The sequence below is a fragment of the Bradyrhizobium sp. Kon10 genome (assembly GCF_055807395.1).
Map to the genome: position 1 here is coordinate 222,934 of NZ_JBVVOZ010000004.1, position 57,149 is coordinate 280,082.

The 57,149-nt window shown below is 64.8% G+C and carries 50 protein-coding genes (2 of these 50 only partly in view); 25 read left to right on the forward strand and 25 right to left on the reverse strand.

Annotated features, from left to right (window positions below; genetic code table 11):
* Positions 1–804, forward strand: partial view of a LysR substrate-binding domain-containing protein gene (locus AC0L2O_RS08625; protein WP_473369423.1) — the 3' portion only. Its footprint begins 99 nt before the window's first position; only the last 804 of its 903 coding nucleotides appear in the window; its start codon lies off the left edge, out of view; it ends in the stop codon at positions 802–804.
* Positions 805–853: 49 nt separating this feature from the next.
* Here the strand turns inward: AC0L2O_RS08625 and AC0L2O_RS08630 are convergent, their stop codons facing one another.
* Positions 854–1,861, reverse strand: a complete 1,008-nt coding sequence (locus AC0L2O_RS08630) for a Na+-dependent transporter (RefSeq protein WP_473369424.1) — start codon at positions 1,859–1,861, stop codon at positions 854–856.
* A gap of 13 nt (positions 1,862–1,874) precedes the next feature.
* A complete protein-coding gene (locus AC0L2O_RS08635) occupies positions 1,875–2,822 on the reverse strand; it encodes an alpha/beta hydrolase (protein ID WP_473369425.1) in 948 nt (315 codons plus the stop codon).
* A 201-nt stretch (positions 2,823–3,023) separates the two neighbouring features.
* Here AC0L2O_RS08635 and AC0L2O_RS08640 point away from each other — a divergent pair, with 201 nt between their 5' ends.
* Complete coding sequence (locus AC0L2O_RS08640) at positions 3,024–4,079, forward strand: DUF2155 domain-containing protein (protein ID WP_473369426.1); 1,056 nt, start codon at positions 3,024–3,026, stop codon at positions 4,077–4,079.
* Between the two features lie 18 nt (positions 4,080–4,097).
* Here the strand turns inward: AC0L2O_RS08640 and aat are convergent, their stop codons facing one another.
* The 10 genes from aat to AC0L2O_RS08690 form a co-directional block, all read right to left on the reverse strand.
* A complete protein-coding gene (gene aat, locus AC0L2O_RS08645) occupies positions 4,098–4,778 on the reverse strand; it encodes a leucyl/phenylalanyl-tRNA--protein transferase (protein ID WP_369724030.1) in 681 nt (226 codons plus the stop codon).
* Between the two features lie 58 nt (positions 4,779–4,836).
* Positions 4,837–5,940, reverse strand: coding sequence for a sensor histidine kinase (locus AC0L2O_RS08650; protein WP_369724027.1), 1,104 nt, complete (start codon positions 5,938–5,940; stop codon positions 4,837–4,839).
* Positions 5,937–6,377: a response regulator gene (locus AC0L2O_RS08655; RefSeq protein WP_473369427.1), complete on the reverse strand. Its 441-nt coding sequence runs from the start codon at positions 6,375–6,377 to the stop codon at positions 5,937–5,939. The genes AC0L2O_RS08650 and AC0L2O_RS08655 overlap by 4 nt, the downstream gene beginning before the upstream one ends.
* Complete coding sequence (locus tag AC0L2O_RS08660; protein WP_473369428.1) at positions 6,374–7,900, reverse strand: sensor histidine kinase; 1,527 nt, start codon at positions 7,898–7,900, stop codon at positions 6,374–6,376. The genes AC0L2O_RS08655 and AC0L2O_RS08660 overlap by 4 nt, the downstream gene beginning before the upstream one ends.
* 104 nt (positions 7,901–8,004) lie before the next feature.
* Positions 8,005–9,363, reverse strand: a complete 1,359-nt coding sequence (gene accC / locus AC0L2O_RS08665; RefSeq protein ID WP_369724023.1) for an acetyl-CoA carboxylase biotin carboxylase subunit — start codon at positions 9,361–9,363, stop codon at positions 8,005–8,007.
* A gap of 97 nt (positions 9,364–9,460) precedes the next feature.
* Positions 9,461–9,946 carry an acetyl-CoA carboxylase biotin carboxyl carrier protein gene (gene accB / locus AC0L2O_RS08670; protein WP_369724021.1) on the reverse strand — a complete coding sequence of 162 codons (486 nt, stop codon included), beginning with the start codon at positions 9,944–9,946 and terminating at the stop codon, positions 9,461–9,463.
* 36 nt (positions 9,947–9,982) lie between these two features.
* Positions 9,983–10,450 (reverse strand): type II 3-dehydroquinate dehydratase, encoded by a 468-nt coding sequence (gene aroQ / locus AC0L2O_RS08675; protein WP_473369429.1) that lies wholly within the window; start codon positions 10,448–10,450, stop codon positions 9,983–9,985.
* 228 nt (positions 10,451–10,678) lie between these two features.
* Positions 10,679–11,530, reverse strand: a complete 852-nt coding sequence (locus AC0L2O_RS08680; protein WP_409188981.1) for a DUF1236 domain-containing protein — start codon at positions 11,528–11,530, stop codon at positions 10,679–10,681.
* Between the two features lie 269 nt (positions 11,531–11,799).
* Complete coding sequence (locus tag AC0L2O_RS08685) at positions 11,800–12,567, reverse strand: DsbA family protein (RefSeq protein WP_473369430.1); 768 nt, start codon at positions 12,565–12,567, stop codon at positions 11,800–11,802.
* A 112-nt stretch (positions 12,568–12,679) separates the two neighbouring features.
* Complete coding sequence (locus AC0L2O_RS08690; protein ID WP_369724014.1) at positions 12,680–14,089, reverse strand: M48 family metalloprotease; 1,410 nt, start codon at positions 14,087–14,089, stop codon at positions 12,680–12,682.
* A gap of 168 nt (positions 14,090–14,257) precedes the next feature.
* On the opposite strand from AC0L2O_RS08690, the gene AC0L2O_RS08695 reads away from it, so the two are divergent.
* The 3 genes from AC0L2O_RS08695 to AC0L2O_RS08705 all read left to right on the forward strand — a co-directional run bounded on the left by AC0L2O_RS08695 (position 14,258) and on the right by AC0L2O_RS08705 (position 17,507).
* Positions 14,258–15,445 carry a pyridoxal phosphate-dependent aminotransferase gene (locus tag AC0L2O_RS08695; RefSeq protein WP_473369431.1) on the forward strand — a complete coding sequence of 396 codons (1,188 nt, stop codon included), beginning with the start codon at positions 14,258–14,260 and terminating at the stop codon, positions 15,443–15,445.
* A gap of 90 nt (positions 15,446–15,535) precedes the next feature.
* Positions 15,536–16,090: a biotin transporter BioY gene (locus AC0L2O_RS08700; RefSeq protein ID WP_473369520.1), complete on the forward strand. Its 555-nt coding sequence runs from the start codon at positions 15,536–15,538 to the stop codon at positions 16,088–16,090.
* 82 nt (positions 16,091–16,172) lie between these two features.
* Positions 16,173–17,507, forward strand: a complete 1,335-nt coding sequence (locus AC0L2O_RS08705) for a dicarboxylate/amino acid:cation symporter (protein WP_369724010.1) — start codon at positions 16,173–16,175, stop codon at positions 17,505–17,507.
* A 45-nt stretch (positions 17,508–17,552) separates the two neighbouring features.
* Here AC0L2O_RS08705 and AC0L2O_RS08710 read toward each other — a convergent pair whose 3' ends face one another.
* A complete protein-coding gene (locus AC0L2O_RS08710; RefSeq protein ID WP_473369432.1) occupies positions 17,553–18,431 on the reverse strand; it encodes an SDR family oxidoreductase in 879 nt (292 codons plus the stop codon).
* Between the two features lie 90 nt (positions 18,432–18,521).
* Between AC0L2O_RS08710 and AC0L2O_RS08715 the strand changes: the two genes are divergently transcribed.
* A complete protein-coding gene (locus AC0L2O_RS08715; protein ID WP_473369433.1) occupies positions 18,522–19,355 on the forward strand; it encodes a helix-turn-helix transcriptional regulator in 834 nt (277 codons plus the stop codon).
* 35 nt (positions 19,356–19,390) lie between these two features.
* Here the strand turns inward: AC0L2O_RS08715 and AC0L2O_RS08720 are convergent, their stop codons facing one another.
* Genes AC0L2O_RS08720 through AC0L2O_RS08730 form a run of 3 tightly spaced genes read right to left on the reverse strand, consistent with a single transcriptional unit; the run spans position 19,391 to position 23,415 of the window.
* On the reverse strand, positions 19,391–20,623 hold the full coding sequence (locus AC0L2O_RS08720) for an NAD(P)/FAD-dependent oxidoreductase (protein WP_473369434.1): 1,233 nt from the start codon (positions 20,621–20,623) through the stop codon (positions 19,391–19,393).
* Between the two features lie 17 nt (positions 20,624–20,640).
* Entirely contained in the window at positions 20,641–21,867 is a 1,227-nt protein-coding gene (locus AC0L2O_RS08725) for an MFS transporter (RefSeq protein WP_473369435.1), read from the reverse strand.
* Positions 21,868–21,918: 51 nt separating this feature from the next.
* Complete coding sequence (locus tag AC0L2O_RS08730; protein WP_473369436.1) at positions 21,919–23,415, reverse strand: amidase; 1,497 nt, start codon at positions 23,413–23,415, stop codon at positions 21,919–21,921.
* Between the two features lie 209 nt (positions 23,416–23,624).
* Here AC0L2O_RS08730 and AC0L2O_RS08735 point away from each other — a divergent pair, with 209 nt between their 5' ends.
* A complete protein-coding gene (locus AC0L2O_RS08735) occupies positions 23,625–24,305 on the forward strand; it encodes a helix-turn-helix domain-containing protein (RefSeq protein ID WP_473369437.1) in 681 nt (226 codons plus the stop codon).
* 63 nt (positions 24,306–24,368) lie between these two features.
* On the opposite strand, the gene AC0L2O_RS08740 is transcribed toward AC0L2O_RS08735, so the two are convergent.
* Positions 24,369–27,449, reverse strand: a complete 3,081-nt coding sequence (locus AC0L2O_RS08740; RefSeq protein WP_473369438.1) for an Rne/Rng family ribonuclease — start codon at positions 27,447–27,449, stop codon at positions 24,369–24,371.
* Between the two features lie 706 nt (positions 27,450–28,155).
* Between AC0L2O_RS08740 and AC0L2O_RS08745 the strand changes: the two genes are divergently transcribed.
* The 4 genes from AC0L2O_RS08745 to AC0L2O_RS08760 all read left to right on the forward strand — a co-directional run bounded on the left by AC0L2O_RS08745 (position 28,156) and on the right by AC0L2O_RS08760 (position 34,331).
* The gene (locus tag AC0L2O_RS08745; protein WP_473369439.1) at positions 28,156–29,457 is read left to right on the forward strand and encodes an N-acetylmuramoyl-L-alanine amidase; all 1,302 of its coding nucleotides are present in this window, start codon (positions 28,156–28,158) and stop codon (positions 29,455–29,457) included.
* Between the two features lie 246 nt (positions 29,458–29,703).
* A complete protein-coding gene (locus tag AC0L2O_RS08750; RefSeq protein WP_473369440.1) occupies positions 29,704–32,208 on the forward strand; it encodes a penicillin-binding protein 1A in 2,505 nt (834 codons plus the stop codon).
* Positions 32,209–32,315: 107 nt separating this feature from the next.
* A protein-coding gene (prfB, locus tag AC0L2O_RS08755; protein WP_473369441.1) for a peptide chain release factor 2 occupies positions 32,316–33,447 on the forward strand; the annotation gives its coding sequence in 2 pieces (ribosomal slippage) (positions 32,316–32,384 and positions 32,386–33,447; 1,131 coding nt in all).
* Between the two features lie 2 nt (positions 33,448–33,449).
* The gene (locus tag AC0L2O_RS08760) at positions 33,450–34,331 is read left to right on the forward strand and encodes an NAD(P)-dependent oxidoreductase (RefSeq protein WP_473369442.1); all 882 of its coding nucleotides are present in this window, start codon (positions 33,450–33,452) and stop codon (positions 34,329–34,331) included.
* Positions 34,332–34,395: 64 nt separating this feature from the next.
* Here AC0L2O_RS08760 and AC0L2O_RS08765 read toward each other — a convergent pair whose 3' ends face one another.
* Entirely contained in the window at positions 34,396–34,800 is a 405-nt protein-coding gene (locus tag AC0L2O_RS08765) for a hypothetical protein (protein WP_409188970.1), read from the reverse strand.
* Between the two features lie 62 nt (positions 34,801–34,862).
* Between AC0L2O_RS08765 and AC0L2O_RS08770 the strand changes: the two genes are divergently transcribed.
* Together AC0L2O_RS08770 and AC0L2O_RS08775 are read left to right on the forward strand one after the other, a co-directional pair.
* A complete protein-coding gene (locus tag AC0L2O_RS08770; RefSeq protein WP_409188969.1) occupies positions 34,863–35,057 on the forward strand; it encodes a hypothetical protein in 195 nt (64 codons plus the stop codon).
* Positions 35,058–35,077: 20 nt separating this feature from the next.
* Positions 35,078–36,313 (forward strand): ABC transporter substrate-binding protein, encoded by a 1,236-nt coding sequence (locus AC0L2O_RS08775; RefSeq protein ID WP_473369443.1) that lies wholly within the window; start codon positions 35,078–35,080, stop codon positions 36,311–36,313.
* Between the two features lie 85 nt (positions 36,314–36,398).
* Here AC0L2O_RS08775 and AC0L2O_RS08780 read toward each other — a convergent pair whose 3' ends face one another.
* Together AC0L2O_RS08780 and AC0L2O_RS08785 are read right to left on the reverse strand one after the other, a co-directional pair.
* Complete coding sequence (locus AC0L2O_RS08780; protein ID WP_473369444.1) at positions 36,399–37,760, reverse strand: M23 family metallopeptidase; 1,362 nt, start codon at positions 37,758–37,760, stop codon at positions 36,399–36,401.
* Positions 37,761–37,871: 111 nt separating this feature from the next.
* A complete protein-coding gene (locus tag AC0L2O_RS08785; protein WP_473369445.1) occupies positions 37,872–38,573 on the reverse strand; it encodes a peroxiredoxin in 702 nt (233 codons plus the stop codon).
* A 204-nt stretch (positions 38,574–38,777) separates the two neighbouring features.
* On the opposite strand from AC0L2O_RS08785, the gene AC0L2O_RS08790 reads away from it, so the two are divergent.
* Positions 38,778–42,572, forward strand: a complete 3,795-nt coding sequence (locus AC0L2O_RS08790; RefSeq protein ID WP_473369521.1) for a YhdP family protein — start codon at positions 38,778–38,780, stop codon at positions 42,570–42,572.
* Positions 42,573–42,760: 188 nt separating this feature from the next.
* Here the strand turns inward: AC0L2O_RS08790 and AC0L2O_RS08795 are convergent, their stop codons facing one another.
* From AC0L2O_RS08795 to tyrS, 3 genes are all read right to left on the reverse strand, one after another.
* Entirely contained in the window at positions 42,761–43,198 is a 438-nt protein-coding gene (locus AC0L2O_RS08795; RefSeq protein ID WP_409188965.1) for a DoxX family protein, read from the reverse strand.
* Between the two features lie 219 nt (positions 43,199–43,417).
* Positions 43,418–44,665 carry an MFS transporter gene (locus AC0L2O_RS08800; RefSeq protein ID WP_473369446.1) on the reverse strand — a complete coding sequence of 416 codons (1,248 nt, stop codon included), beginning with the start codon at positions 44,663–44,665 and terminating at the stop codon, positions 43,418–43,420.
* Between the two features lie 55 nt (positions 44,666–44,720).
* Complete coding sequence (gene tyrS, locus AC0L2O_RS08805) at positions 44,721–45,974, reverse strand: tyrosine--tRNA ligase (protein ID WP_369723993.1); 1,254 nt, start codon at positions 45,972–45,974, stop codon at positions 44,721–44,723.
* Between the two features lie 163 nt (positions 45,975–46,137).
* Here tyrS and AC0L2O_RS08810 point away from each other — a divergent pair, with 163 nt between their 5' ends.
* From AC0L2O_RS08810 to AC0L2O_RS08820, 3 genes are all read left to right on the forward strand, one after another.
* Positions 46,138–47,241, forward strand: a complete 1,104-nt coding sequence (locus AC0L2O_RS08810) for an anhydro-N-acetylmuramic acid kinase (RefSeq protein WP_473369447.1) — start codon at positions 46,138–46,140, stop codon at positions 47,239–47,241.
* 94 nt (positions 47,242–47,335) lie between these two features.
* On the forward strand, positions 47,336–48,013 hold the full coding sequence (locus tag AC0L2O_RS08815; RefSeq protein ID WP_473369448.1) for a glutathione S-transferase family protein: 678 nt from the start codon (positions 47,336–47,338) through the stop codon (positions 48,011–48,013).
* 3 nt (positions 48,014–48,016) lie between these two features.
* Positions 48,017–48,340 (forward strand): DMT family transporter, encoded by a 324-nt coding sequence (locus AC0L2O_RS08820; RefSeq protein WP_369723988.1) that lies wholly within the window; start codon positions 48,017–48,019, stop codon positions 48,338–48,340.
* On the opposite strand, the gene AC0L2O_RS08825 is transcribed toward AC0L2O_RS08820, so the two are convergent.
* Positions 48,337–48,849, reverse strand: a complete 513-nt coding sequence (locus AC0L2O_RS08825) for a DUF1697 domain-containing protein (protein ID WP_473369449.1) — start codon at positions 48,847–48,849, stop codon at positions 48,337–48,339. The two genes, AC0L2O_RS08820 and AC0L2O_RS08825, sit on opposite strands and share 4 nt — an antisense overlap.
* 9 nt (positions 48,850–48,858) lie before the next feature.
* Positions 48,859–49,506: an alpha/beta hydrolase gene (locus AC0L2O_RS08830; RefSeq protein ID WP_369723985.1), complete on the reverse strand. Its 648-nt coding sequence runs from the start codon at positions 49,504–49,506 to the stop codon at positions 48,859–48,861.
* A gap of 356 nt (positions 49,507–49,862) precedes the next feature.
* Between AC0L2O_RS08830 and AC0L2O_RS08835 the strand changes: the two genes are divergently transcribed.
* The 8 genes from AC0L2O_RS08835 to AC0L2O_RS08870 all read left to right on the forward strand — a co-directional run.
* Positions 49,863–51,020 carry a cysteine desulfurase family protein gene (locus AC0L2O_RS08835; protein ID WP_473369450.1) on the forward strand — a complete coding sequence of 386 codons (1,158 nt, stop codon included), beginning with the start codon at positions 49,863–49,865 and terminating at the stop codon, positions 51,018–51,020.
* 94 nt (positions 51,021–51,114) lie between these two features.
* Positions 51,115–52,611 carry a Fe-S cluster assembly protein SufB gene (gene sufB / locus AC0L2O_RS08840; RefSeq protein ID WP_473369451.1) on the forward strand — a complete coding sequence of 499 codons (1,497 nt, stop codon included), beginning with the start codon at positions 51,115–51,117 and terminating at the stop codon, positions 52,609–52,611.
* 132 nt (positions 52,612–52,743) lie between these two features.
* Complete coding sequence (gene sufC, locus AC0L2O_RS08845) at positions 52,744–53,499, forward strand: Fe-S cluster assembly ATPase SufC (RefSeq protein WP_369723983.1); 756 nt, start codon at positions 52,744–52,746, stop codon at positions 53,497–53,499.
* Positions 53,500–53,510: 11 nt separating this feature from the next.
* On the forward strand, positions 53,511–54,818 hold the full coding sequence (gene sufD, locus AC0L2O_RS08850) for a Fe-S cluster assembly protein SufD (RefSeq protein ID WP_473369452.1): 1,308 nt from the start codon (positions 53,511–53,513) through the stop codon (positions 54,816–54,818).
* Positions 54,815–56,062 carry a cysteine desulfurase gene (locus AC0L2O_RS08855; protein WP_369723979.1) on the forward strand — a complete coding sequence of 416 codons (1,248 nt, stop codon included), beginning with the start codon at positions 54,815–54,817 and terminating at the stop codon, positions 56,060–56,062. Before sufD ends, AC0L2O_RS08855 begins: the two co-directional genes overlap by 4 nt.
* The gene (locus AC0L2O_RS08860) at positions 56,059–56,430 is read left to right on the forward strand and encodes an SUF system Fe-S cluster assembly protein (protein WP_369723978.1); all 372 of its coding nucleotides are present in this window, start codon (positions 56,059–56,061) and stop codon (positions 56,428–56,430) included. Before AC0L2O_RS08855 ends, AC0L2O_RS08860 begins: the two co-directional genes overlap by 4 nt.
* Positions 56,431–56,564: 134 nt before the next feature.
* Positions 56,565–56,906 (forward strand): HesB/IscA family protein, encoded by a 342-nt coding sequence (locus AC0L2O_RS08865; protein WP_063203306.1) that lies wholly within the window; start codon positions 56,565–56,567, stop codon positions 56,904–56,906.
* Between the two features lie 183 nt (positions 56,907–57,089).
* On the forward strand, positions 57,090–57,149 hold the 5' portion of the coding sequence (locus tag AC0L2O_RS08870; RefSeq protein ID WP_473369453.1) for a TfoX/Sxy family protein. Its footprint extends 393 nt past the window's final position; only the first 60 of its 453 coding nucleotides appear in the window; its start codon is at positions 57,090–57,092; its stop codon lies off the right edge, out of view.

Below are 57,149 nucleotides of genomic sequence, written 5' to 3' on the forward strand. Positions count from 1 at the left end.
GAACTTCGGGTGTCTCAGGCTGCCGTGAGCCAGCAGGTCCGGATTCTGGAAGAGAGTCTGCGCGTAAAGCTTTTCAGGCGCTTGACTCGCGGGCTGGCTCTTACGGAAGAAGGCGAGGCGCTGCTGCCGGCGATCTCGGACGCATTCAGCCAGATCAACCAGGTCCTGGACCGGTTCGAAAACGGTCGAATGCGCGAAATGCTGACGGTTGGCGTGGTCGGAACCTTCGCGTCCGGCTGGCTCCTTCCGCGCCTCAAGAGCTTTACCTCGATCCATCCGCACATCGATATCAGGATCTTTGCGAATAATAATCGTGTCGACCTTGGCGGCGAAGGACTGGACTACGCCATTCGATTTGGCGACGGCGCCTGGCACGGGACGAACGCCGAGCGGCTGGTCGATGCCCATTTCACGCCGATGTGTGCGCCAACTGTGGCAAAGCGACTCAGGAACCCGGTCGACCTCCATAAGGAGGTGCTGTTGCGGTCGTATCGGGTGGGCGAGTGGGCGCAATGGTTCGATGTGGTGGAATGCAGGCAGCCTCGGATGACCGGCCCGACCTTCGACTCATCCGTCTCTTTGGCGCACGCGGCAGCTCAAGGCGCCGGAGTAGCGCTGTTGCCGATCGTCTTGTTTTCGGACGATCTCTCGCGCCAGCGACTGGTCTGTCCCTATGACAGTCAAGTCTATCTCGGATCATATTGGCTCTCATCCCTGAAATCAAAAAAGCTGTCGCCAGCGATGAAAGCGTTCCGCGACTGGATATTGGCGGAGTGCAAGAAAAAGAGAGCGCGCCATCCATGACGCCTGCGGGCCGTGCGGACGACGTCCAGCGCGGTCGACCCCCCGGATCTCAATTTGCGCTGCCTGGGGCCGCCGCTTTGGCCGTATCGATGCGCGCCGTCAGCCGCCGCGCGATCGGCGTCAGCAGGTACGGCGCCAAGTGAATCGGAAATTGCGTCAGCGCGAAATAGAGCCAGGTGGTGGGCGGCAGCGCGCCGGCGGTTGCCGCCAGCATCAGGCCGAGATTGCGCTGTGACACCATCAGCCCGAGCGCCAGCGCGCGCTCGTAGCCGATGCGGCGGAACAGCAGCGTCGTAACCGCGAGCAGCGTGAAATAGACCGCAAAGGCGAGCGCCGCGATGCCGATCGTGAACAGGGGATCGGCGACGACGTCATGCGCCACATCGCCCATGATCGCGGATGCGAAGATCAGCAGGATGACGATGTTGAAGCCGTCGATCGGCTGCTTGTGGCGCTGGATCGCCTCAGCACCGAAGATCCAGCGGATCATCGTCGCGGCGAACAGCGATATCGCGAGGATGCCGAGCAGCTTTGCGCCGAGCCCGAGCGGCGAGATGCTGAGCACGCCGCCGAGGAACAGGCCGGCGAACAGCGATGCCGTGAAGGGCACCACCGCGGTCGCCGTCACCAGCGCGACCAGCACCAGCGTGGCATCGAGGCCCATCAGGGCTGCGAGCGCGGGTGCTGCCATCATCGGCGAGGCCATGCCCTGCAGCATCATGGCGAGGAACAGGCCGGGCGCATGGCTGTCGAGCCCGGTCGCATGCGCGATCAGCCCGACGATCAGCGGCACGCCGAGCGTGGTCCAGGCTGTGGCGGTCGCCACCAGCGCCGGGCGGCGCAGATGGGTGTAGAGCGCCGTCAGATCGACCCGCATGAAGGAGATGCAGAGCAGGGCGAGGATCGCCGCGGTGAGATAGGGGCGCAGCAGCGCGCCGAGCGGCGGCACCGCGACCGCGATGAACACGATTGTCGCCACCGCGCGGGTGCCCTGGCTCCCGAGCCAGCTCAGGGCGTGCAGGGGAAGGGCGAAGATGGTTCGAACAACGGCGGCCATCGGGTTTGCGTCGTCAGCCCAACCCCTTCAGCCACGCGCCGATCTCGCTTACGGCAACATTGGCCTGTTGCAGCAGCTTGCCCATGGTGAAGAAGCCGTGGAATTGGCCGGAGAAGTGCCTTGTGGTGACGCTCACGCTCGCCCGCTTCAGGCGCGCGGCATATTCGTCGCCTTCGTCACGCAGGGGATCGGCGCCGGCGGTCAACACGTAAGCCGGCGGCAGGCCTGCCAGCGTCGTCGCGCGCGCCGGCGAGGCGCGCCAGTTGTGGATGTCGGCGGCGCCGTTGAGATAGTGGTCGCGGAACCAGCGGATCACAGAGTGCGTCAGCAGCACGCTGGTTTCGGGCTCGCCGTGCGAGCCGTGGGTCATGGCGAAATCGGTGGCCGGATAGATCAGCAGCTGGCCTGCGATCGGGGGACCGGCGCCGTCGCGCGCGGCCAGCGCCGTGACCGCCGCCAGGTTTCCGCCGGCGCTGTCGCCGCCGATCGAGAGGCGCGCGGCGTCGATGCCAAGCTCGCGCGCATGCGCGGCGATCCATCTGGTTGCGGCGATCGCATCGTCAACAGCGGCGGGAAATTTGTGCTCGGGCGCGAGGCGATAATCGATCGCGATCACGATCAGCGCGCCGGCGTCGGCCAGCTGCCGGCAGACGACATCGTGGGACTCGAGATCGCCGATCACCCAGCCGCCGCCATGGAAGAACACCAGCGCCGGCGCCAACCCGTCCTGCCGACGCGGCTCCTTCGGCACGTAGAGGCGCGCCGGGATCACGCCATGCGGCGCCGGGATCGACAGCGGCGCGACGCACGCAAGCTCGGGCGGCTCGGGATTGGTCGCAAAGCGGGCCTGAGCGTAATAGGCCCGCGCCTCGGCTGCCGTCAGCGTCTCGTAGGCGGGCCGGCCGGCCTCCTGGAACGCCTTGTAGACGGCGGCGGCATCGGCATCGAGCACGACGGGCATGGTAAGGTCCTGCGGTTCCAGTGATGGTGACGTCGTTTCCGGACGGCGACACCCGCCTCGGCCCCGGGAGGAGCGCTCGGACTATCCCATCCGGGCGCCGGCCTGGCCAGCCGGCGGCGGGCAGGGCAGGGATGCCGCCCTTTCCCCGCCGTATTCGCCGTGTTAACCGGATGGCCTGCGAGCGGCGGTATCCCCTGTAGAATGTCCGACAAGCCCGATTCGCTGTTGAAGCCGCGCGAGATAATGTTCCGAACCATTAGCCTGACAGGTCTTGCGGCGCTTCTGGCCGCCACCGCTTTGACGGTGGCGACGCCGGCGCAGGCGCAGATCGGCACGATTTTCTCCGATCCGCCGCCACTGCGGCCGCCAGGCAGCATCCCGCGCGGCGGACAGCCCTTGCCGCAGCCCACTCCCGACGACGATGAAGAGGTGCCGGAGCTGCCGCCGCAGGGCCGCGTGCTGCCGTCGCGCCCGATGCCGCCGCCGAGCCGGCAAGGCAATGTGATGCCCGGTCCGGTCGAGACCCAGCCGCTGGCGCCGCCGCCGGGCTCGAGCGTTGCCCCGCCGAACCAGCCGCCGGCCGTGGCGGTCGCACCGCCCAATCCGCAAGGTGCGCCGGGCACAGCTCCCGGCCAGCGCCAGCCCCAGCAAAAGGGCGGGACCCAGCAGGGCGCGGTGCCGCAGGCGCCGGCCAGCCTGCAGCCGGGCGACGAGGTCGTCACCGAGCCGCCGGCGCAGAAGATCGTGAACAAGAAGGCGACCTTCTCCGGCCTCGACAAGATCACCGGACGCATCATCAATTTCGACGAGGATATCGGCGAGACCGTGCAGTTCGGCGCGCTGCGCGTCAAAACCGATGCCTGCTACACCCGCCCCGCGACTGAAGCCACCAACACCGACGCCTTTGTCGAGGTCGACGAGATCACCTTGCAGGGCGAAGTGAAGCGGATCTTCTCGGGCTGGATGTATGCCGCGAGCCCCGGCCTGCACGGCGTCGAGCACCCGATCTACGACATCTGGCTGACCGACTGCAAAGAGCCGCAGCAGACCATTGCGACCGCGGCACCGGATCCCGCGTCCAAGCCTGCGACCCCACCGCCGCCTCCGGCGCAGAAGAAGGCCGCGCCCAGGCAGGCCGTGCAGCAGCGTCCGCCGCAGCCTCTGCCGCCACCGCAGCAGCCGCAGGCGGCCCCGCCGCCACCTCCGCCGCCGGAGCAGCGGCCGGGCCTGTTCGGTTTCCCGGGTTTCGGCCGGTAGGTTCTTTCAGATCAGGCTCTATTGCCGCGAGGCGATGATCTCGAGCGCGCGTGCACCCGGGATCGGCTGATCCACAGGCAGCTTGAGGAAATCGCCGGGCTCGCCGGCGAGCGCCTTGTCGAGCAGGCCGGTGTAGCGCCGCCGCGAAATCTCCGCCGCACCAAAGCTCTTCAGATGCTCGGTGACATATTGCGTGTCGAGCAGCTCGAAGCCGCCATGGATCAGCCGCGCCACCAGATGCACCAGCGCGACCTTGGACGCATCGCGCGCGGTGTGGAACATGCTCTCGCCGAAGAAGGCGCGCCCCAGGCTCACGCCGTAGAGGCCGCCGACGAGATCGTCGCCCTGCCAGGCTTCGACGCTGTGACAGTGGCCGAGCTCGTGCAGCCCGCCATAGAGGTCGCGGATGCGCTTGTTGATCCAGGTGTCCTCGCGTCCGGCCTGCGGCGCGGCGCAGCCGGCGATCGTCGCCTTGAACGCGGTGTTGACGGTGACGCGAAACGCATCGGAGCGCACCGTGCGGGCCAGCCGTGACGTAACGCGAAAACCGTCGAGCGGAATCACGCCGCGTAGTTCCGGCTCGACCCAGAACAGGGTCGGATCGTCGGCGCTCTCGGCCATCGGAAAGATGCCGCAGGCATAGGCGCGCAGCAGCACGGCCGGCGTGATTTCAGACGAGGCGGAGTCGCGCGAGGTCATGGCCCGATATTAGCAGGATCGCGGTGCGCGTGCGATGGGGACGATCCCCCGAGCTGGATCAACTTGCTGCCGCGCTGTTCACAGCGCCGGGCGCGGCGGGCACGCGACGGAATCTCAGGATGATGCGGGTTCCGGCATGCGTGGGATCGCGCTCCACCGTGGCGTCCAGCTTGGAGGCCATGGCTGCGACGATGCGCTGGCCCATGCCCGTGGAGCGCGGATCGGCCTTCGCCTTGTCGCCGACGCCGTCGTCGGTGATCGAGAGCAGGAGATCATCGCCCCGCGAGGTCAACTCGACATGAATGGGGCCGGCGCCGTCCGGATAGGCGTATTTCACCGCGTTCATCACCAGCTCGTTGACGATGATGCCGACGGCGACGGCGCGGTCCGGATCAATCTCGATCGGCTCGGCTTTCAACGTCAGGCGCGACATCCGGTTGCCTTCGGCCGAGCGGCGCAGATCCTCGAGCAGCGAGTCCAGATACTGGTTCAGCACCACGCTCTTGAGATCCTGCGAGGTGTAGAGCCGGCGGTGCACCTGGGCAACGGCAGCGACACGGCCCATCGCATTGGTCAGCGCCGCCTTAACCTCGTCCTGCGCGGCGGAGTTCGCCTGCAAGTGCAGGAGCGAGGCGATGATCTGGAGCGAATTGCCGACGCGGTGGTTGACCTCGCGCAGCAACAGCTCGCGCTCGGCGGCAAGCGCCGCGTAGCGGTCGCGCGAAGCATGGACCTCGGCCTCGGCTTCCTCGCGCGCCCGCTGCACCTCGGCCTGGCGCAGCGCGCCTTCGGCTGCGACATGCAGCAGCGGGATGAAGTCGCCCCTGACATCCTTGACCAGATAGTCGGCCGCGCCCGCCTTGAGGGCGGTGACGGCGATGCTGGAATCCTGCGAAGCGGTGACGAACACCACCGGCGGTGCATCCGGAATCGCCATGATCTGCTCGAGCGTCTCGAGCCCGTCGAGGCCCGGCATGTACTGGTCAAGCGCGACGACGTCGATGCGGCCCTCGCTCTCCGCACGGCGGATGCGCTCCAGGCCTTGCTCGCCGCTCGCGGCATGGACGACCTTGTAGCCGCGCCGCGTCAGGCCGCGATCGACCAGGCGCGCCAGCGCGTCGTCGTCGTCGATATAGAGGAGTGTTGGCATTCGCTGGTTCATGAGGCGGCGGGGGGGACCTGAATGACTGAGAAGAACAGGCCGAGTTGCCGGATGGCGTTGGCGAAATTCTCGTAATTGACGGGCTTGGTGATGTAGACGTTGCAGCCGAGCTCGTAGCAACGCTTGATCTCCTGGGAGTCGTCGGTCGTGGTGAGCACTACCACCGGCGAGGCCTTGAGATAGTTGTTCTCCTTGATCTGCTTCAGGATATCGATCCCGCTCATGTCGGGCAGGTTGAGGTCGAGCAGGATCAGAAGCGCCTTGCCTTTCTGGACAAGCCCGCTGCGGTCGGCGCCGAACAGGTGCTTCATCGCGTCGGTGCCGTTGGGGAACGACACGATCTCGTTGTTGACCCCGGAGCGGCGGATGTTGCGCTCGATCAGCCGCGCGTGTCCCTCGTCGTCCTCGATCATGATGATGGTGACAGGCTGGGTCATCGATCTCTGTTCCGATTGCCGGTGTTCCAGGCGATAGGCAGCGTGATCGTGAATGTACTGCCTGTGTTCAGTTCCGACGATACCGACATGGTGCCCCCAAGACGACGCACAAGTGCACGCACGTGGGCGAGGCCTATGCCCTGGCCCGGCCTGTCTTGGGTTCCCGCGCGGCGGAACAGCTCGAATATCCGTTGATGGTCCTTCGGATCGATGCCCCGACCGTTGTCGCTGATCTCGAAGATAGCGTAACCGAGCTTGGTCCGCCCGCGGATTCTGATTTCGCCGGGAACTCCGCTCTTGAGATATTTGATCGCGTTGTCGATCAGATTGGAAAAAATCTGCTCCAGCGCAAGGCGGTCGCTGACGATGTTGGGCAGCGGTTCGACATGAATTTCGGCGTGCGCTTCGGCCGCCTGATGCGCCAGCGTCGACACGACGGTCTCGATCAGCTCACGCGTGTCGATCTTGACGGGCTGGAATTCGCGCCGGCCCTCGCGGGTCAGATTGAGGATCGCCGAGATCAGGCGGTCCATCTTGGCGATCGACGATTTGATGAAGCCGAGCGCCTCGGAAAAATCCTGCGAAAGCTGGACGTCCTGAGCTTCGAGTGCGATCCCGCCGGGAGTATCGGGTGCTAACGGCGGGCCATCGGCCGGAACGCGGGTGAGGCTGCCGATGCGGCCGAAGATGTCCTTGCCCAATTCCTCGAGCTCGCTGGTGAAGCCCATGATGTTGACCAGCGGCGAGCGCAGGTCATGGCTGACGATATAGGCGAAGCGCTGGATCTCGTCGTTGGCTTCGCGCAAGTCTGCCGTGCGCTCGTCGACGGTCGCCTCCAGGTTCACGTTGGCATCGCGCAGGCGCGTTTCGGCCTGGTCGCGCGCGCCCGCCGAGCGCCGCACCAGCCAGATCGAGAGCAGGGCGAGCACGACCACGAGGCCGGAGCCGATCCCGGTCAGCGAGGCCGCCAGCGTCTGGCTGCGATCGGCATTCGCCGAGCGGAGCGAGAACAGCCGCTCTTCCTCGGCAATCATCGACACCGCCACCTCCTGGATGGCATCGGTCGAATTGGACGCGGCGGCCTGGCGGAGCAGCGCGGCGGCACTGTCCGGTTCGCCCCGCTTGACCAGATCCATCTCGCGCGAAAATTGCTCAAGCCGGGCTTCGACAGCTTCGCGGAGCTTGGCGAGGCTTGCACGTTGTGCCGGATTGTCGCCGATCTGGCGGGTGAGCTTGTCGAGCGCCTGCGGGATGGCCGCCACCGCCGCATCATGATCGCTGAGGAATTCGGGGCCGAGGGTCAGAAGATAGCCGCGCGCGCTGCTCTCGGCGCGGCGAACCTGCAGAAGCAGGGCATTCACCTGATTTTCCACCTCGATGGTGTGGATCACCCATTTGCTGTCTTCCCGCGCCTTGTTGACGAGGTAGACGGACCCCGCACTGATCCACGTCAGCACCAGGAGTCCCGCCGTGAACAGCAGGATCTGCCAAAGCGCGCGCCGCCGTTGCGCCTCGGCGGTCACGACGATCTCGCTTTCTGACGATTAGCGAAGTCCAAAACGCCCCCTTGGAACTGCCCAACCGTCCAGAACGCGATGCGCGCCGAAGGGTTCCAAGGGGGCGGAAATTATTTCCCGCCGGGATCGACCTGGCCGGCGAGATACTGTTCCAGCCAGTGGATGTGGTAGTCGCCGTCGATGATGGCGGGTTGACGGACCAGGTCGCGGAACAGCGGCAACGTGGTCTCGATGCCCTCGACCACCATCTCGTCGAGTGCCCGGCGCAGCCGCATCAGGCACTCGCTGCGGGTCTTGCCATGCACGATCAACTTGCCGACGAGAGAATCGTAATAGGGCGGGATGGTGTAACCCTGATAGACCGCGGAATCGATGCGGACGCCAAGCCCGCCGGGCGGGTGATATTGCGAGATCCGGCCGGGCGAGGGGCGGAAGGTCTGCGGGTTTTCGGCGTTGATGCGGCACTCGATCGCATGGCCGATGATCTGGACCTCGCTCTGCTTGGCCGGCAGATCGCCGCCTGCGGCGATGCGGATCTGCTCCAGCACGAGGTCGATGTCGGTGATGCTCTCGGTGACGGGATGCTCGACCTGGATGCGGGTGTTCATCTCGATGAAGTAGAACTCGCCATCCTCGTAGAGGAATTCGATGGTGCCGACGCCGAGATATTTCATCTCGCGCATCGCCTTCGCGCAGGTCTCGCCGATCTTCGCCCGTGCAGCGGCGGCGAGAACGGGCGAGGGACCTTCCTCCCAGACCTTCTGGTGCCGGCGTTGCAGTGAGCAGTCGCGCTCGCCGAGATGGATCGCGCCGCCGCGGCCGTCCCCGAGAATCTGGATCTCGATGTGGCGCGGCTTCTGGAGATATTTCTCGAGGTAGACCGAGGCGTCGCCGAAGGCGGATTTGGCCTCGTTGGCCGCGGTCTGCAGCGCCAGGGCCAGGTCAGCCTCGCTTTGCGCGACCTTCATGCCGCGGCCGCCACCGCCCGCCGCCGCCTTCACCAGCACGGGAAAGCCGATCTTCTTCGCGATCGCCATCGCGTCGTCTTCGGGGCCGACGCCGCCGTCGGAGCCGGGCACGACCGGGATACCGAGCCGCTTGGCGGTTTTCTTGGCCTCGATCTTGTCGCCCATCAGCCGGATGTGCTCGGCCTTCGGCCCGATGAAATGCAGATTGTGTTCGGAGAGGATTTCCGCGAAGCGCGCATTCTCCGACAGGAAACCGTAGCCGGGATGGACCGCATCCGCGCCGGTGATCTCGCAGGCTGCCAACAGCGCCGGCACGTTGAGATAGCTGTCCTTCGAGGGCGGCGGCCCGATGCACACGCTCTCGTCGGACAGACGCACATGCATGGCGTCGGCGTCGGCGGTGGAGTGCACGGCGACGGTCGCGATCCCGAGCTCCTTGCAGGCCCGCAGGATGCGAAGGGCGATCTCGCCGCGATTGGCTATGAGGATCTTGTCGAACATGGTGCCTCAGCGGGCGAATGGGGAGTAGCGAACGGCGGATGACGAATAGCGGTAAGGAATGGGGACACCATTCGCTATTCGCTACTCCCCATTCGCTTTACTCAATAATCACCAGCGGTTCGCCGAACTCGACCGGCTGGCCGTCCTCGACCAGGATCTGCGTCACCGTGCCGGCGCGCGGCGAGGGGATCTGGTTCATGGTCTTCATGGCTTCGATGATCAGCAGGTTCTGGCCGACCGAGACTTTGCTGCCGATCTCGATGAAGGGCTTGGCGCCTGGCTCGGGCGCCCAATAGGCGGTGCCCACCATCGGCGAGGTCACGGCGCCCGGATGTTTCGACATGTCCGCCGCCGCGGGTGCGGTCGCCGCCGCGGCGACCGCCACAGGGGCGGCATGCGCGACCGGAGCGGGCATGGTCGCGGCAACGCTGATGTTGCGCGCGACGCGCAGGCGCAGGCCGGCCCGTTCGATCTCGATCTCGGTGAGGCTGGTCTCATCGAGCAGCAACGCAAGCTCGCGGACCAGTGCGGAATCCTCGCTGGAAAACTTTGCGGCTGCTTTATCGTCTGGCTGGCGCGCCATGTTGTTTGATCCGAATGTTCTGTGTGATGAGGAGCGTCAGGCTTTGGGCTTGATGCCGAGCTTGGCGGCAAGGCCCTGGATGGCGAGGCGGTAGCCCTCGATGCCGAAACCGCAGAGCGAGGCGAAGGCCGCGCGCGCGGTGTAGGAGTGGTGGCGAAAGCTCTCGCGGGCGTGGATGTTGGTCACATGCACTTCGACTGTCGGAATCTGCACCGCGAGCAGCGCGTCGTGCAACGCGATCGACGTGTGCGAATAGCCGCCGGCATTGATGATGATGCCCTTCATCTTGCGCGCATGCGCCTCGTGGACGAAGTCGATCAGCTCGCCCTCGCGGTTGGACTGCCGGCAGTCGGCCTTGAGACCGAACTGCGCCGCCGTCGCGCGGCACAGCGTCTCGACGTCGGCCAGCGTGTCATGACCGTACTTCTCGGGCTCGCGCGTCCCCAGCATGTTGAGGTTCGGCCCGTTCAGGACGAGGATCGTATCGGTTGCAGGTTCGGCCATTCCAATCCCGGCAGAGGTGCTTCGGCGTGGCGGGGGTTATAGGTAACAAAGCGGGCTAGGGGAAGCCTTGAAGGGGCTCCAGGGCCGCTTCAAGCCCCTCATCCAGGACGCAAAAACCTGTGCGGAAACTACGGAAATTGCTTGTTAACCAGCCCGAACCATGGCTGCCGGCGCCAATGCGAAGGGGCGGGCATTGCTGCCCGCCCCGGACGTTAACCGCGATCCGCCTTACACGTCGAGTACGGCGACGATCTCGTAGGTATTGGGGTCAACGATCACGATCTGCTGGTGCACCAGCACGTACCTGTAGCTCCGCCACTCCGGATAAATCGTGGCGACACGGGACGGCAGCGGGTGAAGCTCGATGCCTTCGCGCGGAACGCGGGTGCCGACCGAAATCGCGAAGTTGACGTTGTTCACGGGAGCCACGTGCTCGTCGCGGATCACGGACGTGATCTGGGTCCGCTGCTCGGTCGAGAGCTTGGCGCCGGCGGCGGCCTGGCCGACCGTGGTGTTGGTGCTGCTCTGACCCTGAGCATTCCGGTTGGTGCTGGTGCCGGTCTGGCCCTGAGCGTTCTGGTTGGTGCGCTCGGTGCCCTTCATGTTCTCGGCATTGTTGGTGCTGCTGGCGCCGCTCTTGGTGCCCTCAGCCTTCATGTCCTTCTGGTCCTTGCCGGACTTGCTGGTGTCCTGGCTCATGCTCTTGGACTTGTCCTGCTGACCCTGCGCGCGTTCGTCGGAGCGCTGGCCCTTGGTCGCGCCGGACTTCTCCTCAGCCGCGTTCTTGTTCATCTCGCGGCCGGAGTGCTCGTCCTTGGACGCGCCGGAGGATTTGTCCTCGGCGGACGTGCCGGACTTCATGCTGCTGGAGCCGCCGGCCTGGCCGACCGTGCCCTTCTCATGGCTGGATTCCTTGCCCATCGAGCCGCGCTCGGTGGCGCCGCCGGAGGACTGCGAGTGCTGCATCGGCTGTGCGCCGGCGCCGCCGCTCTCATTCTTCATCGTGCCCTGTGCGTTCGCCAGACCGGTGCCTGCGACGAGCGCGAGTGCGGCAACCGAAATCATAAAGCGGTTCAACATCGTATTCTCCTCACGTGTTTCCTTGCGTCATTGCCCGCGCCACCAACGAAAGGAGATTTGAGTTGTTCCGGAACTTCGGCTGTTCCGCGGCATTTGTTTCTTAAACGCGGGGTGAACGTCCGCGCCGGATTCACGCCAGGATTTGTGCCGCGCTTTGGGCAACGAAAAAGGCCGGCTTTTCAGCCGGCCTGGTTGCATGCGTGAAGTTGTAGGAGGTTTGACCAGCAAGTCGCCTTGTTAACAGGTCGCCTTGTTAGCAGGTCGCCTTGTTAGCAGGTCGCCTTGCCGCAGCGGGCGAGGCCGATCTTTTCCTTGAGGCCGTCGAGCCCGATGGCGCCGACCACGATCTGCTTGCCGATCACGTAGCTCGGCGTTCCATTCATGCCCATGGTCTCGGCGAGCTTGAAGTTTTCCTCGATGGTGGTGCGCACTTCCGGACTGGCGATGTCCTTTTCGATTTTCGCGGTGTCGAGGCCGGCTTCCTTGGCGGCTTGAAGCGCGCGCGCCTTGTCGGCCGGGCCGCGGCCGCCGAGCAGCTTCTGGTGGAAGTCGAGATATTTCTTGCCGCTCGGATCCTGCATCCGCACCGCGACCGCGACCTGGGCGGCCTCGACCGAGCCCTGGCTCAGCACCGGAAACTCCTTCAGCACGACCTTCAGCTTCGGATCGGCCTTCATCAGGTCGAGCATGTCGCTCATCGCACGCTTGCAGTAGCCGCAATTGTAGTCGAAGAACTCGACGAAGGTGACGTCGCCGTCCTTGTTGCCGAGCACGACCTGGCGCGGCGAGTTGAAGAGCGCATCCGAGTTCTGGGCGATGCTGGCTTCGTGCTTCTGGGTCTCGACCGCGGCCTGACGCTTGCTGAGCTCGGTCATGGCCTCCTCGAGCACCTCGGGATGGCTGACGAGATAATTCTTGATGATCGCTTCGATGTCGGTGCGCTGGGCATCGGAGAAGCTGTCGGCCGACGCGGGCACGGTTGCGCCAAACATGGCGAGCGCAAACAGCGCGGGAGCAAGCAGGCGCAGCGAAGGCATTGGCAAATCCTCTTATCCAGAGCAGGTTTCGAAAAAGCGTCCCGGGGGACCTAAACGCGGTGTCGTAGCGTCATGGTGGCAGATATTGTAACAAGGGTAACAAGGCGTCGTTTTAGTTGCGCGGCGGTTTCGACGCCACGATGTCGTCGGCCCTGACCCATCCGGGCGTGCCGACGGCGAATCTGGTTTTCGCGCGCGTGGCGAGCTCGCGGGCGGTCTTGTTGTCGCCGCGCAGGTAGGCGGCCTGGGCCGACGCGAGATCCGCCTCGGCGTAGTCTCCCTTCCGGCCATAGGCCATCGCGAGCTGCATGTAGCCGAGCGGCGCTTCGGGCTCGCGCGCCACCGCGGCACGGAGAATCCGAATGGCATCGTCCGTGTAGGCCTTATTATCGGTTCCAACCAGAGCCTGCCCAAGTAACATCTCGATGAGCGGCGCGTTGTTCGATAACGCGACGGCCTTGCGCAGGGGAGCGATGGCATCGGCCGGCTTGCCGCTCTCCAGCAAGGCCTGGCCGCGGACCTCGTAGAAATACGGGTTATTCGGCTGGGCCTGGATCAACGCGTCGATCTGGGCGAGGGCGCTGCGCAGATCGCCGTGCAGATAGGTGCTGATGGCGCGGGCATAGCGCGCCGGCATGGTGTCGTTGGTCAGGGGATAGCGGCGATAGACCGTCTCCGGCCGCTCCATGAAGGCGGAGATCTTGGCGCGCACCATGTCGTGGCGGAGCTGGAGGGCAGGATCGTCCTTCTTGTCCCAATAGGGGCTGGTGCTGGCGAACTCCTGGAGGGCCGCGACGCGCTCCGCCGGCATCGGGTGCGACTGCAGATAGGGATCGGCGCCGCGTGCGGCGAACAGGCTCTCGCTGGTGAAGCGCTTGAACGTCTCGTACATGCCCTTCGGCGACTGCTGCGTCGCGGTCAGGAATTTCACGCCGGCGCGGTCGGCGTTCTCCTCCTGCTGGCGCTGGTAGGACAACAGCGAGCGGCGGATCATCTCCTGCGGTCCGGCAATGACAGCTGCGCCCGCATTGGCAAGCCCGTTGTTACCGGTGCTGCTCGAGCCGCGGCTGGCACCGGCGACCAGCGCACCGGCGCCGAGCAGCATGGCAATGATCATCTGGGTCTGGGCGGTGGCGAGCTGCTCGCGCATCTTGGACAGATGGCCGCCCGCCAGATGTCCGGTCTCGTGCGCAAGCACGCCGATGATCTGGTTCGGCGTCTCCGACTGAAGGATCGCACCATAATTGACAAAGATGCGGCGGCCATCGGCGACGAACGCGTTGAACGAGTTGTCGTTGATGATCACCATCTGGATGTTCTGCTTCTCCAGACCGGCGACGCGCAAGATCGGGCGGGTATATTCGCGCAACAGCTGCTCGGTCTCGGTGTCGCGCAGGACCGGCGGTCCTTTGCCGCCTTCCTGCGCCCGTGCCATGGAGAACGGTGACAGCACCATCGCCGCCGCCGTCACGAGGGCGGTCAGCGCCGAGGCCTTCTTGCGCAATGCGATCTGGAGCAACATCAAACGGTCTGGGTCAAACGGTCTTCAAGGGCATCTGGTTTTTGGTGATTGGCGGGGGACCGGATAGGCGATATGCCCTTATGAGCCGTATAATGCGGCCAGTCTGGGGCGCAAGCGCCCGGTTTCCCGGACCGGACGGACCGTTCCGCCAGTGAATAGCAGAAATCGATGCACGATGCGACCTTGAGGAACCGGGCGGGGCAGTGGCTCGAGCCGTCCCGCCGCAGCGATGTTCCCCCGTTCATGGTGATGGATGTGATGGCGGCCGCGGCCCGGATCGAGGCGGCCGGCGGCCATGTCATTCATATGGAGGTCGGCCAGCCCGCGGCCGGCGCGCCGAAGACGGCGATTGCGGCCGCGCATGCGGCGCTCAAAGCCGGGCGGATCGATTATACCTCGGCACTCGGCATCCCCAGCCTGCGCGAGCGCATCGCGCGGCATTATCGCGATGCCTATGGTTGCGTCGTCAGCCCCGAGCGGATCGTGGTGACCACGGGCTCATCCGGCGGCTTCATCCTGGCTTTCCTCTCGATGTTCGAGCCTGGCGATCGTGTCGCGGTGACGGTGCCGGGCTATCCGCCCTATCGCCACATCCTCACCGCGCTCGGCTGCGAGCCGGTGCTGATCGAGACCACCAACGAGACGCGTCACGCGCTGACCGGTGAGGCCTTGCTCGCCGCCCACCGCAAGGCGCCGCTCAAGGGCGTGCTGGTCGGCAGCCCCGCCAATCCGACCGGGACGATGATGTCGAGGGAAGCGCTCTCCAGCCTGATCGCAGCGGCGGAAGATGCAGGCATCCGCTTCATCTCCGACGAGATCTATCACGGGCTTGATTACGCCTTTCCCGCCGTCACGGCAGCAGAGCTGTCGCAGCACGCAGTGGTGATCAATTCGTTCTCGAAATATTTTTGCATGACGGGTTGGCGCGTCGGCTGGATGGTCGTACCCGATATCCTGGTGCGTCCGATCGAACGGCTCCAGCAGAACCTCTCGATCTCGGTGCCGTCGCTGTCGCAGATCGCGGCCGAAGCTGCGTTCGACGGCGCGGCGGAGATGGAGGAGATCAAGCACGGCTATCAGGAGAACCGCCGCATTCTGATCGAGGGATTGCCCAACGCCGGCCTGACCCGATTCCTGCCTGCGGACGGCGCGTTCTACCTCTATGCCGACGTCTCGGACTTCACCTCCGACAGTTTCGATTTCGCCAAGCAGATGCTGGACCAGGCCGGTGTTGCGGCGACCCCCGGCCTCGACTTCGATCCCATACATGGCCGCGCGTTCATACGGTTGTCCTATGCGCGCTCGGCCGCGGAGATGCGCGAGGCAGTTGACCGGATCGCTCACTGGCTTAAATAGCCGCGAGTTTCGAACAGCCTTCCGGAGTGCATCTTGTCTGACCAAACCGTCGAATCCGCCGCTACGCCGCATTTTCCTCTCGCCGCATTGGTGTGGCCCGCCCGACCGGGCGAAACTGCAGGCGCAATGCGCGGATTTGTGCTGGTCGCGCTCGGCACCGCCCTGATGGCGCTCTCCGCCAAGGTCAGCCTGCCGCTGCCTTACGTGCCCATGACGTTGCAGACGCTCGTGGTGCTGATGATCGGCGCCGCCTACGGCTGGCGTCTTGGCAGCGCAACCATGGTTGCCTACCTCGCCGAAGGCGCGATGGGGCTTCCGGTGTTTGCAGGTCCGGTTGGTGGACTTGCGCCGCTGCTCGGCCCGACCGCCGGCTATCTGTTCGGTTTCGTTGGCGCCGCCTTCGTCACCGGCTGGCTCGCCGAGCGGGGCTGGGATCGCAGCGTGGTCTGGCTGTTCGCAGCGATGGCCGTCGGTCATATCGTCATTCTCGCCGCCGGTTTCGGCTGGTTGACCTTTGGCCTGGGTCTTGGTGCCACCAAGGCCTGGCAGGTCGGCCTGCTGCCGTTCATCGCGGCGTCTCTGGTCAAGAACGCGCTGGGTGCGACATTGATGCCGGCGGCACGCCGGGTCATCGATCGCCGGTAAAGCGCGCAAACCGAGTAGTTCCAATTGACAGGGCCGGCCAAGTTGATCTTGGCTGGCTCTGAGTTTGAGGGGGAGTGAAACAATGACGACGACAACAATGGCGGGGGCGCCGGTCGCGCCAACCGCCGCAAAGCCGTGGTATAAAATTCTCTACGTCCAGGTGCTGATCGCCATCGTGCTCGGCGCCATCGTCGGCTCATTCTGGCCGTCGGTTGCCACCAACGACTGGATCAAGGCGCTCGGCGACGGCTTCATCAAGCTGATCAAGATGGTGATCGCGCCGATCATCTTCTGCACCGTCGTCTCCGGCATCGCCCACATCCAGGACGCCAAGAAAGTCGGGCGCATCGGCGTCAAGGCGCTGGTCTATTTCGAGGTCGTCTCGACCTTCGCGCTGGTGATCGGCCTCCTCATTGGCAATATCATCAAGCCGGGCGCCGGCTTCGGCAGCGCGGCCGCGAACGCGAACGCGGTTGCCAATTACGCCAAGCAGGCCGAGGGTCAGAGGTCCGTCGACTTCATCCTGCACATTATCCCTGACACCGTGGTCGGTGCTTTCGCGACCGGCGAGATCCTGCAAGTGCTGCTGTTCTCGGTGCTGTTCGGCTTCGCCATCATGGGCCTTGGCGAGCGGGGCCATACCATCCGCAGCTTCATCGACGACGCGGCGCACGCGGTGTTCGGCGTCATCTCGATCGTGATGCGCGCGGCGCCGCTCGGCGCTTTCGGTGCAATGGCCTACACCATCGGCAAGTTCGGCACCGGCGCGATCCTCAACTTGATGGGGCTGATCGCGACCTTCTACCTGACGGCAGCGCTGTTCGTCCTCGTGGTGCTCGGCACCATCGCGCGCATCGCGGGCTTCTCGATCTTCAAGTTCCTGGCCTATATCAAGGACGAGCTGTTGATCGTGCTCGGCACCTCGTCGTCGGAAAGCGCGCTGCCATCCTTGATGGAGAAGCTGGAACGGCTCGGCTGCTCGAAGTCGGTGGTCGGCCTCGTGGTGCCGACCGGTTATTCGTTTAATCTCGACGGCACCAACATCTACATGACGCTGGCAACCCTGTTTATCGCGCAGGCGCTCGGCTTCGATCTTACGTTCGGCCAGCAGCTGACGATCCTGATCGTGGCGATGCTGACCTCGAAGGGTGCCTCCGGCATCACCGGCGCGGGCTTCATCACGCTGGCGGCAACACTCGCCGTGGTCGATCCGCGCCTGGTGCCGGGCATGGCGATCGTGCTCGGCATCGACAAGTTCATGAGCGAGTGCCGCGCGCTGACCAACCTCTGCGGCAACGGCGTGGCCTGCGTGATTGTCGCCTGGTGGGAGGGTGAGCTCGATCGCGACAAGCTCAACGCGCGGCTGAGCCGGCAGATCGATCCGACGGACATGGAAACCGCCGTCACGACGGACTGATCTGGAAGCCGGGCCGGACCGCGTGCTGGGGTCAGGTCTTGGCGGTCAGGCCTTGAAGTAATAGGGCTGGTCGATATCCTCGATCAGCCCTTTCTCTTTTGGCTCCCAGCCGAGCAGAGCGCGCGTCTTGGCGCTCGACGTCGGCACGTCGACGCCGACGAATCGCGCGAACCAGCCGAAATGGTCGGCCGCTTCTTCCGGTGATTTCGAGACCACGGGCAGGCCGAGCCTTCGGCCGATCACCTCGGCAATCGCCTTGAACGGCACGCCTTGCTCGGCGATCGCGTGATAGCGCGGTGCAGCCGCGCCGTGCTCGAGCGCAAGCCGATAGACCCGTGCCGCATCGACGCGATGCGCGGCAGGCCAGCGGTTGCCGCCGTCGCCGACATAGGCCGACACGCCCTTCTGGCGCGCAAGGTTGATCAGGATCGGGATAAAGCCGTGGTCGCCCTCGCCATGGGTCGACGGCGGCAGCCGGACCACGGCGGCGCGGACGCCGGCCAGCGACAGCGCTGTTGATTCCGACACGCGCGGAAAGCGGTGTGCAGTCTCGTCGTCCTCGGTCGCAACACGGCCGGGCGCCAGCAGCGCAACGCCGGATGTGACGATGAGAGGGCGCTCGGAGCCCTTGAGCTCTTCGCCGAGCGCCAGGATCGCGCGGCGGTCGAGCTCGCAATTGTCCTGGAATTTCGAGAAATCATGGTTGAAACCGAGGTGCAGCACCCCGTCAGCGGCGGCCGCGCCGCTGCGCAATGACGCATGATCTTCCAGCGATCCGCGATGGGCCTTGGCCCGCATCGCAGTGAGCGCTGCCGCACCGGTATCCGAGCGGGCGAGGCCGAGCACGCTGTGGCCGGCGGCGATCAGGTCCAAAACGACGGCGGAGCCGACGAAGCCGGTGGCGCCAGTGACGAATACACGCATGAGCAATCTCCAGGGTTGGTGGAGGCGACCATCTGCGCTAGGGTTATCCGGGTAAAGTAGTGAGATTATCAGGGTATAATACCTAACAGGATGAGCGAGACCGCCAACGACAACCTGCTTGGGACCTATTTGAAGGACCGCCGCATCCGGCTCGACGCCGCCGCGTTCGGCTTCGCCGGCAGTCGCAGGCGCACGCCCGGGCTGCGCCGCGAGGAGGTGGCCCAGCGCGCCAATATCAGCCCGACCTGGTACACGTGGCTGGAGCAGGGCCGCGGCGGTGCGCCATCCGCCGACGTGCTCGACCGCATCGCCCGCGCCTTGATGCTGACCGATGTCGAGCGCGAGCACCTGTTCCTGATCGGCCTCGGCCGCCCGCCTGAGGTCCGCTACCAGGCCAGCGAGAGTGTGTCGCCGCGGCTGCAACGCGTGCTCGATGCGTTGGAGAGCAGTCCTGCCATTATCAGGACCGCAATCTGGGACGTCGTCGCCTGGAATCGCGCGGCAACCATCGTGCTGACCGACTATGCCAAAATCCCGCCGGAACGGCGCAACATCCTGCGCCTGATCTTTTGCGAGCCCCGCGTGCGCGCCGCGCAGTATGATTGGGAGAGCGTGGCTCGCTTCGTCGTCGCTGCCTTCAGAGCGGACGCAGCGCGGGCCGGCGCGGTCTCGCATGTCGCTGAATTCGTCGACGAGCTCTGCCGCCTCAGCCCGGAATTCGCCGCGCTGTGGCGCGACAACGATGTCCGCAGCCATGGCGATGGCGTCAAGCATCTGCGCCATCCCGTGCTCGGCCCGATCGCGTTCGAATATTCGGCTTTTGCGGTGGATGGCCGGCCCGATCTCGGCATGGTCATCTACAACCCGGCGACGCCTGCGGACGCCGAGCGCATCAAGAATGTGCTGGCCGCGCGCGCCGGGTGATGCCGGCGCGACCCTCGCTGCGAAAGTCTCGCGCCCTAGAACCGCTCCGGCCGGTATGGCGTCGGATCGATCGACGGTGCCTCGCCGCTCATCATTTCCGCGAGCAGGCGTCCGCTCGCGGGGCCGAGCGTAAAGCCCTGATGGCCGTGGCCGAAATTCATCCAGAGGCCGCGGTGGCGCGGGGCGGGTCCGAGCACCGGCAGCATGTCGGGCGTGCAGGGTCGGGTGCCGAACCACGGCTCCGGTTCGGCGCGCTTGCCAAGATCAATCAGCTCTCGCGCGGACGCCTCGGCGCTCGCGAGCTGCACCGGGGTTGCCGGCGCGTCGGGCCCGGTCAGTTCGGCGCCGGTGGTGATGCGGATCCCCTTCGCCATCGGTCCCATGGCGTAGCCTCTTGCCGTATCGACCAACGGAAGGTCGAGCGAAGGACCGCCGCTATAGTGCATGTGGTAGCCCCGCTTGCGGACCAGCGGAATCCGGTAGCCGAATTTTTGCAGGAGATCGGGCGACCATGGTCCGAGCGTCACGACGACGTTGGCCGCATCGATCGGTCCGTTGTCGGTTTGCAGTGACCATCCCGAGGACGTCTGCTGCAAGGTCTGTGCATCACCGAGCAGGATGCGACCGCCGAGACGCTGGAACAGCTCGGAATAGGCGGTGACCAGCGCTCCGGGATCGGAGACGGTCCAGGTGTCGAGCCAGTGGATGGCGCCGGGAAGATCGTCACGCAGCAGCGGCTCGGCTTTCGCAAGCTCGCCGCCGGAAAGCACGCGGAAGTTCACGCCGAAATCGGCTCGGTTCTGCTCCGCCGTCTTGATCGCGAGCTCGAACGCCGCGGCATCGCGATGCAAGAGGCGATAGCCGGCGCGGCGGATCAGATTATCGGCGTGGGCTTCGCGGATCAGGATCTCGTGCTCGGGCGTCGCATAAGCGATCAGGTGTGCCCAGGCCTCGATTGCCTCGCGATGCCGCTTCGGCGCCGAATGCCACCAGTAGCGGAGCAGGGGTTCGACGTGGCGGTGGAGCGACGAGAAGCTGTAGCGCACGTCGTTGGTGCGGCCGGTCGCGATCTTCAGGAGCGTCGCAAGGTCACGCGGCATCGCATAGGGCCGCACGGCTTCCGCCTGGATCATTCCGGCATTGCCATAGCTGGTCTCCCGGCCCGGCTCCCTGCGGTCGACGAGGGTGACTGCCCAGCCGCGCCGCTGCAAATGCAGCGCCGCGCTGACGCCGATCATGCCGCCGCCGAGGACGATTGCGCTTTGCATTCGGCGAATTCTCCCAGTCAGGCCGGCTTCACGGCAAGCTTCGGCTGAGCCGTGCTGATGGTTGCGGCAACGACGACGGACAGCGCGGTCATCGCGACCAGGAAGCCGAAAGCCGCGTCGAACGATCCGGTTCCGGTCACGATGAAGCCGATCGCGGCAGGGGCTACGAAGCCCGCGCTCTGGCCGCCGAGATTGACCATGCCGACACCCGATCCGATCTGGTCGTCACGGAGCAGCTTGGTCGGAAGCGCGATCACCGAGGCCAGCACGAAGGATTTGAAGAAATAGACCAGCGACTGGTAGGTGATCAGCATCGTGATCGTTTCCGCCTTGTACATGGCGTAGAGGAAGATGCCGGTCAACGCGGAGCTGCCGATCAGGAGATATTTTTCGCGCTCGTTGAAGAATGTCGTCATGACCCAGCCGCCGATCGCGGTCGCAATGGTCGCCATCACGAACGGGATCGGCGCCACCACGCCGACGGTCTTGAGGTCGAGCCCGCGCTGCTGGAGCAGATAGAGGGGCATCCAGGAATCCAGACCCTTGTTGACGCAGCTCAGGCCGAACCACACCACCATCAGCTGCCACAGCAGGGGATTGTTCATGAGCTCGCGCATCGGCGCGCGGCTTTCGGACTTCGCCGGCGTGCCCGCCTTGGTCTCGCCTGAGCGGCCGAGATACGGAACGAACACGAAATAGAACACCGCGAAGGCGATGCCGGCAATGCCGATCGCGTTGAAGGCATGACGCCAGCCGAGCCAGAGGATCAGGGGCGCCATGATCAGCGGCGCAAGCATGCTGCCGGCATAGTTCGACGACAGCAGCAGCCCCGCCATCTTTGGCCGGCTGTCCTTCTTGAACACCTCCGCGATGGCGCGAATGCTCGCCGGCGGAAAGGCACCCTCGGCGATGCCGAAGATGAAGCGGATCGCGATCAGCGAGGTCAGCGACCAGGCGAGGCTGGTGAACGCCGTGAACAGCGACCACATCACGATGGTGACGATCACCACATATTTCGAGCCGAAGCGGTCGGAGAGCCATCCGCCCGGCACCTGCATCGCGGCGTAGCCCAGGAAGAACGCACTGATGACGATACCGAGATCGGCGGCCTGGAGATTGAAGTCCTTGCCGATCTGCGCCAGCGCCAGCGAGATCGCCGCGCGGTCGATATAGGAGATGCAGTAGGCGAGATAGAGCAGGACGAACGCGATGACGCTGGTCTTCCGGTTCGACAACTCGGTCATGCTCATCTCCGATGTGCCGGCGATCCGGCGGCGCCGTCAGCTCGTGTTGATCTATTCCCAGATGAGGAAGCCTGGGGTCGCCGACAGCGGCGGCGCCACGGCCAGTCGCGCCAGGTCCGGCACCGGGCGGCACAATTGCGCGTCGTCCGCGAAGGCGGCCTCGAGGCTCGCGGCGATGGCGAGCACGATGGCGTCGCCGCCGCGTGGGCCCACGATCTGGAGACCGAAGGGCAGGCCGACTTCGTCGCGGCCGAGCGGAATGCTGATCGCGGGATGGCCGGCCAGCGTGACGGCGTAGGCGAGCGCGAGCCAGTGGAAATAGGATTTCGTCGGCACGCCGTCGATCTCGGCGGGATAGACCTCCGACCACGGGCGCGGGCTGAGCGTGATGGTCGGGCTGACCAGCACGTCGTGATTTTCGAAGAAGCTTTGATAGGCGCGATAGATCCGCGTCTGCGTCGTTGCGGCGCGGGCGTGGTCTTCGAGGGTGTAGCTCAATCCTTCCTCGACATTGGCGCGGACATTCGGACCGAGCATCTCGGGCCGCTCCTTGTAGTTTTTGCCGTGCATCGCCAGGAACAGGTCCGCGCGCAACACGGCGAAGGCATCGTCCGCGCCACTGCAATCTGGCGTCGCCTCGCGGCATTCGGCGAACAGCGGCGCAAGCCTCGTCACGCGGTCGCGGAAGACGCGGCGGATGGCCTGCTCGGTCGGTGCGAAGCCGAAGTCTTCAGTGAAAGCAAGACGCAGCTTGCGAAGATCTGCGGGACGCGGCGCGGCCCAGCGTTCACCGCGGCCGCGCACGGGCTCGCCGGGCAGCGTGTAGGCGAGCGGATCGCGCGCGTCGTCGCTCGCCATCACCGACAGCATCAGCGCGGTGTCTCCGACATTGCGCGCCATCGGCCCGTCGGTCGACAAATTGGACCAGCCGAAGGCGCGCTTTTCGCTCGCCACCAAGCCGTAGGAGGGACGCATGCCGACGATCCCGGAGAAGCCTGCCGGGTTGCGCAAGGAGCCGCCGGTGTCCGAGCCCGAGGCGAGCGGAGCCATGCCGCAGGCGAGCGCCACCGCCGACCCGCCGGAGGAGCCGGCGGCCGAGCGCATGGGATCGAAGGGATTGCCGGTCGCGCCGAACACGGGATTGCGGGTGTTGCCGCCCGCCGCCCATTCCGGCGTGTTGGTCTTGCCGAAGATGATGGCGCCGGCTGCGCGCAGCCGCGCGACCGAGCCCTGATCGGCGGCCGGTACATTGTCGCGCAACAGGGGGCTGCCATAGGTGGTGCGCAGGCCGGCCGTGTCCTGGGTATCCTTGATGAGCACAGGGAGCCCGTGCAGCGCGCCACCATCCTCGCCGCGGAGGATGGCGGCCTCTGCCGCCTTGGCCGCGGCACGCGCGCCGGGCTCGTCGAGCGTCACGACGGCGTTGACAGCGGCATTGGTCGTGGCGATGCGTGACAGGCAGGCATCGAGCAGCTCGACGGGCGAGATCGCCCGTGCGGCCAACAGGCGGCGCAGCTCAACGGCGCTCGTGTCGCAAAGTCCTGACAACGCCAGATCCTTTCAGATTGTGAAAACGATTTAGCATATCGGAAAGTGGGGACGGCGCACCAATATTCGTCAAAACGGGGCGTTCCGTGCACAAATGATGGGATTTTTGCCTGTTTGACCGACAAGCGGGGGCGCGCTGTGGTGCGTTTGGTCGAAAAGATTAGACGGATTGGCCAACACTTTTTCAGTTGCCGTGGTAAGATTGCTGCATGAGCGAGATTACGACGTCCGACGGTGCGAATTCCCAGCTCGGCCAATGCCTCAAGGCCGCCCGCCAAGCCCGCGGCCTGACGCTGAAGCAGGTGGCGGAGCGGACCGGCATGGCGCTCTCGACCCTGTCGAAGGTCGAGAACGGTCTGATGTCGCTGACCTATGACAAGCTGCTTCAGCTCACCTCAGGCCTGAAGATGGAGATTGCGGAGCTGTTCAATCCGGCCCCCGCAACCCCTGTGCAGGGGCGACCGGTCACGGCGCGACGGAGCATCAGCCGCGGCGGGCAGGGGCAAATCATCACGACGAAGTTCTACACCTACACCTATCAATGCACCGACCTGATCGGCAAACGTATGGTGCCGATCATGGCCGAGGTCCGCGCTCGCTCGCTGGACGAGTTCGGTCCGCTGCTGCGCCATGCCGGCGAAGAGTATTTTCTGGTGACGAGTGGACGCGTCGCCGTCCACACCGAGTTCTATTCGCAGGAGATCCTTGGCGAGGGCGACGGCATCTATCTCGACAGCACCATGGGCCACGCCTACCTCAACGCCGGCGATGCACCGTCCGCCAAGGGCGTCTGTCTCTGCACCAGCGAGGCGCCCGATCTCTACGATCAGCTCCGGCAGATCGCATCGCGCGACGTGGCGCCGCTCGCGGATGACGAACTGCCGTCATAGGTCGTCGCGAGCCCTGAAACGAAAAACGCCCGGCCAAGCCGGGCGTTTTTTTGAGCGTTGGTTCTATTCGCCGCCGCCGAATCGGCGCGACCACCAGCCGGCGCGACGCGGTGCGGCCGGCGTTTCGGATGCGGCTGCCGGTGCGGGTTCCGGCGTAGGCGCAGGCGGAGCAACCGGCTCCGGAGCTGGTGCCACCGGAGCTGCGGACTCGGGCTGGCTGTTCGACAGGAAGCTCACCTTTTCCCGGACCGTGGAGCGGCGCCGTGCGGCCTTGTCGTCGGCGGGCTCTTCCTCTGCGACTGAGGGCTGAGGCTGGGTCCGCGCTTCGGCTTGCAACTCGGCGCGCGGCTCAGGCTGAGCGACCTGCGGCTCGACAGCATTGATCTCTTCGGAATGCGCGATCGAGGGCGCAGCCTCGCCGGACTGCCCGTCGAAATCGGCAACGGCATCTGTCGCTTCGGACGGCGCACTTGCAGCGAGCTCGTCGCCGATGGAGCCGGCGAGACCTTCCTCGCCGCCACCGCGCCGACGGCGTCCACCTCGGCGACCACGCCGGCGCCGGCGATCTGCCCCGGCGTCCTGCTCGCCGCGAGGCTGACCCGGCTGCTCCTCGCCCTCTGGCTCGGACTCGGCGTCCTCTTCTGCTTCGGCAGATGCGATGGCGCCCTCGGGCAATGCGGGCGCGCCATCCTCGCGAGGCTCACCCTCGCGCGGGCCGCCGCGACCGCGCCGACGCCGGCGGCGCTTACGGCGCTGGCCGTCCTGATCGGGGGCAGCTTCGCCGGCAGCTTGCTCCTCGGCCAGCCCTTCGGTCTCTTCGGTCTCGACCTCGGATTCGGTCTCCGGATCGAACTCCTCTTCGTCATAGGCCTCTTCGGCGAGGGGCGGCGGGCTTGCGGCCGCCTGTGCCGCCAGCAAAGCCTTGGCGGCCTCGAGCGTGTGCACCTGCTCGCCGCGGTCGATGACATAGGCCTGCGGCCCGCTCACGGTCGGATCGGCGATCACCGACAGGGTGACCTTGAATCCGTTTTCGAGATCGCGCAGATGACCGCGCTTGTGGTTCAGCACATAGAGCGCGACGTCGGTGCGGGTGCGCACCACCAGATTGTGGGTCGCGCCCTTCATCAGGATCTCTTCCAGGCCGCGCAGCAGCTGCAGCGCAACCGAGGAGACCGAACGGACGTGGCCGGTGCCGCCGCAATGCGGGCAGGGATCTGTCGAGGATTCCAGCACGCTGGCGCGGATGCGCTGGCGCGACATCTCCAGCAGGCCGAAATGCGAGATGCGGCCGACCTGGATGCGGGCGCGATCCTGCCGCAGGCAATCGGACAGCTTGCGCTCGACCGCGCGGTTGTTGCGCTTCTCGTCCATGTCGATGAAGTCGATGACGATCAGGCCGGCGAGATCGCGCAGACGAAGCTGGCGGGCGACCTCTTCGGACGCCTCCAGATTGGTCTTGAGCGCGGTGTCCTCGATGTGGTGTTCGCGGGTCGAGCGGCCGGAGTTGACGTCGATCGAGACCAGCGCCTCGGTCTGGTTGATCACGATATAGCCGCCGGAGCGCAGCTGCACGGTCGGCGAGAACATCGCATCCAGCTGGCTCTCGACGCCCATGCGTGAGAACAGCGGCTGGCCGTCGCGATACTGCTTCACCGCGCTGACATTGGCCGGCATCAGCATCTTCATGAAGTCGCGCGCTTCGCGGTAGCCGGATTCGCCGGCGACCTGAATCTCGTCGATCTCCTTGTTGTAGAGGTCGCGCAGCGAGCGCTTGATCAGCGAGCCTTCCTCGTAGACGAGGGTCGGGGCCTGCGACTTCAGCGTCAGGTCGCGCACCGTCTCCCACATCCGGATCAGATATTCGAAGTCGCGCTTGATCTCGGGCTTGGTGCGGGCAGCGCCTGCCGTGCGCAGGATGATGCCCATGCCCTCGGGCACGTCGAGATCCTGCACCACTTCCTTCAACCGGGAACGATCCTGGGCGCTGGTGATCTTGCGGCTGATACCGCCGCCACGGGCGGTGTTCGGCATCAGGACAGCATAGCGGCCGGCGAGCGAGAGATAGGTCGTCAGAGCTGCGCCCTTGTTGCCGCGCTCTTCCTTGACGACCTGCACCAGCATCACCTGGCGGCGCTTGATGACTTCCTGGATCTTGTACTGGCGGCGCGGCCGGAAGGTGCGCACGGGCACCTCTTCGAGCACGTCGTCACCGCCTACGGATTCGACGACCTCCTCTTCGGCATCCTCGTCGTCCTCATCTTCGTCGTCCTCCTCGTCGGACGGCTGATGAGGAGCCTCGGCGCTCACCCCGGCAGCGTACACGGCATCGGCCGGTTCTGCGGCAGATGTCACGGCTTCGGCGAGAGCCTCAGCATGGGCTTCGGAAGCGGCGGCTTCGTGCGGCTCGGCGGTCTCTGTCGCGACCGCGGGCTCGGCGCCGACGGCTGCAACCGGCGCGGGCATCTCGTCGGCATGACCATGGTCGTGATGATCGTGGTCGTGATGATCGTGCTCGCCGTCATGACCATGGTCGTCATGATCGTGATGGTGACCATCATCATGGGCATGATGATCATCGTGATCATGTTCGCCATGGTCGTGGTCGTGATGGTCGTGGTGATCGTGGCCTTCGTGCTCGCCGTGATGGTCCGAGTCGGCGTGCAGATGCTCGGCCTCGTGCGGAGCGCCTTCGGTGTGCTCCGGCAGGTGCTCGCCCTCGACCGGCTGGGCGGTCGGACCGGCACCAACGATCTCGCTCTGGACACGCTCGCCATGACCGCGGCGGCGGGAGTTGCGATGGCGCGAGCGGCGGCGGCCTTGGGAGCGGTTCTCGCTCTCTTCCTCGGCTTCGCGATGGGCCTGCTCTTCGGCCTCGATCAGCGCCTGCCGGTCGGCGACCGGGATCTGGTAATAGTCGGGATGGATTTCGCTGAAGGCGAGGAAGCCGTGGCGGTTGCCGCCATATTCGACGAAGGCGGCCTGAAGCGAGGGTTCGACCCGGGTGACCTTGGCGAGATAGATGTTCCCGCGTAGTTGCTTGCGTTGCGCGGTCTCGAAATCAAACTCTTCGACGCGATTGCCGCGGACCACGACAACCCGGGTCTCTTCCGGGTGGGTGGCATCGATCAACATCTTGTTGGGCATGTCTTAACTCTTGGCGGCGGCGGGCGCGATTCACCGTGGGCGCGATCTGCGCTGCCGGGTGACGCGACGGTCCACCTGATTCGGGGGTGAGGGGAAGGCCGAAACGCCGTCTCTCGCGCCTTGCCGAATCGGAAGCCGGAGGACCAAGGCGGCGCGCGGGAGTTTCGCTCCGCAGCGTCGCGAATGATCCTTCAGAACTCGTCGGCACAGTCTGGCGCATCAAGCGTCGGCCCGTATGAAACATCGGACGGCGGGGCCGCCCTTTAATCAGTTGCTGTTGGCCAGGCATGGCGCGGATGCGCTCGCCCTGGGATCACGAACCGCTCCCTTGGGATCAAGGGACCGGGTAACGGGTTATGTCGCTGTCGAAACTGTCCTGGATACGCGAGTGGTAGCCAGGGACCGTTCGCCGCCGGGGCTTGCCCCGCTCCACCTCGCTGCCGCGCACCGCGCTGGTCTTAGAGGAGAACGGAAAAACGCTGGAATTCCCAAACCTTGAGAGTTCCGGCGCTGCACCGGGAGGCTGAATGCGACACAACCGGAAATTATCGGCCGTCAGCACTTCGTACATACGAGGAATAGGCCTCCGGTGCAAGGGAGCGTCGCACGCCGGTCACAGTCAGCGAGTTTCGCGCCTGTGTCATTAAGGATGGATTAACCCTGTGGTTCTATTGCGTTAAAGAGGCTGCTCGGAGGCACGGAATCGGTGGCGAGCCGCACCAATCAACGGGTTTTGCTGGGATGTGCGCTTGTTTGTGCGGCAGCCCTGCCATACGCCGATTCCTCGCGCCTGAGCGCAGCGGAAAGCCAGCCGCAACCCTCTGTTGCGGTAGCGAATTTTCCGATCGCGTCGGCCGCCCGGCTGGCTGGCGACGGCAAGCAGACCCGCTTCATTCTCGACCTCGACCAGACCGTCAGCTTCCGCGCCACAACGCTCGCCGACCCGTATCGGGTGGTGGTGGACGTTCCCCAGGTCAATTTTCAGCTGGCTCCGGGCACCGGGGTCGGGGGGCGGGGGCTGGTCAAGGCCTTCCGCTACGGGCTCGTCATGCCTGGCGGCTCCCGAATCGTGTTCGACCTGACGGGACCTGCCAGGATCGCCAATTCCTACGTGCTGGAGGCCGCCAATGGCCAGCCGGCCCGGCTGGTGCTCGAATTCGAGGAGGTCGATCGGGCCGCCTTCCTGCAATCGCCCGCCCCGGACAACCGCCCCGAACTGCGGCCGACGATCGCCGGCGTGCCGCCGACAACGGTCCCCGCGGGCGCGCCCGAGCCGGCGCAGAAACCCGGCGCGCCGGCTGACGGCCGTCCCATCGTCGTGATCGATCCCGGCCATGGCGGCATCGACAACGGCACGCAGTCGGGCGGCGAGAGCGAAAAGAACCTGGTGCTGGCCTTTGGACTGGCGCTGCGCGACCGATTGGAAAAGACCGGCAAATACCGCGTGGTGATGACGCGGGACGACGACACCTTCATTCCGCTCAATGACCGCACCAAGATCGCCCGCAACCTCAAGGCCGCGCTGTTCGTCTCGATCCATGCCGACGCACTGCCGCGCGCGGAGGGGGATGCGCAGGGGGCCACGATCTACACGCTGTCGGACAAGGCGTCCGACGCCGAGGCCGAGCGGCTGGCGGACTCCGAAAACCGCGCGGACGCGATCGCCGGCTTCAACCTCGCGGAGGAGCCGACCGACGTCGCCGACATCCTGATCGACCTTACGCAGCGGGAAACCCGCACCTTTTCAAACCGTTTCGCCCACCTCTTGATGGGCGAAATGAAGTCGACGGTGCGGATGCACAAGCACCCGCTGAAGTCGGCCGGATTCCGGGTGCTGAAAGCGCCTGACGTGCCCTCGGTGCTGGTCGAGATCGGCTATGTCTCCAACAAGGGCGACCTCGAGCACCTGGTTTCCGAAGGCTGGCGGTCGCGTGCCGTGGCCTCGATGGGCCAGGCGATCGACGCGTTCCTGGCCAAGCAGATGGCGACGGCGGCCCCGGGCAATTGAGAAGGGCAGTTAAGAGGGGCAATTAAGGGGGGAATGTCGGGTCCCGCTGTTAAGCCCTAGTTTGGCCACAGCGGGCGCTTTATAAAACCGGCGAAGCGGGTTCCGGAATCGACGAGAATCCCGCTCGGCAAGCGTGTTTCGCTCCGGCTTTGATGTGATTGAGTACGCCGGTGAATTCGCGACGTGAGGATGGCGGCCGTTTCGGGCGCCTATGGGCTGATCCAGGTTTGAACGGATAAACAGATAATGCGCTTGCTGGTGCGGTTCATGGGCTTCCTGTTCGCCGCAGGAACGGTGCTGTTCCTTGTCGGTGTCGGTGCCGTGGCAGGCCTGATCTGGCATTTCTCCAAGGACTTGCCGGATTACTCTCAGCTTCAGGATTACGAGCCGCCGGTAATGACCCGCGTGCACGCGACCGACGGTTCGCTGCTCGGTGAATACGCCAAGGAGCGGCGACTGTACCTGCCGATCCAGGCGGTGCCGAAACTCGTGATCAACGCGTTCCTCGCCGCCGAGGACAAGAATTTCTACGAGCATGGCGGTATCGACTACACCGGCATGGCCCGCGCCGGTCTGGTCTATCTGCAGAACTACGGCTCCAACCGCCGTCCGCAGGGTGCTTCCACCATCACCCAGCAGGTCGCGAAGAACTTCCTTCTGACCAATGAGGTCTCGTTCGCCCGCAAGATCAAGGAAGCCTTGCTCGCGATGCGGATTGAGAAGACCTATTCGAAGGACAAGATCCTCGAGCTCTATCTCAACGAAATCTATCTTGGCCTCGGCGCCTACGGCATCGCCGCCGCTTCGCTCGTCTACTTCGACAAGTCGGTGAACGAGCTCACGGTTGCGGAAGCGGCGTATCTCGCGGCGTTGCCGAAGATGCCGGCGACCTTGCATCCGGTGCGTAACCGCGACCGCGCCATCGAGCGCCGCAATTACGTGATCGATCGCCTCCAGGAGAACGGCTGGATCAAGCAGGCTGACGCTGACAAGGCGCGCAAGGAGCCGCTCGTCGTCACCAACCGTTCCAACGGCGCCCACACCTTCGCCGGCGAATATTTCGCCGAGGAAGTCCGTCGCGACATCTTCGAGCGCTATGGCGAGAAGAAGCTCTACGAGGGTGGTCTCTCGGTCCGCACCACGCTCGATCCGAAGATTCAGGTCATGGCGCGCAAGACCATGGTCGCCGGCCTCGTGAATTATGACGAGCAGCAGGGCTATCGCGGCGCCATCAGCAAACTCGATATTTCGGGCGATTGGGGCGTGAAGCTCGCCGAGATCAAATCGCTCTCCGACATCTCGCCATGGCGCATGGCGGTGGTGCTGGAGACCAGCGACCAGTCGGCGCGGATCGGCTTCCAGCCGACCCGCGAGCTTGGCGGTGCCATCAGCAAGCAGCGCGAGACCGGCCTCATCACGCTCGACGGCGTCAAATGGGCGAAGGCGGCGACGGGCGCCGCCAAGGGCCGCGCGGCGTCTGCCGTGTCGCAGGTGCTCCAGCCCGGCGACGTGATCTATGCCGACCCGCTCTACAGCAAGGAGGGGCAACCGGTCGAAGGCCAATACCGGCTGCGCCAGATCCCCGAAGTCTCGGGCGCAATGGTGGTGATGGATCCCTGGACCGGGCGCGTGCTCGCCATGGTCGGCGGCTTCTCGTTCGACCAGAGCCAGTTCAACCGCGCCACCCAAGCCTATCGGCAGCCCGGTTCGTCGTTCAAGCCGATCGTCTATTCTGCGGCGCTCGACAACGGCTACACGCCATCGACCGTCGTGCTCGATGCTCCCATCGAAATCGACCAGGGGCAGGGCGCCGGCGTGTGGCGGCCGGAAAACTTCTCGACGAACAAGTATCAGGGACCGGTGACACTGCGGAACGCTCTGCGCCAATCGCTCAACACGGTGACGGTGCGGCTCGCCCAGGACATCGGCATGCCCCTGATCGGCGAATATGCGCGCCGCTTCGGCGTCTATGACGAGCTGCCGAATTATCTCTCCTATGCGCTCGGTGCCGGCGAAACCACGGCGATGCGCATGGTCACGGCCTATTCGATGCTGGCCAATGGTGGCCGCCGCGTGAAGCCGACCTTGATCGACCGCATCCAGGATCGCTACGGACACACCATCTTCAAGCACGACCAGCGCGAATGCCGCGGCTGCGACGCTCCGGGCGGCTGGAAGAACCAGCCCGAGCCGCAGCTGATCGACCGCCGCGAGCAGGTGCTGGACCCCATGACTGCCTATCAGATCACCGAACTGATGGAAGGCGTGGTCCAGGCGGGTACCGCGACCGTCGTGAGGGAAGTCGGGAAGCCGATCGCCGGCAAGACCGGCACGACCAACGAGGCGAAGGACGCCTGGTTTGTCGGCTTCTCGCCGGATGTCGCGGTCGCCATCTACATGGGCTACGACAAACCACGGCCGCTCGGCAGAGGCAACGCCGCCACCGGCGGTCATCTGGCAGCCCCCATCGCGCGCGATTTCCTCAAGCTTGCGCTCGCCGACAAGCCCGCCGTTCCTTTCAAGGTCCCGGCCGGCATCAAGCTGATCCGCGTCGTCTCCAAGACCGGCATGCGCGCAGGTCCGGGCGAGACCGGTGGAACCATCCTCGAAGCCTTCAAGCCGGGTACGGCGCCGCCGGACAATTATTCGGTCATCGGCGTGGCCGACGCCGACGGGCGCGGCCCGCCGGCGTCGCAGCAGCAGCCTGATTCCGGCTTCTTCATGCGTCCCGGCACCGGCGGGCTGTACTAGCGGATAACGCCGGAGACCGGCGAGGGCAGCGGTTGCGCTTTGCAGCCGCCGCCGCTACATCGGCGTTGCAATCAGACGCGGACATCCCCGCGAGACCAGAGAACGACATGCGCGCCGAAATCGAACGGTTGGTAGAAGAGATCAAGCAGTCAGTCGGGCTGCTGAGGAGGCATCTTTGACGTCGAGAAATCGACGGCGCGCCTCGCTGAGCTGAACAAGCTCGCAGAATATCCCAACCTCTGGAACGATCCCCAGAAGGCCCAGAAGCTGATGCAGGAGCGCACCTCGCTTGAGGATTCGCTCTCGGGCATTGGCAAGGTCGAGCGTGAGCTCGAAGACGACATCGGCATGATCGAGCTCGGCGAGGCCGAGGGCGATGACGGCGTGGTCGCGGAAGCCGAAGCCGCGCTGAAAACCTTGAAGAAGGAAGTCGCCCGGCGCGAGCTCGAAGCGCTGCTGTCGGGCGAGGCCGATAGTTTTGATTCCTATCTCGAAGTCCATGCCGGCGCCGGCGGCACCGAAAGCCAGGACTGGGCGCAGATGCTGCTGCGCATGTATACGCGCTGGGCGGAAACCCGCGGCTTCAAGGTCGAGGTGATGGAAGAGTCCGACGGCGAAGAGGCCGGCATCAAGTCCGCAACCATCCAGGTCTCCGGTCACAACGCCTATGGCTGGCTGAAGACCGAGGCCGGCGTGCACCGCCTGGTGCGGATATCGCCGTTCGATTCCAACGCACGGCGACACACCTCGTTCTCGTCGGTCGCGGTGTTTCCGGTGATCGACGACAGCATCAAGATCGACATCAAGGAATCCGACGTCCGCGTCGACACCATGCGCTCCGGCGGCGCTGGCGGCCAGCACGTCAACAAGACCGAATCCGCGGTGCGGTTGACGCATATTCCGACCGGCGTCGCGGTGGTCTGCCAGGCCGGCCGCTCCCAGCACAAGAACCGGGCGCAGGCCTGGGACATGCTGCGCGCGCGGCTCTACCAGATGGAGCTGAAGCGGCGCGAAGAGAAGGCCGCCGCCGACCAGGCCGCCAAAACCGATATCGGCTGGGGGCACCAGATCCGCTCTTACGTACTCCAGCCCTATCAGATGGTGAAGGATCTGCGCACGGGCGTGCAGACCTCGGACACCTCGGGCGTGCTCAACGGCGAGCTCGACGACTTCATGGCCGCGACGCTGGCGCAGCGCGCGTTCGGCACCGTGACCTCCGAGATCGAGGACGTGGATTAGCCGTGACCCGCGTCGCCTTTATCGGGCTTGGGCGGATGGGCCACGGCATGGCCGGCCGCTATCTCGATGCGGGCTTCACGGTGGCGCTGTGGAATCGCAGCAACGCGAAGGCCGGGGACCTGATCGCGCGCGGCGCGCATTGGGCGACCTCGCCTGAAGATGCCGCCATCGATGCCGACGCCGTCGTGACCATGGTTGCCGACGACGAGGCCTCCCGGGCGGTCTGGCTGGGACTCAATGGCGCAGCCAAGTCGGCGAAGGCCGGCACCATCGCGATCGAATGCTCGACCGTCTCCTATGACCACGCTCGCGAAATGGGCCGCGAGATGAACGCACGCGGGCTGATCTACATCGACTGCCCCGTGACGGGGTTGCCGGATGCGGCGGCAGCCGGGATGCTGACGCTGCTGGTGGGCGCCGACGCGGCCGACCTCGAGCGTGCGCGGCCGTTCCTCGAACCGATCGGCTCGATGATCCGCCATTTCGGCGCGGTCGGATCCGGTACGGTCTACAAGCTCATCAACAACCTAATGGGCGCGATCCAGATCGCGGGCCTGGCCGAGGGGCTTGCGATCGCCGAGCAAGCCGGGCTCGACATGAATCTCGTGCTGGACTCGATCCAGGCCGGCGTCGCCGCGAGCCCGCAGGTGCAGCGTCATTCCAGGCGCATGGTCGCCCGCGATTTTTCCGGCGCGACGTTTACGTCGGCGCTGCGGCACAAGGACGCCGCCTATGCCGTGAAGCTCGCCGAGAGCCTGCTTGCCGACAAACCGCTGGTCGCGCGCGCCGCGGTGGAGGCCTACGCGCGCGCGAAGGCTGCCATGCCGGACGACGACGAGGGCAGGATGATCGAGCTGGTGTCGCGGCCGAAAGGCGCGGACTGATCGCCGGCGCTCCCAAGCCCAGATGCGGCTCGACCGTCAGGACGAGCCGTTGATTTGAGCTGCTTTATTGCTCGAAGGTGCGGACGCCCGCCACACCGGAATCGGTTCGGATCATGCGCCCCTTCTTCCCATCATCGGTCAAGAAGACGTCCCAGTGTGCGGTGCCACCGGGTTGACCTTGGAGGGTGATCGTTCCCGTGCAGTCCTGATCAATCGTGTACGTACCATTGAGAGCTTCACGTTGAACGATCGCATGACGCAGTGAGGTCTGTTTGCCCGAAAACTTTCCTGCCCCGTCGAAGTCAAACGCGCCGTAATGATAGTTCGTGCCCTGACCAGTAAACACATAGCGGCCCTGGAGCTTCTCGACCGAGCATGTCTGCGGCGCTGCGAGAGCCATTGGGGCGATCAGCAGAGAGCACCCCAACATCAGACTTGCGCTTATGATGCCGCTTGTAAGTAATTTCATCGCGTCGTCCTCCATCCCGTGCCGGCGATGGAACAACACGCGAGGATTGCGGCGGAAAGGAGATGTCGCGCCACCCGCCCATGGTCGATGCCGTGCCTGCAATGTTCATTGGTAGCGCGTTGCTCGTCATGGACGAACAATCTGTAACGATGCTGCAGCGCATGCCGCAAGTCCCGGTCCTGCGTTTCACGCCGCGGAAAATCGTGCGGCTTGCCAGCCGCCGCTCGCCTTGCGACACTCCCGCAAAACAAGACTAGAAAACACTGGGGAGAGAACGATGTCGGGTCGTCGCAAAAGCCTTGCTGCCCTCGCCATGTTTGCTGCAGCTACAGTGGCCATCACACCGGCGCTGGCGCAGAAGAAATACGACCCCGGAGCGACCGACACCGAAATCAAGATCGGCAACATCATGCCCTATAGCGGGCCGGCGTCGTCCTATGGCGTGATAGGCAAGACCGAGGCCGCCTTCTTCAGGATGATCAACGACCAGGGCGGGATCAACGGCCGCAAGATCAACTTCATCAGCTATGACGACGCCTATTCGCCGCCGAAGGCGATCGAGCAGGCGCGCAAGCTGGTCGAGAGCGATGAGGTGCTGCTGATCTTCCAGGCGCTCGGCACGCCCTCCAATTCGGCGATCATGAAATACATGAACGCCAAGAAGGTGCCGCAGCTGTTCGTCGCCTCCGGCGGCACCAAGTTCGGCGACCCCAAGAATTTCCCATGGACCATGGGCTTCCAGCCCAACTACCAGAGCGAGGGGCGCATCTACGCCAAGTACATCCGCGACAATTTTCCGAACGGCAAGATCGCGGTGTTTTGGCAGAACGACGACGCCGGCAAGGACCAGTTCAAGGGCCTGAAGGACGGGCTCGGCGACAAGGCCAGCATGATCATCGCCGACAAATCCTACGAGGTCAGCGATCCCTCGATCGATTCGCAGATCGTCGCCTTGCATGACTCCGGTGCCGACATCTTCTTCTCGTGGGCGGCGCCGAAAGGTTCGGCGCAGGCGATCCGCAAGGTCGGCGAGCTCGGCTGGAAGCCGAAGTTCTTCCTCGCCAACACCGCGACCTCGGTCGCCTCGGTGCTCAAGCCCGCAGGGCTCGATTTTTCCAAGGACATCATCTCGACCGTCTATCTGAAGGACCCGACCGACCCGACGTGGGACAAGGATCCGGCCGTGGTGAAATGGCGCGAATTCATGGACAGATATTATCCCGACGGCGACAAGACCAATGCCAATAACGTCTACGGCTACGTGCAGGCCGAGGCGATGGCGCAGGTGTTGAAGCAGTGCGGCGACACTCTCACGCGCGACAACGTCATGAAGCAGGCCGCGAACCTGAAAGACTTCCACACCGATTTGATGCTGCCCGGCATCATGGTCAACACCTCGCCGGACGATTACTTCCCGATCGAGCAGATGCAGCTGATGCGCTTCAACGGGCAGGCCTGGGAGCTGTTCGGCGACGTCATCACCGGCGAAGTCGGCCACGAGCGCGGCCAGTAGTCAGGGCTGGCTGCCGGCCCTTTCTTCGGCTTTGGCGCTTCAGCGCCATGCCAGCAAGTCCGCCGAAACAACGTGGTGCGCAGGCCTAGCCTGCGCTGAGCCGCACGCCGGCGCGCAAGAACCTCTGCGGATCGACCGCTTCGCCGTCGATGCGGGTTTCGTAATGCAGATGCGGGCCGGTCGAACGTCCGGTCGAGCCGACGAGACCGACCACCTGGCCGATCTTGACGATCTCGCCGACCTTCACATTGATCTCGGAGAGATGGCCGTAACGGGTCGCAAGGCCATTGCCGTGGTCGACCTCGACCATGCGGCCATAGCCGCCTGACCAGCCGGCGGAGACCACCTTGCCGTTGGCGGTGACGCGTACGGGATCGCCGGTCGCGGCACGAAAATCGAGGCCGGTATGCATCGCGGGCCGGCCGAGGAAGGGATCACTGCGCACGCCGAACCCCGAGGTGAACTCGACTTCGCCGACGACAGGCTTGCGATAGGGCACGAGCGCCAGGGTCCGGTTGAGCCGGTCCATCTCGGCGCGGGTGAGATTAATGCGGTAGAGCTGCTTCTCGAACGGCCCGGCGTTGGCGGCAAGCTTCACCGGCACGAACGGACCGCCCATGGCGGACCGCGGCACGGCCGCTTCGAGATTAGCGATGTTCAGGCCGAGATCGCTGACCACGCCGCGCATCCGCCGCATGCGCGAATCCATGCCTTCCTCAACGGCGCTGAGCGCCGCGATCTGGCGGCGCTCGACCTGGTCAAGCGACGTCGTAAGCCGGACCAGGACATTGTCGAAGCCCTGGTTCTTGGCGAATTGATTGACCGGCGGGGCCATCACGGTCGGAGCCCGCGATTCGAGCCGCGCTTCGCGATCGGGCGGGGCGACAAAGATCACGGTGTCGCTGATCGGCGACGGCTTCGGCGTGCCCTGCGTCGTCTGGTTCGTCTCGCCGCGCTGCGGGGTCGCGCGGGGAATCGATCCGGTTACGTCGGGCATGGCGCCGAGCGCCGTGGCCCGGGACTCCAGCGCCGTCTGGCGCTTCATGATCTGGTCGAGCTTCTGGTCGAACTGCTCCTGGTCGAGCAACTGGCGGCTGGTGGTGCGGTCGACCTTGGCGCGCAGCTCGGCGATGCGGTCTTCATAGGCGTATTGCATCTCGGCCTGGCGGGCGATCAGCCGGGTCAGGACGTCGTCGCGGAAGGCGAAATAGGTAGCGGTGGCCGCCGACCACAGGCCGAGCAGCACGATCGTGCCGACCACGATCCAGAACACCACGGGCCCCAGGCGAACCTGCTTGCCGTGATGCACGATGGTGTAGGCGTCGTCGGTGTCGGGAAGGGGGATCGCTGCTGTTGCCGCTGTGGCAAGACGGCGATGGAAGGACCGTCCGTGGTCGTAAGCGTGATGCTGGGGGTACTGCGAATATTGGGCAGAACTTTTCGACATCGGCACTCCCGCGCCGGTCGGAACGGTTCCTGACGGCTTAATTGCCGCCGCAATCTGGGCCGGTCATGGTTAATTTTCCGGAAACGGGACCTCTCGAATCTAACGAGCTGGTTAAAGACTCCTTGTTGCTGCCAGCACCTCGTCGGCATGGCCGTCGATACGGACATTGCGCCAGATCCTGGCCACTTTGCCGTCGGCCCCGATCAGGACCGTGGTGCGAAGAATCCCGAGGAAGCGCTTGCCGTACATGGATTTTTCGCCCCAAGCGCCATACGCCTCCAGCATCTCGTGGGTCTCGTCCGAGATCAGGGGAATGCCAAGGCTGTGCTTGTCGCGGAACTTCTCCTGGGCCTTTAACGGATCGGCGGAAATGCCGAGCACGGCCGTGCCTGCTCCTGCAAAGGCGCCCTTAAGCCGGGTGAAGTCGACGGCCTCGCGGGTGCAGCCGGGCGTGTCGGCGCGGGGGTAGAAGAACAGCACGAGCTTCCGGCCGGCATAATCGGCCAGCGTCACCACGCTGCCGCCGTCGCGGGGCAGGCGGAAACCCGGTGCCTTTTGCCCCTCCACCAAGGCTGGCGCGGGGGCACCAGGCTGAGACGCCTTTTCAGAAGATTTTAACTGTTTGGATGCGGCCTTGTGCGATGCTGGCTTGGTGTTTGTCTTGGCGTTTGTCTTGGTTGATTTGCCTGCCGATGCCCGCTGTGTTTTGGCCGGGCGCGTCTGAGTCGAGGCCCGGGTTTTCGGGGCCTTCTTTTTAGCGATCGGACTGCCGGAGGGCGTTTTGGACGATTTCTTTCGGGATTTCTTGGACATACGCCTTCCTTTCGTCGCTTTCGGCGGGTCAACCAAAGCGGTATTGCAGCTCTCGTCCGGCATGCCGGTTGGGTGCCCTCGGCTGGGCAAGTTTGACGACGCCGGAGTATGGTTACAAGAAATTCCACGCACCACCCCACTGCTCGTTGAACGCGCTCCCGGGGCGAAATGACGAACAGCAGGAACATCCGAGGTATGGCGGCAATGCCGGGGCGGGGAGCTTCAATCCCTGTCGATGGCTGCAGTCCCGGCGGCGCTCGATCCCACGACGGGCGCCTGTATCGAGAGGCAATGGCAAGGAATACGTCGCCCCAGGATCACACTCGGGATTTCGATCGGCGCGGTGGCGGACAGGAGCCACCGGAATGGGACGAGGCCGACTGGGATCCGGATCAGGAGGAGGAGGCGGGTCATCGCGCGCGCCGCCTGCTGTCGCGTTCCGGTTCGCGCTTCCGCGTGGGTGATCGGTTCTCGTCGTTTCGGCGGGTGGTGCCGAGCGGACGCTGGCTTCGCCGGCTTGCCGTTGTCCTGGGCGCACTGATCGTCATCTTCGCCGGCTGTTTCGGCGCGCTGTGGTGGCGGCTTGGCGCCGGTCCCATCAATCTCGACATGGCGACGCCCTGGCTCGCCGCGGCCATCGAGGACAATATCGGCCACGGCAACACCGTCGAGGTCGGCGGCACCCAGATCGAGCGGGCGGGGCGGATCCGTATCGCCGTGCGCATCCGCGACATCATCGTTCGCGATCACGACCATGCCATCGTGGCCAGCGCGCCCAAGGCCGAGGTCAGGCTATCGGGGGCTGGACTCCTGACGGGGCACCTGCGCGCAGAGAGCCTCAATCTCGTCGATGCCGAGCTTGCGATCCGGATCGCACCCGACGGGACCGTCACGGTGTCCGCCGGCGATACGGCGAAACCGCTCGCAACCGGTGTCGCATCCAAGAGGGAAGCGGGCCTGCCACCGACATTCCCGCGCAACGGCGTCCCGCCGCCACCTTTCGGGATGGCGCCCGCAAGCCCGGACCCGTCCCAGGCCGCGGCTCAGACCGCACAAAGCGGAATTCTTCAGGGGCTCGACTGGCTCGACAGCCTGAGCCTGACCGGCCTCGACGGCCAGAACCTCAACGAGATCGGTCTCAAGAACGGCAATCTGATCGTCGACGACCAGCAGCGCGGCAGCAAATGGACGTTTGAGAACATCACGCTCAGCCTGCGGCGGCCGAGCCATGGCGGCGTCGCCCTCAGCCTTGGCGAGGAAGGCGCGCGGCCGTGGTCGCTGCGCGCCACGATCGGGCCGAGCGAGAACGGCGTGCGCTCGATCGACATCCGTGCCGACAAGCTCTCGACCTCCAACATCCTGCTGGCGCTGCGGGTGAAGGATCTGACCTATACCGCCGACCTGCCTCTGACCGGCGAGCTCAAGGGCGAGCTCGGCCGCGACGGCGTGCCGACTTTCTTTCGCGGCAAGGTCACGATCGGTGCCGGCAATATTATCGACACCGACACGCCCGACTATCCAATGGCGATCGACTCGGCCGAGATCGATGTGGAATGGGATGCGGGACGGCGGGTGCTGGTCGCGCCGTTCAAGATCTTGTCCGGTGCCAACCGCCTGACGCTGCTGGCGCATCTCGAGCCGCCGAACGGCAGCAGCAACGACTGGCAGCTCGGCTTCAGCGGGGGCTCGATCCTGCTCGGCGGCATCGACAACGAGCCGCCGCTGGTCTTCAACCGCATCGCGATCGGCTTCCGCTTCGACACCGACCACAAGCGCATGCTGCTGACGCAGGCCGATATCTCGAACGGCGAGATCGGCGTCGCCGGCACCGGTGCGATCGACTATTCGGGCGAGCCGCGTCTGACGCTCGGCTTTGCGGGTACGCCGATGTCGGCCTCCGCGCTGAAGCGGATGTGGCCGACGCTGATCGTGCCCGAATTGCGCCAATGGGTGATCGAGCGGATCGAGCGCGGCTCCCTCCAGCGCATCGAGGTCGGCATCAACTCGCCGGTGAAGAATCTTCCGCGCAGGGGACCACCCATTCCCGACGACGGCCTCTCGGTCAACATCGTGGCGAATGGCGTTGCGGTCCGTCCCGTCGATGGCATGCCGGTGGTGCATGATGCCGATCTGAAGGCGCACGTGACCGGGCGCACGGCGACCGTGAATATCGGGCAGGGCATTGCCGATACGCCCACCGGCCGCAAGGTCACGATCTCCGATTTCGTCTTCGAGGTGCCGGACATGGCGCCGAAACCGTCGCCGTCGCGCACCAGATTCCGCGTCGACGGTCCGGTGCCGGCGGCGGCCGAAATGCTCTCCAACGATCGGCTGAGCGATCTGTCGTCGACTGTCGTCGATCCCAACACCAGCAAGGGAACGTTCACGGCGAACATTCAGCTCGGCCTGCCGGTCAAGGGCGAGCTGACCAGGGCCGATACCGTCTACGCCGTCACCGCCGACCTCAACGGATTTGCTGCCGACAAGCTGGTGATGAACCAGAAGCTGGAGGCCAACAATCTCAAGATCGTCGCCAACAACCAGGGCTATCAGGTCAAGGGCGATGTCAAGATCAACGGGCAGGCGGCCTCGCTCGACTATCGCAAGCTGACCGATGGCGATGCGGACGTCAAACTCCAGGCGACGCTGGATGATGCCGGTCGCGCACGCCTGGGCTTCGACCTCAGCCCGGCGGTCAGCGGGTCGGTGCCGATCAAGCTGTCAGGCAAGATCGCCGGTGGTCCCGACCAGACCACCAAGCTCGGGATCGAGGCCGACCTGACCTCGGTCAAGCTCGACAACATCCTTCCCGGCTGGGTCAAGCTGCCGGGCAAATCGAGCAAGGCGAGCTTCAAGGTGGTGCCGACGGCACAATCGACGCGGCTTGAGGACATCGTCATCGAAGGCGGTGGCGCTTCGATCAAGGGCTCGATCGAAGTCGATCCGAACGGCGACCTCATGAACGCGAACTTCCCGACCTACTCGCCGTCCGATGGCGACAAGACGTCGCTGAAGGTGGAGCGCGGCCAGGACGGCGTGGTGAGGGGCACGATGCGCGGCGACGTGTTCGACGGCCGCGGCTTCCTGAAATCGGCGATCTCGGGCAATTCCAAGGATGATTCCAAGAGCAAGCTGAAGAATGTCGATTTCGACATCGACGTGAAGCTCGGTGCGGTCGCGGGCTTCAACGGCGAGGCGATGCGCAGCGTCGATGCCAAGATGTCGAAACGCAGCGGCGCCATCAAGGCTTTCTCGCTGAGCGGCAGGATCGGTCAGAACACGCCGGTGGCAGCCGATCTGCGCGGCGGGCGCGCGCAGGGCAGCCGCGAAGTGATCTACCTCCAGACCGACGACGCCGGCGCATTGCTGCGCTTCACCGACACCACCAACAAGGTCTTCGGCGGCCAGATCGTGGTGGCGATGGAGCCGCCGACGTCGGAGCCTACGGCCAGGGAAGGCCTGATCAATGTGCGCGACTTCACCGTCAAAGGAATGGATCAGCTCGATCGAGTCGCAGCTGGCAGCCCCAACGGCGCGCAGAGCGGCGTCGCCTTCTCGGCGTTGCGTGCCGAGTTCACCCGGCAAAACGGCGCACTCACGGTCCGCAACGGTGTGGTGAAAGGACCGATGATCGGCGGCACCATCGAGGGCTCGATCGACTATCCCGGCAACCAGGTGTGCATGAGCGGCACCTTCGTGCCCATGTACGGCGTCAACAATATTTTTGGCCAGATCCCGCTGTTCGGCATCTTCCTCGGCGGTGGCAACAATGAAGGATTGATTGGCGTCACCTACGAGGTCGTCGGCACGCCGGCCGCGCCGGTGATGCGCGTCAACCCGATCTCGGCGATGGCGCCGGGCCTGTTCCGCAAGATATTCGAGTTCAACACCGGCAAGCAGAATACGCCGTTTGACGAGCTGCCGTCGGCGCAGTCGGGCGACAGCCCGACGGGATCGGCACGACCGCTATCGAGCGGTTGCAGTCTCGCGCGGCGATAGGGCTAAGCTGAGACTTTTGGGGCTACCCAGCCTGACGGGACCGGCAATGAACCGAGTCGTTCACCGCATCATCATGTTCGTGCTGCTTGTCGCTGCACTGGCCGTCATATGGAACTTGCTCGGGGCACGTTGAGACGGCGCCGACAATCTGCCGGTGCCGTCTTGCTTGCGTGTCGATTACGAGCGCGTCAACGCCGCGCGAAAGCGCCGCCTGTCGCATCGCTCTCCTTGCCGATCAGCGCATCGACGCTGACCGCGCCGCCACCGGCCGCCGAGAGATAGAGGCAGGCAAAGCAGAACAGGATCGCGGCGGTGCCGCCGTTGAGCAGCGGCAGCAGCACCGGCGTGCCTGTCTTGAGCATGTGGCCCATGAAGTAAGCGAACGCCATTTCGCCCGACAGGATGAACGCCGAGAGCCGGGTGAACAGGCCGAGCATCAGGGCCGCTCCCAGCACCAGTTCGATCGTGCCGGCCGCGTAGATCAGCGGCGGGATGTCGGCGAAATAGGGCAGCGCCGGGAACTTGAACAGTTTTGCGACGCCGTACTGGAACAGCAGCAATCCGGTGATGAAGCGAAACAGGCTCAGGAGAACCGGTTCGTAGCGAGAGAGAAAGGGAAAGTTCATTGGTTTGCGCCCTCTATTCGATGTTCCGACTTGGACCGCATTCGCTTCCACCTCGCAAGCGGCCCCGGCATGAATTCAAGCTGACATTTTCGTCATATCGGACAAAACACCCCAGGTTGGGATTTGAGCCCTGCCGAACGGCATTTTTTGCACGTGTCCCGCGCTGCGTGACCGTAATTTTCCGGTAACACGAATGCGCTCAGGTTACTTCCATGACACCTAACGCCGCAAGGCGGGCACGACCAGGAACGGGATCATCCCGAGCACCACGCTCGCAAGTGCGAAGACGAGCAGCGCGTTGTAGCCATGGGTGGCGTCATGGATCAGGCCGCCGCTCCAGGAGCCGAAGGCCGAGCCCAGTCCGCTGCCGATCGAGATCGTTCCGTAGATGGTGCCGACCCGTTTGCCGCGGAAAATCTTCATGGCGGTTGCCGTGATCAGCGGTCCGCGCGAGCCCATCATGCTGCCGAAGCAGACCACAAAGCCGGTGAGCAGGATGAGGTTCGGCGAATGCTGCAACAGCCAGAGCAGCGCGATGCCGAGGATCGAGATCGCGTAGCTCAGGAGCACCGATGGCCGGCGCCCGATCAGGCCGTCGAGCGCAGAGACGCCGAGCATGCCGAACACCAGCACCACGCCCGAGAAGCCCCAGGCGGTCGCGGCCTGGAGCGGCGGGAAGCCTGCATCGATCAGATAAGCCACGATCTGGGCTGCGATCGCATACATGCCGACGGCGGTGAAGAAGAACGTCGAGAACAGCGCCCAGAAGGCGTGGTGGCGCATCGCCGCAGCAAGCGTCCAGCCGTGATCGACGAAATCGGGATCGGTCTTCTTGCTGACATGCGGCGAGCCTGACGCGAACAGCCGCCACGGCAGCAGCATCAGCGGCACCAGCAGCCCCAATGCACTAAAGCCGAACAGCTGGTAGGTCTCGCGCCATCCGAGATGATCGATCAGAAGCTGCGAGGCCGGCAGCAGCGCCAGCACGCCGCCGCCCATCGCCGAATAGACCACTGCCATCGCCGTCGGCAGCCGCGGCCCGAACCAGCGGCCGAGCAGGATCGAGTTCGGCACGTTGCCGATGAAGGCAACGCCAATGCCGACGCACAATCCGATCGAAAGCTGGAATTGCCAGAGCGAATGCGCGTGCGCGGCAATCAGGAACGCGGAGCCGAGCAGCAACAGGCCAAGCGCATAGACGATGCGCGGTCCGGAATGATCGAACAGGCGGCCGACCAGCGGTGCGGTCAGGCCGCTGACGAGCCAGGTCAGCGAATAGATCGAGACGACCTGCGCGCGATCCCAACCGAAATTTTCCGCGATCGGTTTCAGGAAGACGGTGAAGCTTTCGCTCAAGCCCCTCCCGAGCACAGCGAGCGTGAAACACAGCGCGAGCACGACGAGCGCGGTGCGCACCGCGCTGTGCTGCTTCGCAGCCCCGTTTTCCCTCGGCGTATTCTGATCCATTGCCCGCAGGGAGCGCGCTTCGGTGCGCCCTGACAAGCATCAAAAGCTCATACGCCTATGCAGGCTTGAGGAGGACGTGCTTCTTCTTGCCGAACGACAGCTTGATCACGCCTTCCGGCGTGAGACTGGCCGGCGTCAGCGTCATCTTCTCGTCGGTGACGGACTCGTCGTTGACCCGCAGGCCGCCGCCCTTGATCTGGCGCCGCGCCTCGCCGTTGGAGGCGACCAGGCCCGCCTTGACGAAGGCATTCAGCACCCCGACGCCGGCGTCCAGCTCGCCGCGCGGAATTTCGACCGTGGGCAGGGTCTCGGCCAATGCCCCTTCCTCGAAGGTGCGGCGTGCGGTCTCGGCAGCCTCGTTGGCGGCGTCGCGGCCGTGCAGCAGCGCGGTCGCTTCGGTGGCGAGCACCTTCTTGGCCTCGTTGATCTCCGAGCCCGCGAGCCCCTCGAGCTTCCTGATCTCGCTCATCGGCAGCGTCGTGAACAGCTTCAGGAATTTGCCGACGTCGGCGTCCTCGGTGTTGCGCCAGTACTGCCAGAAATCGTACGGCGAGAACTGGTCTGCATTGAGCCAGACCGCGCCTTGTGCGGTCTTGCCCATCTTGGCGCCCGACGCGGTCGTCAGCAGCGGCGTCGTCAGCGCGTACAGTTGATGGGTGCCCATGCGGCGGCCGAGATCGACGCCCATGATGATGTTGCCCCACTGGTCCGAGCCGCCCATCTGGAGCTGGCAGTCGGTGCGCTTGGCGAGCTCGACGAAGTCATAGGCCTGGCAGACCATGTAGTTGAACTCGATGAAGCTCATCTCCTGCTCGCGCTCGAGGCGCAGCCGTACGGAGTCCATGGTCAGCATGCGGTTGACCGAGAAGTGCCGGCCGACGTCGCGCAGCATCTCGATGTAGTTGAGCCTGGTCAGCCACTCGGCATTGTCGAGCATGATGGCGTCGCTCTTGCCGTCGCCATAGCGCAGCACCTTTGCGAACACGCCGCGGATCGAGGCCTTGTTGGCCTCGATCTCGGCGACCGTGCGGATCGCGCGCGTCTCGTCCTTGCCGGAGGGATCGCCGACCATGGTGGTGCCGCCGCCCATCAGCGTGATCGGCTTGTTGCCGGATTGCTGCAGCCAGTGCAGCATCATCATGGTCAGGTAGTTGCCGATATGCAGCGACGGAGCGGTGCAGTCGTAGCCGACATAGGCGATGGCCTCGCCCTTGGCGGCGAGCGCATCCAGCCCCTCGAAATCGGAGCACTGGTGGATGAATCCACGTTCTTGCAGCGTGTTGAGGAAATCCGATTTAAATGCAGTCATCTGTCGGCGGGCCTGACAATTCTTGGTTTACTGTTTTGGGCGCAATTTAAGGGTCTTCCGTGGGAACTCGATTGCCGCCCGCCACTTGGCGCTGTGGTTATAAGATGTGTCCCTCTGGCACAAGATCGGCATGCCGGAGCGGGTCTGTTGAGGACGCTGATCCATGATGTTGACGGCACTCGGCTTGATGAGCGGCACCTCGCTGGACGGGGTGGACGTCGCGCTGATCGAAACCGACGGAAAGCAGGTGAAGGCGTTCGGGCCGTCCGGCTACAGACCCTATAGCCCGGCCGAGCGGAATCTGCTGCGCCAGGCGCTGTCCGAGGCCGTTCACCTGTTGCAACGCGATGCCCGGCCGGGATTTTTGGCCGAGGCGGAACGCGCGGTGACACTGGCGCATGCCGAGGCGGTCGCCGCCTTCGTCGCCCAGAACCGGATGAAGCCGGAGGAGATCGACATTGTCGGCTTCCACGGCCAGACCGTGCTGCACCGCCCGGAAAGGCGGCTGACGGTGCAGATCGGCGATGCGCGGGCGCTGGCGAAAGCCATCCATATCCCCGTGATGCACGATTTCCGCGCTGCCGACGTCGAGGCCGGCGGGCAGGGCGCGCCGTTGGTCCCGGTCTACCACCGGGCGCTGGCGCAATCGCTCGAGCGCGAAGGACCGATCGCCGTGGTCAATATCGGCGGCGTCTCCAACATCACCTATATCGACGGCAACGATACGCTGATCGCGTGCGACACCGGACCCGGCAACGCGCTGCTCGACGATTTCATGTACCGCAGCATGAACCAAGCCTTCGATACGGAAGGCAAGTTCGCCGCGCTCGGCAAGGCCGACGAGGCCTGGATCGCGCGCGCGCTGGAGCTGCCGTTCTTCGCAGCGCCGCCGCCGAAATCGCTCGACCGCAACGACTTTGCCGCGCTCAGGCTTGGCGATGTCGCGCCGGCCGACGGCGCTGCGACGCTCACCGCCTTCACCGCGGCCGCGATCGCCCGCATCATTCCTCTGCTGCCGCGGCGGCCGCGAAGCTGGATCGTTTGCGGCGGCGGCGCGCGTAACCTCACCATGCTGCGCATGCTGCGGGACCGGGTGGGCTCCGCCACCGTCGAAGCCGCAGAGACGCTCGGCTGGGCCTCCGACGCCATCGAGGCGCAGGCGTTCGGATTCCTCGCCGCACGCGGCCTCAAGGGCCTGCCGCTGTCGTATCCCGCTACCACGGGCGTGCCGATGCCGATGACGGGCGGAGTGATCGCGCGGCCGTGAGTTTCGCCGGTCAATGCAAATGCATGGATCTTGACGGATCAATGCAAGTGCATCTATGTTGGAGCGAGTGCATCCAACCGCCGGGATTGTCGTCATGACCACTTCGCTCAAACTGATCAGCCACAAGCTTTGCCCGTATGTGCAGCGCGCCGTGATCGCGCTCAACGAGAAGGGCGTCCCGTTCGAGCGGATCGACATCGATCTCGCCAACAAGCCCGACTGGTTCCTGAAACTGTCACCCCTCGGCAAGGTACCGGTGCTGGTGGTGACGACGGAGAAGGGCGAGGTCGCGCTGTTCGAGAGCAACGTGATCTGCGAATACATCGAGGAGACGCAAGCAGGTGCGAAGCTGCATCCGGCCGATCCGCTGGCCCGCGCCGAACATCGCGCCTGGATGGAATTCGGCTCCGCGATCCTCGGCGACCTCTGGGGGCTGGAGACCACGACGGATCCGGCGACGTTCGACAGCAAGCGCCTGGCGCTATCGGCGAAATTTGCGCGTGTCGAGGCTGCACTTGGCGCTGGGCCGTTTTTCGGCGGCAATAGGTTCAGCCTGGTCGATGCCGTGTTCGCACCCGTCTTCCGCTATTTCGACGTCTTCGACGAGGTGACCGAGCTCGGCATCTTCAGCGATGTGCCGAAGGTGCGAGCTTGGCGAACAGAACTGGCGAAGCGGCCGAGCGTTCAAACAGCTGTGGGCGCGGACTATCCGCAATTGCTGCGCGCGTTCCTGGCGCGCCACGACGCGCACCTCCTAAAGCTCGCAGCCTGAGCCATGTCGCCATCCGTGGCCTGGCTGATGCTGGTGATCGCCGGCGCACTCGATGTGGGCTGGGCAATCTCGATGAAATATGCCGAAGGCTACACGCGCATCGGCTGGAGCATCATTTCTCTGCTGCTGCTCGCCGCCTTCGTGTTGCTGCTCGGGCGGGCGCTGAAGGTGCTTGAAGTCGGCGTCGCCTATTCGGTGTGGACCGGCATCGGTGCCGCCGGCACCTTCGCAATGGGCGTCATGCTGTTCGGCGAGACGCTGAGCGCGATGAAAATCGCCGGGATCGTTTTGGTGCTGGGAGGTATCGCCGCGCTGAAGCTCGCCTAGATCTCTGCGGCCATCTTCGCGAGCGTCGCGATTGTGTTCATGTTGCGGGCCGTGCCGGTCTTGGCGGCGGGGATGACCAGCTTCGACGTGCCCATGCCGTCGCCGTAATGCACGTAGATCTCGCGGCGGCCGAGGCGGACCTCCTCCTTGTTCTGGCCGCGGATTCCGGCGAGCGCATCCGCCGGCGGCGCCTTGTCGAGGAAGATCGCGACGGTGCGGTTGGGTGCGGCCTTGGGAAAGGGATTGTCGGCCAGGACCTGCGCCATCTCGGCGGCGCTGCGCACGAGCACGCCGACCGGCGCGCCGGCATAGGCGTGCAGGCGCTTTTCGAGTGCGCTTTTGATTGCCGATTCCGACTTGCGGCTGGCGAAGACGACGTTGCCGCTGGCGATGTAGGTGCGCACGGCGGTGAAGCCGAGCTCCTCGCACATCGCCTTCAGTTCGCTCATCGGCAGCTTGCCGGTGCCGCCGACATTGACGGCACGGAGCAAGGCGATGAACGCGGCCACGGACGAGCCTCAGCGCACGTTGGCGAGCCGCATGTCGAGGTACGCGGTGATGGTTTCCATCAGCGGCTCGAGCTTGCTGTCGAAGAAATGGTTGGCGCCGGGGATGACCTGCTGGTCGATCACGATGCCCTTCTGCGTCTTCAGCTTCTCGACCAGCGTGTTGACGTCCTTCGGCGGCACCACCGCGTCCTTCTCGCCGTGCACGATGAGCCCCGAGGACGGGCACGGTGCGAGGAACGAGAAGTCGTAGAGGTTAGCTGGCGGCGCAATCGAAATGAAACCCTCGACCTCCGGGCGGCGCATCAGAAGCTGCATGCCGATCCAGGCGCCGAAGGAGAAGCCGGTCACCCAGCAGGCGCGCGCCTCCGGATTGATGGTCTGGGCCCAGTCGAGCGCCGCTGCCGCGTCGGACAGTTCGCCGGTGCCGTGATCGAACGAGCCCTGGCTGCGGCCGACGCCGCGGAAATTGAAGCGCAGCACCGAGAAACCACGATGCGCGAACGCGTAGTAGCACTGGTACACGATCTGATGGTTCATCGTGCCGTGGAACTGCGGATGCGGATGCAGAATCATCGCGATCGGCGCGTTCTTCTGCTTGGCCGGGTGATAGCGGCCCTCGAGGCGGCCAGCGGGGCCGGTGAAAATAACTTCAGGCATGGATGATCTCTGATCCCTTGAAGACGGTCCTCAACAACCAACCGATTGCGCGGACTGCATCGGACTGCTCTGCCGACCAGACCGCGAATGGAAGGGTGGAGCGGCGCCCTCGGATGATGCGCGAGCGGCGCGCGGTGAACTGACGCGCGCGTTCTAACATGAGGCATGGGTCAAAAAGCAAGCATCTTGAACATCCCGCAATCGGCTCAACGTGTTAGCCTGTCACAGCCGCGTCATGGCCAGGCGCTGATCAAGCGCGGATCTGAATCGCGGTTGCCAAGCGCCCGGTGCTGGCCCATGTCGGGGATCGGGGCCGCAGGGGCCGATACCACCAGGACAGGTAATATATTACTTTCATGCCCGACCGCGTCTATCTCGACTGGAATGCGACCACGCCGCTGCGGCCCGAGGCACGGGCTGCGATGGTGGCCGCCTGGGAGCTGATCGGCAATCCGTCCTCGGTCCATGCCGAGGGGCGGGAGGCGCGACGGCTGGTCGAGGACGCCCGCGCGGCGCTCGCCAAGGCGGTGGGCGCGGTGCCGCGAAACGTCGTCTTCACCTCCAGCGGGACCGAGGCCAACGCGCTGGCGCTGTCGGCCGGGCTGCGGAGTGCTTCGGCCGGTCCGGTGCAGAGGCTCCTGATCTCGGCGGTCGAGCATGCCTCCGTGCTGGCCGGGGGCCGATTCCCAGCCGCTTCGATCAGCCAGATCCGGGTCACGCGCTCCGGCGTGGTCGATCTCGATCATCTGAAGGCGCTGCTCGCCGACGGCCCCCCGGCGCTGGTGTCGATCATGGCAGCCAACAACGAAACGGGAGCGCTCCAGCCGGTCGCCGAGGCCGCCCGCATCGTTCATGAATCCGGCGGCCTGATGCACGTCGACGCAATTCAGGCGCTCGGCAAGATTGCTTTTAATATGAACGTTCTGGGCGCAGATCTTGCGACCTTTTCTGCACACAAGATCGGCGGTCCCAAGGGCATCGGTGCGCTGGTTGTCGCCGAAGGGCTGGCCGGATTGGAACCGGTGCTGCGCGGCGGCGGCCAGGAGCTCGGCCGGCGGGCGGGAACCGAGAATGTCGCGGGCATCGCCGGCTTCGGGGCGGCGGTGAAGGCCGCGCTTGAGGCTCTCCCGGAGGATGCGGAGCGCATGGCAAGCCTCAGGGATCGCTTGGAAAACGGCATTCGGGCGATAGCCGGGGCAAGGGTTTTCGCGGATGATGTGACGCGGTTGCCAAATACCGTCCTATTCACCGCCCCCGGACTGAAGGCTGAAACGGCCGTGATTGGCTTCGACCTCGAGGGCATCGCTGTATCGTCCGGCTCGGCCTGTTCGTCGGGGAAGGTCCAGCCGTCCCACGTGCTTTCGGCGATGGGCTTCGATCCGGCCACCGCCCAGGGAGCGGTGCGCCTCAGTCTGGGCTGGTCCACGGGACCCGAGGACATCAATACGGCGTTAGAGGCTTGGCGGAAGCTCGGGAATACCCTACTTAAGGGAGAGCGACGAAACACGGCTTGAACGGTTCTAAGCACGTGCTTTCGGCACGCAAACATCGTAATACTCGTCCGAGTTTGATCCACCGCGGTCCTTGAAACCGCGAGCGGAGGATAGAATGCCAGCCGTCCAAGAGACGGTCGAGCGCGTCAAGCGCATCGACGTCGACCAGTACCGTTATGGGTTTGAGACCCTGATCGAGTCCGACAAGGCCCCCAGGGGGCTGTCGGAAGAGACCGTCAAGTTCATCTCCGAGAAGAAGAACGAACCCGCCTGGATGCTGCAGTGGCGGCTAGAGGCCTATCGGCGCTGGCTGACCATGACGGAACCGACCTGGGCCCGCGTCGACTATCCCAGGATCGACTTCCAGGACCTCTATTATTATTCGGCGCCGAAGCCGAAGAAGACCATCACCTCGCTCGACGAGATCGATCCGGAGATCCTCAAGACCTACGAGAAGCTCGGGATTCCCCTGCGCGAAGTCGCGATGCTCGAGGGCGTCGAGCCCAAGCCCGGTGATCAGGATCCGGCCCGGCGCAAGATCGCGGTCGATGCCGTCTTCGATTCGGTCTCGGTTGCGACCACCTTCAAGGCGGAGCTGAAGAAGGCCGGCGTGATCTTCATGCCGATCTCGGAAGCCATCCGCGAGCATCCCGAGCTCGTGCAGAAATATCTCGGCTCTGTGGTGCCGACCTCGGACAATTTCTACGCGACGCTGAACTCGGCGGTGTTCTCCGACGGCTCGTTCGTCTACGTGCCGCCGGGTGTGCGCTGCCCGATGGAACTGTCGACATACTTCCGCATCAACGAGCGCAACACCGGCCAGTTCGAGCGCACGCTGATCATCGCCGACAAGGGCTCCTACGTCTCGTACCTCGAAGGCTGCACCGCGCCGCAGCGCGACGAGAACCAGCTGCATGCCGCTGTGGTCGAGCTCGTCGCGCATGACGACGCCGAGATCAAATATTCGACGGTGCAGAACTGGTATCCCGGCAATTCGGAAGGCAAGGGCGGCATCTACAATTTCGTCACCAAGCGTGGCGACTGCCGCGGCGACAATTCCAAGATCTCCTGGACCCAGGTCGAAACGGGGTCTGCGATCACCTGGAAATATCCGAGCTGCATCCTGCGCGGCGATAATTCGCGCGGCGAGTTCTATTCGATCGCGATCTCGAACGGCTATCAGCAGGTCGACTCTGGCACCAAGATGATCCATCTCGGCAAGAACACGACGAGCCGGATCATCTCCAAGGGCATTGCCGCCGGCAAGTCGCAGAACACCTATCGCGGGCTTGTCACCGCGCACCGCAAGGCGACCGGCGCGCGCAATTTCACCGCCTGCGATTCGCTGCTGATCGGCGACAAATGCGGCGCGCACACCGTGCCGTATATCGAAGCCAAGAACTCGTCGGCGACGTTCGAGCACGAGGCGACGACCTCGAAAATCTCCGAGGACGTGCTGTTCTACTGCGTGCAGCGCGGGCTCTCCCAGGAAGAAGCCGTCGGCCTCGTCGTCAACGGCTTCGTCAAGGACGTGCTCCAGCAGCTCCCGATGGAGTTCGCGGTGGAAGCGCAGAAGCTGATCTCGATCTCGCTGGAAGGATCGGTCGGCTAGCTCCGGCCTCATCCTGAGGAGGCCGCATAAGCGGCCGTCTCGAAGGATGGATACCGGAAGATTGTTGGCCTCAATCCTTCGAGACGCGCCTACGGCGCTCCTCAGGATGAGGGGATAGATGGAAACAAGATAATGGCTGCTTTGCTTGAAGTGAAAGACCTGCAGGTTCGTGTCGAGGAGCGTGAGATCCTCCACGGGCTGACGTTGACCGTGAACGAGGGCCAGGTGCACGCGATCATGGGGCCGAACGGCTCCGGCAAATCGACGCTGTCCCACGTGATCGCCGGCAAGCCCGGCTATGAAGTCACCGGCGGGCAGATCCTGTTCAGGGGCGAGGATCTGCTTGAGATGTCGCCGGACATGCGCGCGGCCAAGGGCGTGTTCCTGGCGTTCCAGTATCCGGTGGAGATCCCCGGCGTCGCCACCATGACCTTTCTGCGCACGGCGCTGAATGCGCAGCGCAAGGCGCGCGGCGAGAGCGAATATTCGACGCCGGACTTCCTGAAGAAAGTCCGCGAGGTCTCGAAGTCATTGAACATTCCGCAGGACATGCTCAAGCGCGGCGTCAATGTCGGCTTCTCCGGGGGCGAGAAGAAGCGCAACGAGGTGCTTCAGATGGCGTTGTTCGAGCCGAGCCTCTGCATCCTCGACGAGATGGATTCCGGCCTCGACATCGACGCGCTGCGCATTGCCGCCGACGGCGTCAACGCGCTGCGTTCGCCCAAGCGCGCGATGGTCGTCATCACCCATTATCAGCGGCTGCTCAACTACATCGTGCCCGACGTCGTGCACGTGATGTCGAAGGGCCGGGTCGTAAAGAGCGGCGGCAAGGAACTGGCGCTGGAGCTGGAAGCATCCGGCTACGCCCAGTTCGAGGACGCCGCGTAAGGAATTTTGTGATGAACGTTGCTGTGGCAAAGACCGGAAAGGGCCGCGCGGTGAGCGATCTCTTCACCAGCGCCGAAGGCCGGCTGCCGGGTTCGCCGGCGGTGATCGCGGCACGCCGCGAGGCGTTCGAGGCCTATGAGCGTCTCGGCCTGCCGCACCGCCGGATCGAGGAATGGAAATACACCGATCTGCGCGCACTGGTCGGCGAGGTGCTGCCGCTGGCGGCCAGCCCCGATGCGGCTGCGTTGTCGCAGGCCGCGGATGCGGTGAAGGCAAGTGCGATCGCGGGTGCCCGCAAGCTGGTGCTGGTGGACGGCGTGTTCGCGGCCGACCTGTCGGACCTGAAGGCGCTCGGCTCCGAGGTCAGCGTCAAGACGTTGCGTGACGTGCTGGAGAAGGATGCTGCGCTTCTGAAGACCGCCTCGATGGATGCGGTGATCTCGCTGAACGCGGCAATGGCGACGGATGGCGTCGTGCTGTCGATTGCCGACGGCGCGCAACTGTCGGCGCCAATCCAGATCATCCACGTGGCGACCGCTGCTTCGGCATCGGCCTTCACCCGTTCGCAAGTGCGGATCGGGACGGGAGCGCATGCCACCCTCATCGAAAGCTTCGTCGCGGCCGGAAACACGAGCGCCTACCAGGTCAGCGACGCGGTGATCCTCTGGATCGGCGATGACGCCGACGTCGCTTATATCCGCCTGATGGACGATGCGCCTGATGCCGTGAACATCACTTCGCAATTCGTCACTGTCGGCGCCAACACCAAGGTCAACTTCTTCAACATGACCAGCGGCGCCGCGGTCAGCCGCCTCCAGGGCTTCATCACGCTGGCGGGCGAGGGCAGTGAGCTCGCGATCAATGGCGTGAACCTCCTGAAAAAGACCGAACATGGCGACACCACGCTGGTCGTCGACCACGCCGTGCCGAACTGCGTCAGCCGCGAGATCTTCCGGGCCGTGATCGACGACCGTGCCCATTCGGTGTTCCAGGGCCGCATCATCGTCCGTCCCGACGCGCAGAAGACCGACGGCAAGATGATGACCCGCGCGCTGCTGCTATCGGACGAGGCGGAAGCCGACAACAAGCCCGAGCTCGAGATTTTTGCCGACGACGTCTCCTGCGGCCACGGCGCCACCGCCGGCGCGCTGGACGACAACCTGCTGTTTTACCTGAAAGCGCGCGGCCTGCCGGAGAAGCAAGCGCAGGCGCTGCTGATCCAGGCGTTCGTCGGCGAAGCGATCGAGCAAATCGCCGACGACGGCTTGCGCGAGCACGTGATCGGCATTGCCGAGCGTTGGCTGGAGCGGCGCCAATGAGCACGCATCCGGCAGTCAAGAACGGCGCCTATGATGTCGCCCGCGTGCGCCAGGATTTCCCGGCGCTGGCGATGCAGGTCTACGGCAAGCCGCTGGTCTATCTCGACAACGCCGCATCCGCGCAGAAGCCGCAAGTCGTGCTCGATCGCATGACGCAGGCCTATACGAGCGAATACGCCAACGTGCATCGTGGGCTGCACTATCTCGCCAACGCCGCGACCGAAGCCTATGAGGGCGGCCGCATCAAGGTCGCGCAGTTCATCAACGCCCCGCGACCTGAGGAAGTGATCTTCACCCGCAACGCCACTGAAGCGATCAACCTGGTCGCGTCGTCCTGGGGCGAGCCGAACATCAAGGCGGGCGACGAGATCGTCATCTCGATCATGGAGCACCACTCCAACATCGTGCCCTGGCATTTCCTCAGGGAGCGTCATGGCGCGGTGATCAAATGGGCGCCGGTCGATGACGAGGGCAACTTCCTGATCGACGAATTCGAGAAGCTGTTGACCGCGAAGACCAAGCTGGTCGCGATCACGCAGATGTCGAACGCGCTCGGCACCATCGTCCCGGTCAAGGACGTCGTCAAAATCGCGCACGCCCGCGGCATTCCGGTGCTGGTCGACGGCAGCCAGGGCGCGGTGCATCTGCCCGTCGACGTCCAGGACATCGGCTGCGATTTCTATGTCTTCACCGGGCACAAGGTTTACGGGCCGACCGGCATCGGTGTGCTCTGGGCCAAGTACGATCACCTCGTCGCGATGCGTCCCTACAACGGCGGCGGCGAGATGATCCGCGAGGTCTCGCGCGAGATCGTCACCTACGGCGATCCCCCGCACAAATTCGAGGCCGGCACGCCGGCCATCGTCGAGGCCGTCGGCATCGGCGCCGCCATCGACTACGTCAATTCGATCGGCAAGGAGCGCATCGCCGCGCACGAGCACGACCTCGTCACCTATGCCCAGGGCCGCCTGCGCGAGATCAACTCGCTGCGCCTGATCGGCACCGCCCGTGGCAAGGGTCCGGTGATCTCGTTCGAACTCAAGGGCGCGCACGCCCACGACGTCGCAACCGTGATCGACCGCCAGGGCATCGCGGTGCGCGCCGGCACCCATTGCGTGATGCCGCTTTTAGAGCGGTTCAACGTCACAGCCACATGCCGGGCGTCGTTCGGCATGTATAATACGCGGGAAGAAGTCGATCATCTGGCTCAGGCGCTGCTGAAGGCGCGGGATTTGTTCGCATGAGTGACACCGCCGAAATCAAAACCAATCCGATGGAAACCCGGTCGGCGCTGCCGCCGGAAGAAACCGAGCGTCTCACCACCGAGATCATCGCCGGGCTGAAGACCGTGTTCGACCCGGAAATCCCGGCTGACATCTACGAGCTCGGCCTGATCTACAAGGTCGAGATCAAGGACGATCGTTCGGTCGACGTGCAGATGACGCTGACGACCCCGAACTGCCCGGCCGCCGGCGAGCTGCCGACCATGGTCGAGAACGCGGTCGCCAGCGTTCCCGGCGTCGGCGTGGTCGACGTCAAGGTGGTCTGGGAGCCGGCCTGGACGCCGGAACGCATGAGCGACGAGGCCCGCCTCGTCCTCAATATGTGGTGACACTGACGCACCTCGCTTTGCAGAACTGGCATTGAATTCGCTCCGCAACGGACCACATCACTGACATGACCCAGATATCGTCCGGCTCGACACCAGCATCCACCGCCAAGCCGCGGCGGCCCCGCCCGCAAGTGATGCGGCTGACCGATGCCGCCGCCCAGCGCATCAGCGAGCTGACCCAGCGCGCCGACTCGGAGATCGTCGGCCTGCGCGTCGGCGTGAAGAATGGCGGCTGTGCCGGCCAGTCCTACACGGTCGAATACGCCCATGACGTCCGCCCGACCGACGAGGTGGTCGAGGACAAGGGCGTCAAGATCCTGGTCGATCCCAAGGCCGTGCTGTTCCTGCTGGGGACCGAGATGGACTACAAGGCCGACAAGATGCAGGCCCAGTTCGTCTTCAACAACCCCAACCAGATCTCCGCCTGCGGTTGCGGCGAGTCGGTCGAACTGCGCCCGGCCAAGATCGACGGGTAGCCCCGGCTCGCGCCTCTCGCTCCGCCGTCGTCCCGGCGAAGGCCGGGACCCATACCGCGTGATCTCGCGATGATGCGCGGTATCCGTACCGGCGCTGTCAAGATTGCCAGTCTTCGCTAAACTACTCCCTGGGGTTATGGGTCCCGGCCTGCGCCGGGACGACGATGGGAAGGCACCGGGGCCATGGACCGCGAATTCCTGATCGACCTGTTCGCCGATTTCGGCCCGGTCACGATCCGCAAA

What these genes read in the sequence shown, in the direction of transcription:
- AC0L2O_RS08630 (WP_473369424.1), bottom strand. Translation starts at nt 1,861, where the DNA reads ATGGCCGCCGTTGTTCGAACCATCTTCGCCCTTCCCCTGCACGCCCTG.
- AC0L2O_RS08635 (WP_473369425.1), bottom strand. Translation starts at nt 2,822, where the DNA reads ATGCCCGTCGTGCTCGATGCCGATGCCGCCGCCGTCTACAAGGCGTTC.
- AC0L2O_RS08640 (WP_473369426.1), top strand. Translation starts at nt 3,024, where the DNA reads ATGTCCGACAAGCCCGATTCGCTGTTGAAGCCGCGCGAGATAATGTTC.
- aat (WP_369724030.1), bottom strand. Translation starts at nt 4,778, where the DNA reads ATGACCTCGCGCGACTCCGCCTCGTCTGAAATCACGCCGGCCGTGCTG.
- AC0L2O_RS08650 (WP_369724027.1), bottom strand. Translation starts at nt 5,940, where the DNA reads ATGAACCAGCGAATGCCAACACTCCTCTATATCGACGACGACGACGCG.
- AC0L2O_RS08655 (WP_473369427.1), bottom strand. Translation starts at nt 6,377, where the DNA reads ATGACCCAGCCTGTCACCATCATCATGATCGAGGACGACGAGGGACAC.
- accC (WP_369724023.1), bottom strand. Translation starts at nt 9,363, where the DNA reads ATGTTCGACAAGATCCTCATAGCCAATCGCGGCGAGATCGCCCTTCGC.
- accB (WP_369724021.1), bottom strand. Translation starts at nt 9,946, where the DNA reads ATGGCGCGCCAGCCAGACGATAAAGCAGCCGCAAAGTTTTCCAGCGAG.
- aroQ (WP_473369429.1), bottom strand. Translation starts at nt 10,450, where the DNA reads ATGGCCGAACCTGCAACCGATACGATCCTCGTCCTGAACGGGCCGAAC.
- AC0L2O_RS08680 (WP_409188981.1), bottom strand. Translation starts at nt 11,530, where the DNA reads ATGTTGAACCGCTTTATGATTTCGGTTGCCGCACTCGCGCTCGTCGCA.
- AC0L2O_RS08685 (WP_473369430.1), bottom strand. Translation starts at nt 12,567, where the DNA reads ATGCCTTCGCTGCGCCTGCTTGCTCCCGCGCTGTTTGCGCTCGCCATG.
- AC0L2O_RS08690 (WP_369724014.1), bottom strand. Translation starts at nt 14,089, where the DNA reads ATGTTGCTCCAGATCGCATTGCGCAAGAAGGCCTCGGCGCTGACCGCC.
- AC0L2O_RS08695 (WP_473369431.1), top strand. Translation starts at nt 14,258, where the DNA reads ATGCACGATGCGACCTTGAGGAACCGGGCGGGGCAGTGGCTCGAGCCG.
- AC0L2O_RS08705 (WP_369724010.1), top strand. Translation starts at nt 16,173, where the DNA reads ATGACGACGACAACAATGGCGGGGGCGCCGGTCGCGCCAACCGCCGCA.
- AC0L2O_RS08710 (WP_473369432.1), bottom strand. Translation starts at nt 18,431, where the DNA reads ATGCGTGTATTCGTCACTGGCGCCACCGGCTTCGTCGGCTCCGCCGTC.
- AC0L2O_RS08715 (WP_473369433.1), top strand. Translation starts at nt 18,522, where the DNA reads ATGAGCGAGACCGCCAACGACAACCTGCTTGGGACCTATTTGAAGGAC.
- AC0L2O_RS08720 (WP_473369434.1), bottom strand. Translation starts at nt 20,623, where the DNA reads ATGCAAAGCGCAATCGTCCTCGGCGGCGGCATGATCGGCGTCAGCGCG.
- AC0L2O_RS08725 (WP_473369435.1), bottom strand. Translation starts at nt 21,867, where the DNA reads ATGACCGAGTTGTCGAACCGGAAGACCAGCGTCATCGCGTTCGTCCTG.
- AC0L2O_RS08735 (WP_473369437.1), top strand. Translation starts at nt 23,625, where the DNA reads ATGAGCGAGATTACGACGTCCGACGGTGCGAATTCCCAGCTCGGCCAA.
- AC0L2O_RS08740 (WP_473369438.1), bottom strand. Translation starts at nt 27,449, where the DNA reads ATGCCCAACAAGATGTTGATCGATGCCACCCACCCGGAAGAGACCCGG.
- AC0L2O_RS08750 (WP_473369440.1), top strand. Translation starts at nt 29,704, where the DNA reads ATGCGCTTGCTGGTGCGGTTCATGGGCTTCCTGTTCGCCGCAGGAACG.
- AC0L2O_RS08765 (WP_409188970.1), bottom strand. Translation starts at nt 34,800, where the DNA reads ATGAAATTACTTACAAGCGGCATCATAAGCGCAAGTCTGATGTTGGGG.
- AC0L2O_RS08770 (WP_409188969.1), top strand. Translation starts at nt 34,863, where the DNA reads ATGTCGCGCCACCCGCCCATGGTCGATGCCGTGCCTGCAATGTTCATT.
- AC0L2O_RS08775 (WP_473369443.1), top strand. Translation starts at nt 35,078, where the DNA reads ATGTCGGGTCGTCGCAAAAGCCTTGCTGCCCTCGCCATGTTTGCTGCA.
- AC0L2O_RS08780 (WP_473369444.1), bottom strand. Translation starts at nt 37,760, where the DNA reads ATGTCGAAAAGTTCTGCCCAATATTCGCAGTACCCCCAGCATCACGCT.
- AC0L2O_RS08785 (WP_473369445.1), bottom strand. Translation starts at nt 38,573, where the DNA reads ATGTCCAAGAAATCCCGAAAGAAATCGTCCAAAACGCCCTCCGGCAGT.
- AC0L2O_RS08790 (WP_473369521.1), top strand. Translation starts at nt 38,778, where the DNA reads ATGCCGGGGCGGGGAGCTTCAATCCCTGTCGATGGCTGCAGTCCCGGC.
- AC0L2O_RS08795 (WP_409188965.1), bottom strand. Translation starts at nt 43,198, where the DNA reads ATGAACTTTCCCTTTCTCTCTCGCTACGAACCGGTTCTCCTGAGCCTG.
- AC0L2O_RS08800 (WP_473369446.1), bottom strand. Translation starts at nt 44,665, where the DNA reads ATGGATCAGAATACGCCGAGGGAAAACGGGGCTGCGAAGCAGCACAGC.
- tyrS (WP_369723993.1), bottom strand. Translation starts at nt 45,974, where the DNA reads ATGACTGCATTTAAATCGGATTTCCTCAACACGCTGCAAGAACGTGGA.
- AC0L2O_RS08810 (WP_473369447.1), top strand. Translation starts at nt 46,138, where the DNA reads ATGATGTTGACGGCACTCGGCTTGATGAGCGGCACCTCGCTGGACGGG.
- AC0L2O_RS08815 (WP_473369448.1), top strand. Translation starts at nt 47,336, where the DNA reads ATGACCACTTCGCTCAAACTGATCAGCCACAAGCTTTGCCCGTATGTG.
- AC0L2O_RS08820 (WP_369723988.1), top strand. Translation starts at nt 48,017, where the DNA reads ATGTCGCCATCCGTGGCCTGGCTGATGCTGGTGATCGCCGGCGCACTC.
- AC0L2O_RS08830 (WP_369723985.1), bottom strand. Translation starts at nt 49,506, where the DNA reads ATGCCTGAAGTTATTTTCACCGGCCCCGCTGGCCGCCTCGAGGGCCGC.
- AC0L2O_RS08835 (WP_473369450.1), top strand. Translation starts at nt 49,863, where the DNA reads ATGCCCGACCGCGTCTATCTCGACTGGAATGCGACCACGCCGCTGCGG.
- sufB (WP_473369451.1), top strand. Translation starts at nt 51,115, where the DNA reads ATGCCAGCCGTCCAAGAGACGGTCGAGCGCGTCAAGCGCATCGACGTC.
- sufC (WP_369723983.1), top strand. Translation starts at nt 52,744, where the DNA reads ATGGCTGCTTTGCTTGAAGTGAAAGACCTGCAGGTTCGTGTCGAGGAG.
- sufD (WP_473369452.1), top strand. Translation starts at nt 53,511, where the DNA reads ATGAACGTTGCTGTGGCAAAGACCGGAAAGGGCCGCGCGGTGAGCGAT.
- AC0L2O_RS08855 (WP_369723979.1), top strand. Translation starts at nt 54,815, where the DNA reads ATGAGCACGCATCCGGCAGTCAAGAACGGCGCCTATGATGTCGCCCGC.
- AC0L2O_RS08860 (WP_369723978.1), top strand. Translation starts at nt 56,059, where the DNA reads ATGAGTGACACCGCCGAAATCAAAACCAATCCGATGGAAACCCGGTCG.
- AC0L2O_RS08865 (WP_063203306.1), top strand. Translation starts at nt 56,565, where the DNA reads ATGCGGCTGACCGATGCCGCCGCCCAGCGCATCAGCGAGCTGACCCAG.